Annotated in this window: 43 protein-coding genes, 1 riboswitch and 2 other annotated features (1 of these 46 only partly in view); of the genes, 15 read left to right on the top strand and 28 right to left on the bottom strand. The window is 30.5% G+C overall.

What is annotated here, in order from left to right; genetic code table 11:
• Window positions 1–194 precede the first annotated feature (194 nt).
• Complete coding sequence (locus J2Z44_RS10870; RefSeq protein WP_021283048.1) at window positions 195–533, bottom strand: MntP/YtaF family protein; 339 nt, start codon at window positions 531–533, stop codon at window positions 195–197.
• Between the two features lie 317 nt (window positions 534–850).
• The gene (ymfI, locus tag J2Z44_RS10865; protein ID WP_021285533.1) at window positions 851–1,591 is read right to left on the bottom strand and encodes an elongation factor P 5-aminopentanone reductase; all 741 of its coding nucleotides are present in this window, start codon (window positions 1,589–1,591) and stop codon (window positions 851–853) included.
• Between the two features lie 487 nt (window positions 1,592–2,078).
• Between ymfI and J2Z44_RS10860 the strand changes: the two genes are divergently transcribed.
• Both J2Z44_RS10860 and J2Z44_RS10855 read left to right on the top strand, forming a co-directional pair.
• Window positions 2,079–2,249, top strand: coding sequence for a DUF362 domain-containing protein (locus J2Z44_RS10860; protein ID WP_021285532.1), 171 nt, complete (start codon window positions 2,079–2,081; stop codon window positions 2,247–2,249).
• Window positions 2,250–2,502: 253 nt separating this feature from the next.
• Complete coding sequence (locus J2Z44_RS10855) at window positions 2,503–2,673, top strand: DUF362 domain-containing protein (RefSeq protein ID WP_017413272.1); 171 nt, start codon at window positions 2,503–2,505, stop codon at window positions 2,671–2,673.
• A gap of 143 nt (window positions 2,674–2,816) precedes the next feature.
• On the opposite strand, the gene J2Z44_RS10850 is transcribed toward J2Z44_RS10855, so the two are convergent.
• A complete protein-coding gene (locus tag J2Z44_RS10850) occupies window positions 2,817–3,668 on the bottom strand; it encodes a YitT family protein (protein WP_021285531.1) in 852 nt (283 codons plus the stop codon).
• 817 nt (window positions 3,669–4,485) lie between these two features.
• Here J2Z44_RS10850 and J2Z44_RS10845 point away from each other — a divergent pair.
• The gene (locus J2Z44_RS10845; RefSeq protein ID WP_021285530.1) at window positions 4,486–4,983 is read left to right on the top strand and encodes a coiled-coil domain-containing protein; all 498 of its coding nucleotides are present in this window, start codon (window positions 4,486–4,488) and stop codon (window positions 4,981–4,983) included.
• A 166-nt stretch (window positions 4,984–5,149) separates the two neighbouring features.
• Here the strand turns inward: J2Z44_RS10845 and asnS are convergent, their stop codons facing one another.
• The 3 genes from asnS to J2Z44_RS10830 form a co-directional block, all read right to left on the bottom strand.
• A complete protein-coding gene (gene asnS, locus J2Z44_RS10840; protein WP_021285529.1) occupies window positions 5,150–6,541 on the bottom strand; it encodes an asparagine--tRNA ligase in 1,392 nt (463 codons plus the stop codon).
• 199 nt (window positions 6,542–6,740) lie between these two features.
• Window positions 6,741–6,987: a binding site (T-box leader), on the bottom strand.
• Window positions 6,988–7,312: 325 nt separating this feature from the next.
• On the bottom strand, window positions 7,313–7,801 hold the full coding sequence (locus J2Z44_RS10835; RefSeq protein WP_209649566.1) for a QueT transporter family protein: 489 nt from the start codon (window positions 7,799–7,801) through the stop codon (window positions 7,313–7,315).
• 667 nt (window positions 7,802–8,468) lie between these two features.
• Window positions 8,469–9,011, bottom strand: a complete 543-nt coding sequence (locus tag J2Z44_RS10830) for a carbonic anhydrase (protein ID WP_021285526.1) — start codon at window positions 9,009–9,011, stop codon at window positions 8,469–8,471.
• A gap of 386 nt (window positions 9,012–9,397) precedes the next feature.
• On the opposite strand from J2Z44_RS10830, the gene J2Z44_RS10825 reads away from it, so the two are divergent.
• Window positions 9,398–9,931 carry a nitroreductase family protein gene (locus J2Z44_RS10825; protein WP_021285525.1) on the top strand — a complete coding sequence of 178 codons (534 nt, stop codon included), beginning with the start codon at window positions 9,398–9,400 and terminating at the stop codon, window positions 9,929–9,931.
• 222 nt (window positions 9,932–10,153) lie between these two features.
• Here J2Z44_RS10825 and J2Z44_RS10820 read toward each other — a convergent pair whose 3' ends face one another.
• From J2Z44_RS10820 to J2Z44_RS10810, 3 genes are read right to left on the bottom strand one after another with little or no spacing between them, the layout of a single operon-like run.
• The gene (locus J2Z44_RS10820) at window positions 10,154–11,380 is read right to left on the bottom strand and encodes an ABC transporter permease (protein WP_209649565.1); all 1,227 of its coding nucleotides are present in this window, start codon (window positions 11,378–11,380) and stop codon (window positions 10,154–10,156) included.
• 12 nt (window positions 11,381–11,392) lie between these two features.
• On the bottom strand, window positions 11,393–12,568 hold the full coding sequence (locus J2Z44_RS10815) for an ABC transporter permease (RefSeq protein WP_021285522.1): 1,176 nt from the start codon (window positions 12,566–12,568) through the stop codon (window positions 11,393–11,395).
• A gap of 1 nt (window position 12,569) precedes the next feature.
• Window positions 12,570–13,481 (bottom strand): ABC transporter ATP-binding protein, encoded by a 912-nt coding sequence (locus J2Z44_RS10810; RefSeq protein ID WP_021285521.1) that lies wholly within the window; start codon window positions 13,479–13,481, stop codon window positions 12,570–12,572.
• A gap of 212 nt (window positions 13,482–13,693) precedes the next feature.
• Here J2Z44_RS10810 and J2Z44_RS10805 point away from each other — a divergent pair, with 212 nt between their 5' ends.
• On the top strand, window positions 13,694–14,971 hold the full coding sequence (locus tag J2Z44_RS10805) for a helix-turn-helix domain-containing protein (protein WP_021285520.1): 1,278 nt from the start codon (window positions 13,694–13,696) through the stop codon (window positions 14,969–14,971).
• A gap of 120 nt (window positions 14,972–15,091) precedes the next feature.
• On the opposite strand, the gene J2Z44_RS10800 is transcribed toward J2Z44_RS10805, so the two are convergent.
• The 3 genes from J2Z44_RS10800 to J2Z44_RS10790 form a co-directional block, all read right to left on the bottom strand.
• The gene (locus J2Z44_RS10800) at window positions 15,092–16,795 is read right to left on the bottom strand and encodes an ABC transporter ATP-binding protein (RefSeq protein ID WP_021285519.1); all 1,704 of its coding nucleotides are present in this window, start codon (window positions 16,793–16,795) and stop codon (window positions 15,092–15,094) included.
• 451 nt (window positions 16,796–17,246) lie between these two features.
• Window positions 17,247–18,086: a YjjW family glycine radical enzyme activase gene (locus J2Z44_RS10795; protein WP_021285517.1), complete on the bottom strand. Its 840-nt coding sequence runs from the start codon at window positions 18,084–18,086 to the stop codon at window positions 17,247–17,249.
• Window positions 18,079–19,575: a YjjI family glycine radical enzyme gene (locus tag J2Z44_RS10790; RefSeq protein WP_209649564.1), complete on the bottom strand. Its 1,497-nt coding sequence runs from the start codon at window positions 19,573–19,575 to the stop codon at window positions 18,079–18,081. Before J2Z44_RS10790 ends, J2Z44_RS10795 begins: the two co-directional genes overlap by 8 nt.
• A gap of 435 nt (window positions 19,576–20,010) precedes the next feature.
• A riboswitch (cobalamin riboswitch) is annotated at window positions 20,011–20,180 on the top strand.
• Between the two features lie 91 nt (window positions 20,181–20,271).
• Between J2Z44_RS10790 and J2Z44_RS10785 the strand changes: the two genes are divergently transcribed.
• The 3 genes from J2Z44_RS10785 (at window position 20,272) to J2Z44_RS10775 (ending at window position 23,290) form a co-directional block, all read left to right on the top strand.
• A complete protein-coding gene (locus J2Z44_RS10785) occupies window positions 20,272–21,213 on the top strand; it encodes an ABC transporter substrate-binding protein (RefSeq protein ID WP_021285514.1) in 942 nt (313 codons plus the stop codon).
• Window positions 21,214–21,461: 248 nt separating this feature from the next.
• The gene (locus J2Z44_RS10780) at window positions 21,462–22,490 is read left to right on the top strand and encodes a FecCD family ABC transporter permease (RefSeq protein WP_021285513.1); all 1,029 of its coding nucleotides are present in this window, start codon (window positions 21,462–21,464) and stop codon (window positions 22,488–22,490) included.
• The gene (locus J2Z44_RS10775) at window positions 22,490–23,290 is read left to right on the top strand and encodes an ABC transporter ATP-binding protein (RefSeq protein WP_021285512.1); all 801 of its coding nucleotides are present in this window, start codon (window positions 22,490–22,492) and stop codon (window positions 23,288–23,290) included. The genes J2Z44_RS10780 and J2Z44_RS10775 overlap by 1 nt, the downstream gene beginning before the upstream one ends.
• Before the next feature lie 53 nt (window positions 23,291–23,343).
• On the opposite strand, the gene J2Z44_RS10770 is transcribed toward J2Z44_RS10775, so the two are convergent.
• On the bottom strand, window positions 23,344–24,051 hold the full coding sequence (locus J2Z44_RS10770; protein ID WP_021285511.1) for a DUF8091 domain-containing protein: 708 nt from the start codon (window positions 24,049–24,051) through the stop codon (window positions 23,344–23,346).
• A 524-nt stretch (window positions 24,052–24,575) separates the two neighbouring features.
• On the opposite strand from J2Z44_RS10770, the gene J2Z44_RS10765 reads away from it, so the two are divergent.
• Window positions 24,576–25,067, top strand: coding sequence for a metallophosphoesterase family protein (locus J2Z44_RS10765; RefSeq protein ID WP_021285510.1), 492 nt, complete (start codon window positions 24,576–24,578; stop codon window positions 25,065–25,067).
• A 275-nt stretch (window positions 25,068–25,342) separates the two neighbouring features.
• Here the strand turns inward: J2Z44_RS10765 and J2Z44_RS10760 are convergent, their stop codons facing one another.
• The 8 genes from J2Z44_RS10760 to J2Z44_RS10725 form a co-directional block, all read right to left on the bottom strand.
• A complete protein-coding gene (locus tag J2Z44_RS10760; RefSeq protein WP_209649563.1) occupies window positions 25,343–26,320 on the bottom strand; it encodes a biotin--[acetyl-CoA-carboxylase] ligase in 978 nt (325 codons plus the stop codon).
• Between the two features lie 23 nt (window positions 26,321–26,343).
• The gene (locus tag J2Z44_RS10755) at window positions 26,344–26,979 is read right to left on the bottom strand and encodes an HDIG domain-containing metalloprotein (RefSeq protein ID WP_021285507.1); all 636 of its coding nucleotides are present in this window, start codon (window positions 26,977–26,979) and stop codon (window positions 26,344–26,346) included.
• A 410-nt stretch (window positions 26,980–27,389) separates the two neighbouring features.
• Window positions 27,390–28,910: a VanW family protein gene (locus tag J2Z44_RS10750; protein ID WP_209649562.1), complete on the bottom strand. Its 1,521-nt coding sequence runs from the start codon at window positions 28,908–28,910 to the stop codon at window positions 27,390–27,392.
• A gap of 368 nt (window positions 28,911–29,278) precedes the next feature.
• Complete coding sequence (locus tag J2Z44_RS10745) at window positions 29,279–30,628, bottom strand: VanW family protein (RefSeq protein ID WP_021285504.1); 1,350 nt, start codon at window positions 30,626–30,628, stop codon at window positions 29,279–29,281.
• Between the two features lie 452 nt (window positions 30,629–31,080).
• Window positions 31,081–32,259 (bottom strand): acetyl-CoA C-acetyltransferase, encoded by a 1,179-nt coding sequence (locus J2Z44_RS10740; RefSeq protein ID WP_021285503.1) that lies wholly within the window; start codon window positions 32,257–32,259, stop codon window positions 31,081–31,083.
• 411 nt (window positions 32,260–32,670) lie between these two features.
• Entirely contained in the window at window positions 32,671–34,029 is a 1,359-nt protein-coding gene (locus tag J2Z44_RS10735; RefSeq protein WP_021285501.1) for a sigma-54 interaction domain-containing protein, read from the bottom strand.
• A gap of 44 nt (window positions 34,030–34,073) precedes the next feature.
• A complete protein-coding gene (locus tag J2Z44_RS10730) occupies window positions 34,074–34,601 on the bottom strand; it encodes a Gx transporter family protein (protein WP_021285500.1) in 528 nt (175 codons plus the stop codon).
• 9 nt (window positions 34,602–34,610) lie between these two features.
• Window positions 34,611–35,009 carry a NusG domain II-containing protein gene (locus tag J2Z44_RS10725; RefSeq protein ID WP_242833453.1) on the bottom strand — a complete coding sequence of 133 codons (399 nt, stop codon included), beginning with the start codon at window positions 35,007–35,009 and terminating at the stop codon, window positions 34,611–34,613.
• 430 nt (window positions 35,010–35,439) lie between these two features.
• On the opposite strand from J2Z44_RS10725, the gene J2Z44_RS10720 reads away from it, so the two are divergent.
• Window positions 35,440–36,486: an FAD:protein FMN transferase gene (locus J2Z44_RS10720; protein ID WP_021285498.1), complete on the top strand. Its 1,047-nt coding sequence runs from the start codon at window positions 35,440–35,442 to the stop codon at window positions 36,484–36,486.
• Between the two features lie 489 nt (window positions 36,487–36,975).
• On the opposite strand, the gene J2Z44_RS10715 is transcribed toward J2Z44_RS10720, so the two are convergent.
• Together J2Z44_RS10715 and J2Z44_RS10710 are read right to left on the bottom strand one after the other, a co-directional pair.
• Entirely contained in the window at window positions 36,976–39,366 is a 2,391-nt protein-coding gene (locus J2Z44_RS10715; protein ID WP_021284274.1) for a tetratricopeptide repeat protein, read from the bottom strand.
• A gap of 147 nt (window positions 39,367–39,513) precedes the next feature.
• The gene (locus J2Z44_RS10710; RefSeq protein WP_021284273.1) at window positions 39,514–43,641 is read right to left on the bottom strand and encodes a S8 family serine peptidase; all 4,128 of its coding nucleotides are present in this window, start codon (window positions 43,639–43,641) and stop codon (window positions 39,514–39,516) included.
• A 627-nt stretch (window positions 43,642–44,268) separates the two neighbouring features.
• Window positions 44,269–44,506 (top strand) — a binding site (T-box leader).
• A 272-nt stretch (window positions 44,507–44,778) separates the two neighbouring features.
• On the opposite strand from J2Z44_RS10710, the gene cysK reads away from it, so the two are divergent.
• Both cysK and epsC read left to right on the top strand, forming a co-directional pair.
• Window positions 44,779–45,687, top strand: a complete 909-nt coding sequence (gene cysK, locus J2Z44_RS10705) for a cysteine synthase A (protein ID WP_021284271.1) — start codon at window positions 44,779–44,781, stop codon at window positions 45,685–45,687.
• 18 nt (window positions 45,688–45,705) lie between these two features.
• Entirely contained in the window at window positions 45,706–46,221 is a 516-nt protein-coding gene (epsC, locus tag J2Z44_RS10700; RefSeq protein WP_021284270.1) for a serine O-acetyltransferase EpsC, read from the top strand.
• 336 nt (window positions 46,222–46,557) lie between these two features.
• On the opposite strand, the gene J2Z44_RS10695 is transcribed toward epsC, so the two are convergent.
• The 4 genes from J2Z44_RS10695 to J2Z44_RS10680 all read right to left on the bottom strand — a co-directional run bounded on the left by J2Z44_RS10695 (window position 46,558) and on the right by J2Z44_RS10680 (window position 51,373).
• Complete coding sequence (locus tag J2Z44_RS10695; RefSeq protein ID WP_021284269.1) at window positions 46,558–48,513, bottom strand: sensor histidine kinase; 1,956 nt, start codon at window positions 48,511–48,513, stop codon at window positions 46,558–46,560.
• Between the two features lie 174 nt (window positions 48,514–48,687).
• Window positions 48,688–49,497 carry a pyrroline-5-carboxylate reductase gene (gene proC, locus J2Z44_RS10690; protein WP_021284268.1) on the bottom strand — a complete coding sequence of 270 codons (810 nt, stop codon included), beginning with the start codon at window positions 49,495–49,497 and terminating at the stop codon, window positions 48,688–48,690.
• A gap of 13 nt (window positions 49,498–49,510) precedes the next feature.
• Window positions 49,511–50,077, bottom strand: a complete 567-nt coding sequence (locus J2Z44_RS10685; protein WP_021284267.1) for a helix-turn-helix domain-containing protein — start codon at window positions 50,075–50,077, stop codon at window positions 49,511–49,513.
• Window positions 50,078–50,563: 486 nt separating this feature from the next.
• Window positions 50,564–51,373, bottom strand: coding sequence for a ZIP family metal transporter (locus J2Z44_RS10680; protein WP_021282829.1), 810 nt, complete (start codon window positions 51,371–51,373; stop codon window positions 50,564–50,566).
• Window positions 51,374–51,690: 317 nt separating this feature from the next.
• On the opposite strand from J2Z44_RS10680, the gene J2Z44_RS10675 reads away from it, so the two are divergent.
• Window positions 51,691–52,617 carry a diacylglycerol/lipid kinase family protein gene (locus J2Z44_RS10675; protein WP_021282830.1) on the top strand — a complete coding sequence of 309 codons (927 nt, stop codon included), beginning with the start codon at window positions 51,691–51,693 and terminating at the stop codon, window positions 52,615–52,617.
• Between the two features lie 351 nt (window positions 52,618–52,968).
• On the top strand, window positions 52,969–54,396 hold the full coding sequence (locus J2Z44_RS10670; RefSeq protein WP_209649561.1) for a DEAD/DEAH box helicase: 1,428 nt from the start codon (window positions 52,969–52,971) through the stop codon (window positions 54,394–54,396).
• A 109-nt stretch (window positions 54,397–54,505) separates the two neighbouring features.
• Here the strand turns inward: J2Z44_RS10670 and J2Z44_RS10665 are convergent, their stop codons facing one another.
• Window positions 54,506–56,041 carry a BCCT family transporter gene (locus J2Z44_RS10665; RefSeq protein ID WP_209649560.1) on the bottom strand — a complete coding sequence of 512 codons (1,536 nt, stop codon included), beginning with the start codon at window positions 56,039–56,041 and terminating at the stop codon, window positions 54,506–54,508.
• Between the two features lie 481 nt (window positions 56,042–56,522).
• Here J2Z44_RS10665 and J2Z44_RS10660 point away from each other — a divergent pair, with 481 nt between their 5' ends.
• On the top strand, window positions 56,523–56,810 hold the 5' end (the start) of the coding sequence (locus J2Z44_RS10660; protein ID WP_021283978.1) for a TetR/AcrR family transcriptional regulator. 405 nt of this gene lie beyond the right edge of the window; only the first 288 of its 693 coding nucleotides appear in the window; it begins with the start codon at window positions 56,523–56,525; the stop codon falls past the right edge of the window.

Genomic DNA, 56,810 nt, shown 5'->3' with positions numbered 1-56,810 from the left:
TCACGGTGGACACCCTTGCCGTAGGCTAGTGGTTGGTGCTATCAACCCCCACAGTGGACTTTCACCACCGAGCTGCCGCCCATGCTGGGCGCACTGAAAAAGCAAGAAAATCATTGGGATTTTCTTGCTTTCTTTAATATAAAAACTATATTTACTTTATTTAAAACACTTCATTTTCTACTGTTGTTTAACTTTTAATTATTGTCTCCCTTATCATCACTCTCTTCATAGTCTACATCAATAATAGTTGAGTCACTATAGTCTATAAAGCTATCATCTTTATTTTCTTCAGGATCATTTTGTTTAGTATCATAATAATATTTTAAATTAGGATCCTCTTTATATTCCTTCTCTAATTTCTTAGCCTTATATTTTAAATAAATTACCACTCCTGAAATCACTACTGCCCCTAGGATGATAATAAAAAATAAGCTTCTTAAAACGAAACCAAACACTCCAAATATTACTGGTGAAAACACAATGAATAAACCAACAATCAATATAATTTTTAATATATCTCTAAAATTATTCATTAATTATTCTAATTCCTTTCTCTTATATATTAGGATCTTAGGCATTTTCAAAAAATAAATAAGTCAGTATGTTTGTCTATTTTGAGTTATACTGCGTCAACAGAACCCTTAGATAGCTCTACTATCTGCGGAACCTGTTTCCTAGTCGCACAAGCTTGCTTGTGAACTAAAAATCCCCTTCACATCTTTAACTTGTTATTTATTTTCAAATACCTTAGTTTCACAAACTACCAATACCTTGTCCTTATTATATGATATTATATTATAAATCTATAATTAATAAATATGAGTTTCTCTATTTTAATAAAAAGTTAATATTATTGAAGCCCACCATCTACATTTATTATTTGTCCAGTAACATAACTAGAGTCCTCACTAGCTAAAAAGGCTACTACTTTAGCCACTTCTTCTCCATTTCCTAATCTTCCAAGAGGAATTTCATTAACAAGTTCTTCCCTTTCCTCCTTAGTTAACCAAGCATTCATTTCCGTATTAATAACTCCTGGAGCTACTGCATTAACTCTAATGTTACTTGGTGCAAGCTCCTTAGCTAGAGACTTCGTAAAAGAATTTATTGCGCCCTTAGAAGAAGAGTACAACACCTCACAAGAAGCTCCTAAGTTTCCCCACATGGAAGATATATTTATAATATTACCTCTTTTATTTGTAATCATGTGCTTTATTACACTATGACTTGTATTATATACTGATTTAAAATTAATATCCATAACACTATTATAATCACACTCTTCCATATCCATGAACAAACCTATCTTAGATATGGCAGCATTATTTACTAAAATATCAACTTTTCCTAAGGTTTTAATCACCTGTTCAACCATTTTCCCAGCGAAGGTATAGTTACTCACATCTCCTTTTATTAGAATTCCGTAACCCCCTATTTCTTTAATTTCTTTTAAGGTTTCTTCAGCTCTTTCATCATCATTAACATAGTTTAATGCTAACGTAGCACCTTCTTTTGCAAATTCTAATGCTATACTTTTGCCAATGCCCCTAGTTCCCCCTGTTATTAATACAACTTTTCCTGAAAACTTCATCTTTTGACACCTCTATATATTAATTGAATTCTTTACTTATACTTCTATAAATTTTGATAATTTTATCATATAAATAAGTATTGATTTTTATTATCATATTTCATTCGCAACTACTTACTTAACTACCTATATAAATTAAAATACTAAACAGCTAAGAAAAATCCTATATAGGTATTTGCCCTGTATTGATTAGATAATTGTTAATATAAATTATCTACACTCTATGGATGTACCAACCTCTCCCTTGAATTATTCCTATGTAACTCATTTGGATATTACTAAGTTTTTTCAAATCATTGTAGTTACGTAATTTGCTTTTCTGTATATTATGTATTTTATCTTAAGACTTTCATTATTTCCAGTTAAATTTGCTCTTATACGAACCCAAAACCTCTTATAAATTTATAGGTTTTTTATTTATATATTTAGGTTTAAACATTGGAGGTTAGATTCATAATATAAATGTATGTTAATTAAGGAGGTATCTATGGCGTATAAAATTACTAACTTATGCACAAGCTGTGGTCTTTGTATTCCTGAGTGCCCTGTAAACTGTATTGGAAAGGGAGATAGCATTTTTATCATAGATGAACATATTTGTATTGAATGCGGGGCTTGTTCTAATATATGTCCTGTAGGAGCTCCACTACTAGATTAATTATATGGTAAATGTTCATAATAGCCTACTTCTTTTAGTGCCTTAGATACTATTCATTGACTTTTTATGACCATGACTTTAACAAATATCTTAATGCTCCCTACTGAGTAGATTTACTATTTCAGTAAAAGCATATGACTTACTTTACTTAAATTACATCTGGAAATGTCCCCTAGAATTGTACAAATCTCTTTATTATTTTCAGAAAATATGATATTATAATGTTGATTTAAGAAAAAGGAGGTTTTTGATTATGGCTTATAAAATAGTTGATGCTTGCATCTCTTGTGGAGCATGTGAAGCTGAGTGCCCAGTTAACTGCATTAGCGCTGGAGATGGAATATACCTAATCGACGGAAATGCTTGTATCGAGTGTGGTGCTTGTGCTAGCGTATGTCCAGTAGGAGCTCCAGTTCAAGAATAATTGAACATAGAAGTAACCTTAAAAAGTACAAGCTATTAACTTTCGTTAATAGCTTGTGTTTTTTTATAAAATTGTATTTTGTTTAGCTTTAATTTGAAGAAATAATATTGTATGAATATTATTCTCTTAGTTAAAGAATTACTTTATTCCATTAAATCAGTAAAACCTTCACCTAAAGTTTCATGAACATTATATGTTATTATAAAGGCTTTTGGATCTATCTCTTTAATATAGTTTTTAAGTCTAATAACTTCTCTTTTCCCAAGGACAGTAGTTATTACCTCTTTATTTTGAAGAGAATAAGCACCTTTTGCATCATATAAGGTTGCACTTCTATCAAGTTCCTTTATTATAAAGTTTTTGATTTCTGCACCTTTACTACTTACTATTTCAACTTTTTTAATTATATTTAACCCTTGAATAGCTGAATCTACTGTAAATCCATTTATTATAACTCCAAGTAACGAATACATACCAACCGTAGCACCAAAGGCAGCTATAGCTAGTAGAGTAACTAATAAGTCTGCTAATAAAAGACCTTTTCCTATTTCTAAATGTACATACTTATTTAATATTTTAGCCACTATATCTGTACCACCGGTAGAGGCATTTTGATTAAACACTATAGCCATACCAATAGCTCCAACTAGAATACCAAAAATAAGGTTTATAAATATATCATTGGTTATTGGACCTGCCATGGGAAATAATTCTTCCATCATTGATATCATAAAAGATAACATTAAACTAGAATATATAGTTTTAATTCCAAAACCAGAACCTATAAAGATAAACCCAATTATAAACAAAATAACGTTTAACACTAGCATTATAGCTCCAACGTTTAGTACAGGAAAATAATAGTTTATAACCATTGCAAGACCTGTAACTCCACCTGCTGCTAGATCATTGGGAATTAAGAAAAAGTAAACTCCTGCTGCAACTAATAAAAGTCCTATTGTAATCATAATGTATTCATAAATTGTTTTTTTCATCTTAAACCCTCCTTAAATTATAGTATATTATTAAACTTAAAATTATATTTATTTTTACACAAATAAAAAACTCTCAACCTAATACGGCAAAGAGTTATGCTCATTTCTAAAAGTGTGTACATCAAGTTTAGAAAATCTTTATTATCTATAATTAGTACTCATAAATATTAATTATACTAGAACTAATTACAGTATATTTTAAGTTTATCATTGTTTCCCAATCATATTATACTATAATTATTATTGAAAGTAAATATGTGATATTAATGTAAATTTATTCATGATGGGTGAATTTTTATGCTATTGTTGCTTAATCTGAAAGCTATGAATACATAAATGACTAATTTCCATATACCTATAGCTTTGTAATAAATACTCCCTTTGTCACTTCCCTTATATTTTCTTATCTTCAAATTGACAGTAGAGATTTATAAGTTTTATAATTGGTTTATACTTGTAAAACTATAAATTTATTAGTATAATGAATTAGTTTATAAAACTATAAGAAAAATTCTTATAAATAGTAATTTAAGTATAGCTTATTAAAAACCTAGTTTTAAGTATATTTAAGTCTACTTAGTAATATATAATTGTAAGCAATAGTGAAAGTGATTAATAAATTACCATAATATATGATAATGATTAAATAATGAACAAGTTCATTTGATTAACAACTTTGGAAGCAGATTTAGACTACCACTAAAGCAACTTATCTAGGCTGAGCAACTAACACTTTAGAAGATGACAGACTTGAAGCTTCCAAAATGTTGTTAAAGTTTTAAAGTACTGTAATAATACATATGTGGAGGTATCCAAGGTGGAAAATGAAAAAATGTTTGGTTTATTAGAAAAAATGTATATCGAAATGCAAAATGGATTTAACAATCTAGAAGCTGAAATAAAAGAAACCAATAAAAGACTAGATAACCTAGAAACTAAGGTTGATAACTTAGATACTAAAGTTAATAACCTAGAAACTAAGGTTGATAACTTAGAAACTAAAGTTGACAAGAATACAATACTTCTTGAAAAAGCTATCACTGATATAGAAACTTTAGCTGAGGTTCAGCAATCATTTTCCGATGAACTAAATAGAGCTAAGGACAAAGACGGAAAAACCTTAGGTGAACGATTAGATGTTATAGAACTTGCAGTTACCTCAACTTCTAAATCGTTAAATGAAAAGTTTAATAAATTAAGTGATAAGCTAGATGATGTGCAAATTGATGTTAATACCATTGCCTCTAAAGCCGCAAAGACTGACACTAAGGTAATTCAATTTGAAAGAGAATTAAAAGAAATAATTCACGGTTAATAATTGATAAAGCTTTAAAACTCAATATATTTCTTTAAATAGTTAATTTTCAATTGAAATAACAAATAAAGGTATTACCATGGAAAATGATAAAACAAAAGGGCTTAGAGGATACCCCTAAACCCTTTGAAATACTTAATTTTACTCACTTATAAAAATTCCTATTTTAGAATTCTGCAGTTCCTGTAGTTCTTGGGAATGGTATTACGTCTCTAATGTTACTCATTCCTGTTAAATACATAATCATTCTTTCAAAACCAAGTCCGAAACCAGCATGCTTTGTTCCACCATATTTTCTAAGCTCTAAATACCACCAGTAATCTTCCTTATGAAGTCCTAGTTCTTCTATTCTCTTCTCTAGAAGGTCTAGTCTTTCTTCTCTTTGGCTTCCACCGATAAGTTCTCCAACGCCTGGCACTAAAAGATCTGTAGCTGCCACTGTTTTGTTATCATCATTCATTCTCATATAGAAGGCTTTTATATCTTTTGGATAATCAGTAACAAATACTGGCTTTTTATATACTTCTTCTGTAATATATCTTTCATGTTCAGTTTGAAGGTCACAGCCCCACTCAACTGGATATTGGAACTCTTTATCTGCCTTCTTTAAAAGCTCCACAGCTTCAGTATAAGTTATCTTACCAAATTCTGAATTTGCTACATTAGTTAATCTTTCAATTAGGCCTTTATCTACAAAGCTGTTGAAGAATTCCATTTCTTCTGGTGCATTCTCCATTACATAGTTAATGATATATTTAACCATGTCTTCTGCAAGCTCCATATCATCACTTAAATCTGCAAAAGCAATTTCAGGTTCAATCATCCAAAACTCTGCTGCATGTCTTGGAGTGTTTGAGTTTTCTGCCCTAAAGGTTGGTCCAAAGGTATAAACATTTCTAAAAGCAAGAGCATAAGCTTCTGCTGCTAACTGTCCACTAACTGTAAGGTTAGTTTCTTTTCCAAAGAAATCTTGTTTATAGTCTATCTTTCCTTCCTCAGTTTTTGGAATACTGTTTAAATCCATTGTTGTAACTCTAAACATTTCTCCTGCACCCTCGCAGTCACTTCCAGTTATAATTGGTGTATGAGTATACACAAAGCCTCTTTCCTGGAAGAACTTATGAATTGCAAAAGCTGTTAAAGAACGTACTCTAAATACAGCTGAAAAGGCATTACTTCTTGGTCTTAAGTGTGCTATTGTTCTTAAATATTCAAAAGTGTGTCTTTTCTTTTGAAGTGGGTAATCGCTAGAAGATTCCCCTTCAACTACTATTTTTGTAGCTTTAATCTCAAAAGGTTGTTTTGCTTCTGGAGTTAAAACCACATTTCCTATTACAGTAATAGATGAGCTTATGCTTAACTTTTCAACTTCTTTAAAATTTTCTAAAGTCTCCTCAAATATTACTTGAACATTTTTAAAGAAACTTCCATCGTTTACTTCAATGAACCCAAAGGCTTTTGAAGATCTTAGAGTTCTAACCCAGCCTGAAATAGACACTTCTTTGTCAGCAAACTTTTCAGTTTCTCTGTAAAGTTGTTTTACTAATAATTTTTCCATGATAACTCCTCCTATATTATTACAAACCAAAGTTTGTTTATTTATATATTTAAAATTAAGCATATTCAATTTAAAATTGAAATTTACTTATATTTTTATAGATTAGACTTATTTGAATTAAAAATTCTTCTAGTGTGATTTCAATTACTTTGTTTTATTTTATCTTTTTTTAAAATAAAAAAAGCCTTTCATCCCTAAGTAAAGGGACGAAAAGCATTATTTCGCGGTACCACCCAATTTGTGATAATAATCACCGGCTCTATCAGTACGGAGAGTTCTCGATACTGTCCAAGGATAACGGTATGATGCCGTCTAAGTCTACTCTCCAAAGGATTTCGGTTAGAAACTCAAAGATGTTCTTCAATATAAGCTTCATATTGGTCTTCCACCCTCACCAACTCGCTTTAACTACCTCTTATATCTACTCTTCTTATCATAGTTTTTGTTTTGTGTTACTTCTATAATATACAAAAGTTCTAAAAATTATACTAAATTTCTATATAAAATATTATATGTGTTAAATTTGTTATTGTCAAATAATTGTTAGTAAATAATTTATAATTTTTTATTGATTATTATAAAAAACATTTCAATATTGAACTATCACTTTCAATAAAAGATTTAACCCAAGGAATAGAAGGACTCAAATTCCCATAAAAATATAAGTTATTTGAAATATCAATAGATTTTCAAAGTTAAAACCCTGCCGCCTATGAAACTTATTTCCCAATACTTATGACTTGAATTAGGTTTAGCTTATAACTTATTATTCTATTTTAGCTTTAATACCTTCACCAAACCTTTGCTATTTAAAACATATTTAAATACTATAACTCCTACAATAGAAACCACAGTAAATTCCCCTATTGCCACTTGAAATGTAGATAGCCAAAATGGAAGGTTTAACACATAATATAACTCTGCACCAACCATGAAGGCATTAAATAGTGTTGGCCAAAGAGATGCTATAAATAAGTTTTTAGTTTTACTAATAGCAATTACAGCAAATAATGTAGCTAAAGTTCCAATAATAACATCTACAATTCCCATAGGGCTAAATAAGAAGTTAGCAATAAAACATCCAATAGTAAGAGCTGGTATATATAGTGGATCAATTAATACTAAAAGCATTAAGATCTCCGCAACTCTAAACTGCACTCCTAAAAAAGAAAAAGGCATAAACACAAATGTAAGTGCTACATATAAAGCAGCTACTAGAGCCATTTTTAATAACCTTACTAAATTTTCATTATTATTCATTTTAATTTCCCCCCTATAAGGCATCTGAAAATAAATAACAAGTCAAAGATGTGACGGATATTTTGAGTTCACAAGCAAGCTTGTGCCGACAAGGAAACAGGTTCCGCAGATAGTAGAGCTATCTAAGGGTTCTGTTGACGCAGTATAACTTAAAATAGACAAACATACTGACTTATTTATTTTTTGAAGATGCCGGCTATATTTAACAGCGGGCTAGCTCCCAAATTTAACTTCAGCATTATTATTTGTGTAAATTAAAACATCAATCCATAATTCAGCTTTAATCTGTAATTTTTAGATTTATTTCTTCTAAAAACTCGAGTTAAGCTCTCTACCCATAGATTAATATAAACTTAAGTTTCTATAACAAACTAATCTAGTTTAGATTACTATTAGCTTATTATAGAAAGTTTTAGGAGTTTGAAAATAAATACCAACGCAAAGTTGCAAGCTCTATTTCCAAGCCATCTTATAGCACAAATAAATAAGGCTGCCAAAATGACAGCCTTGTAATCTTTAACAAATGAGAATTAGCCCTTGTAAATAAACTTACAAAGGGTTTTAAAGATTTCAATGCCGTAGTTTTATTTAAAGACAGGAGGCTTCCGAACTGTCCATTTAGTTTTACCGTACTCTATTATATAACTAACCCCATTGAAAATCAATGCTAATCTTCATTAATCAAGTACAAGAGATTATCATCTACATTATAGAATAGTGGCGCAACAAGTATTTTGGGATACTTTTCTTTTAATCTTTTTGCTTCACTCAGTAAAAAGTCTATTTCATTGTCGATTTCAAACATTGGTGCAAAATTCCTAAAGTGGTCCTCTGCTTGTTTTTCTTCCCATCCTGCATTTTCCACTAAGCCTTTAATAAATTTATTTTTTTTAGACATTAAATTAACCATACCACAGTTATTATGGCCAGTTAAGGCTATGGCTTTTACCCCTCCAACGGCTATGGCATAGGATACTTTAAATTCACTATAGCGTAAATTTCCTCCACCTGAGCGTATGATATATGAGAAGTTATTAGGAATTTTCAGCTGCTTTCTATTATCCATACACATGCCTATTAATAACTCGGCCTTTTCATATTCATCAAAGGATTCCCCTAAATTGTGATATTTTAAAAGCTTTTCTATTGGAGTATTTTTATACTTTAAAGAAATATCTTCATTACTTAATACCTTTATTAATCTTTCCATAGAATTTGTATATGGATTTCAGCTTAATCCATACTTTCCCCTTTTCAAATTTTAATATAATTATATTAGTTATTTTTGCCACTGACAATAATTTTATAGCTACAATTTTCTTCCTTTATTGATATTAGAAAATAATTTAAATACTATTTTGTCTATGTCATTTTTTGTTACTTAATAGGGATTTGTTATATTAAAACTTCATAATTATTGTGTACTTCAAACTTGTGGTCATTGATTAACTTGAAATATATAATGCAGGAATCTTCTTCTTTGAAAGGTTAATAATATTATTAGGCAATTGCAATGATGACATATTTTGGTGTTATAATTTACTATATAAAGGTATTTCACTGCTTTAGTAATTAAAATTAGTAGGAGGGTTAAACATGTTAGACTTGTTAAAAAGAAGAAGAAGTATTAGAAAATATGCTAATAAAGAAATTGAAAAGGAAAAGGTGCTTAAGTTAGTGCAAGGAGCTTTGTTATCTCCTTCTTCAAGAAATTTAAGACCTTGGGAGTTTGTAGTTGTAGAGGATAAAGCTATCCTTGAAAAACTTTCACACTCAAAACCTGGTGGCGGATTTTTAAAAAATGCTGAACTTGGCATAGTTATCCTTGGGAATCCTGAAATTAGTGATGTTTGGATTGAGGATACATCAATTGCATCATCAATAATTCACCTCTTATCCTATGACCTAGGGCTTGGTTCTTGCTGGATTCAAATTAGAGAAAGAAACCATGATGACTCTACTTCTGCTGAAGAATATGTTAGACAGATATTAGGAATTCCTGAACATCTAAAGGTTTTATCCATACTAGCCCTAGGATATCCTGATGAAATAAAACCAGCAAATAGTGAAGAAGATTTACATTACGAAAAAGTTCATTTAAATAACTATGGAAGTAAGTTTGTTAAATAGCTTTAAGTCAATTTAAAAAAGTTGCTAATAATTCATTTCCATATCAAAAATTTAGCCATAGGTTTTTTATTCTTCCTATGGCTTTAAACATAACCTTATATAAGATTTTAATAATATTTAATTCAAAGGTTCGATTTGAAATTTTTATCTATCTTAAGGAGTTAAATAACAATGGGCTTCTCTTTATTCAATGACTTTGGATAAAAACTAAAACAATTTTCATTAAGCTACAAAGTCCTTTTTCACAAATATAAAATGACTTATACTGTAACATACCACTATCCACCCTAACATTACCATTACTGCAAAATTAAAGTTTACAAAGGTTATTCCCAAGGTTTGATTTATTTTCCCACTGATTACAACTCCACCATCATAATAGGTAGTGAATAGATAGGGCAGAACTTTATTTATAAAACCAGGTGGCTTTAAATCAAACTGATTTATATTTTTATAAATCATCATAACCTGCATAAAGGTTATAAAAAATAAGGCTGTGCCGGTAGAAGTACCACTATTTTCAATGAGGGTAGAGCACAATAAACAAAAGGCTATGCAAGCTGTTATGCCCAGACTTTGAAGGATTAAAACCTTTAGTATTAAAGCTCCTCTTGTAATAAGCATTGTACTTCCTATTACTGGAGTTACTACTGCCTTCAATTCATTTATATATGCTGCAGGTACAGAACTATAAGTTGTTCCAACAAGAGTTGGTAAAGATGGATCCCCAAAGCCAAATACAAAGCCTAAAATTGTAAAACATAAAAATTCTACTCCAAGTACAAGTAAGTTTACAGTGATGACGCATACTAAAAACTTAGAAAAAATAATCTTCCATCTCTCTAAGGGTTTAGTTAAAAGCATCTTAATGGTAGCTGGCTTATTTTCTCCTGATATTACATCTACCACCATTACTCCAATTATAATAAACAGTCCAAATAATCCAAACACATATAGTACATCTGGGATTACAGAAAAGAAATCCAGATTCTCATTGTAATTGTAAGGTGTATTGTTATTTAAATAGTATTGCTTTAGAAGTATGTTACCATTTTCTGCTTCCTTAATGCTATCTGAAAACCCTAGCCTTCTAATTTTATCTCTTGAGTACTCTATGTCTTTTTTCACTTTCTCACGCCATGGAATATTGTCGTCTGCTAAGGTTTGGAGCTTCTCTAAATCCTTCTTTTGATCATTTATTATTTTATTATACCCATTACTTATATCTTCAGAAGCACCTTTGTCCTGTTGCAATTTTAACTGCTGCTCATAAGTATTAATAACCTTCTTTGCTTCTTTTATTTGTTTATCTACTCCTAGAGTTTCAACTCTATAAAATAAAATCATTCCTAAGGAAAGAAAAAACATTAATATGAGCATAGCTGTACCAATAATAAACTTTTTTCTTCTTATTAATTTATTAAACTCAACACTAATTAACCTAAGCATATTTTCCACCTCCTATGCCACAATATCCTTTTTAACAAAATGAATGTATGCTGGAATAATAAGACCTACTCCCCAAATTAAACATACTATACCTCCCATTGTTGGAGTCACAATGGTGGTTCTTAAAGCTAAATTCATTCCTCCACTAACTACTTTTACGCCTTCTCCATAGGTAGTAAATAAAAAGGGATAGAAAAAAGCTACAAACTTTTGTGGCATTATAAAGGTTATAATATTTAACCCTATCATTGTTATAGAACTAATCATTAAACTTGTATTGTTATTTAAAACCATAGTTGATATTAATACCCCAAAGGCAGAGGCAGAAAATATAAATACCACCTGCTGTATTAATATTTTTATTAAATAACTATATGCTGGAACCACATAAGTTGTGTTTACTATAGCACTAATATTATCAAAATTATCCAATCCATACTGAGTTCCCATTGAAATAGGATATAAAGGATTTCCCATATTGAACAAAATGCCTAAAGCTAATAATGCTATGCCTTCTAATAATATTACTGTTAAAGAAGCCACCAAAAATCCAGATAAAAACTTTGTTAGTATCACATTTCCTCTTTTAATTGGTTTAGTAATCAAAAGTTTTACTGTTGAAAACTGTATTTCTCCACTTATGGTGTCATGAAGCAAAACCATTACTAATATGGGTAAAAATATTATATTTATAAAGCTTATTACACCTCCCATGTCATTAAAAGAATTGATTTCATAAGCTTTTCTTGGCTCTATATGTTTTTCTAAAAGATAATTGTTTACTAATATTTCAGAGTTAATACTTTCAACTTCATTGTTATTTAAGGTAAACTCAGCTTCTTCTTTCTTTTTCTCGAGATTTTTATTTTTCTTTGTGAGTTTTTCTCTCCAATCCTTATTTGGATTTTTCATTTCTTCTTGAAGCTCTAGATTTTCTTCCTCAATCCCCTTCACCTTCTTTTCGTAATCCACTTTAAGTCCCTCTGGAAGTTTCTCCTCCTGAAGCTTAGCTCTATAATCTATTAAAAGCTTTTCATTGTTTTTAAGTTTTATTTCTGGTAACTCATTGTTACATTTGTCATATAAGGTATAAGCCTCTAGAGTCATTAAGGCTATAATAGCTAAACAGAAAATTAGGTATTTTTTGCTTTTCATAAGCTTAAAAAGCTCTACTCCAAACAGCTTCACACTAATTACCTCCCCCTGCAATTTCCATGAATCTCTCCTCTAAGTTTTGGTGAATTCGTGCAATATCTAGTATTTCTATACCTTTTATAGTTAGCACATTAATTAACATTGAAAAGCAATCTTTTTCACAGGTTAACAGAAGCAATTCTTCCTTTTCGGCAATATTTTTTACAAAGTCTGATTGTCTTAATACTTCTATAGCCTTGTCTTTCTCTTTTACTTTCAAGGAAATACTTTCTATATTCTTATACTTTAAATTTTTTGTATCCTCGACAGACCTTATTTCACCCTTATCAATGAAAGCCACTCGACTACAAAGCTGTTCAATTTCTGCTAATATGTGAGAAGAAACAAAAACTGCAGTTTTGTATTCCTCTACTAAGTCCTTTACTATTTTTCTAAAGTCTACAATGCCAATGGGATCCAATCCATTAGTAGGCTCATCTAAAATTAGAAGCTTTGGCTTTGGCAAAAGGGCTTGACCAAGTCCTAATCTTTGCTTCATACCTAAGGAATATTTTTTAACCTTATCATCAATTCTCTCCTTAAGTCCTATTATTTCTATAACTTCCTCTATTCTCTTTTTTTCCACATTTCCATAAAGCTTTGCAAAAATATTTAAATTTTCTCGTCCTGTAAAGTCTCCATACATATCAGGATTTTCTACTATACAGCCTACAGAACTAATAGCCTTTACAAACTGCTTTTGAATATCATAACCATCAATATAGATATTGCCTTTAGTAGGTTTAATGAGACCTGTAATCATTCTAATAGTTGTAGTTTTACCAGCTCCGTTAGCTCCTAAAAAACCGTAAATCTCCCCTTGATTTACTTCAAAGCTAATGCCCTTGATAATTTCCGTCTTTCCATAAGACTTATGAACATTGTCCAATTTAAGAATTGTTGACATAAGATCCCCCACCCCTATAATTATTCAAACCTTATCTTAATATACTTAGTACATATTTTACCATATAAACAGAGTACTTTTTTGAATAATCTAACTTTTTATACTTAATAATAAAATTTTAACAATTAGAGTCTTTACTTATGTTAAAATTAATATAGGATCTATTGTAATATTCTAAACTTTTCATAAATGGAAATTTATCGGAGGAAATAATGGCAATTTATCTTGGAGGAAAAATTAAAGCATTAAGAAAAGAGAAACGACTGATTCAAAAGGACTTATGCGGAGATTTAATTAATAAGAGTACCATATGCAAGATAGAAAATGATGTGATAACTCCATCTATAGAACAATTAACCCATATTTCAAGAGTTCTTCAAGTTCCTATCTCTTATTTTTTTGAGGATAATGTTTTGAGTGATTATAGTAGTAACTATGTAAGCACTTATAAAAACTTATACCAAAATAATGAAAACTTTACTATTATAGATAAGTTTTCTGAAGTAAAAATTCCAGACTTTGAGGACTACTTCTATGTTGGACTAAGTTATTTTAATATAGATGAATATGGTGAAAGTAGAAAATTTTTAAAGCAAGCTCTTAAATTATATAACTCATATAAAATTGATAAAAAAACCTTATACTCTGAGAATTATGCCATAGCTTTGAATACCTTAGCTAAAATTCATATAAAAGAAAAAGCCTATATTAAAGCCACTCATTATTTATATAAAGCTAAAACTACACTTGAAGCAAATAACTTAAATTACACTAAAACTTATATTATTGTTGTTAGTAATTTGGGCAGTGTATACTGCTATTTAGAAGATTATGAAAAGACCATAAGGATATGCGAAGAATTCTTAAAGGAAAATTTGGATTGTACTTATATTAGAATACTATGTAGCATTCATCTTAGCTTAAACATTGCATACTTTAAAACTAATGATATTGAGAGGGCTATTGATCATATAAAAAAGGCAATATTTTTTTATGAATATACTGGTAACAAAGATATTGCTGGAAGGTGCTATGTAAATTATATTAATTGTTTAAGATATGGGAAAGAATTTGATAAAGCATTAAAAGTTATTAATGAAAATTATTTTAGATACAATGAAAATATAAGAACCATTATGATATTGCAAAGAGCTATAATTTATTATAATTTAAATTTGTATAATGAACTTTATGAGTCCATAAAACTTGTTAATTTAAACAAATTGAAACACATTAATATCACTGACTATTATTTTCTTTTAGGTCGAACTCATTTTGTGAAACTAAATTATAATAAAAGCCATTATTACTATAATAAATGTATACCTTCGCTATTAAAATATAGAAGGTATGCAGATTTAAGCATTGTTTATAAAGACTTAAGTTTAATTTTAGATAACCAAGAGTTTTTATTAAAATCAAAGGAATATTTAGATATATACAAAAATATAACAAATCATTCTTTGTATACAAATTTAACAATTTTATAAGAGCCTCTGTATTATTAATAGAAACTGCCTTAAATTCTCTATGATTAAAGATATTCTTTCTTTAATTGAAATGAGCCTAGTTTTATATATTTAAAAAACTTAGGCTCATTTTATTATTAATTATACAACACAGCTTCTCTCTAAGTAATCCTTATATTGACCATCATATTTAACTTCCCCATTTTCCATAGCAAGTACCCTAAAGCTATCCTTTATAAAACTTCTTCTATGGGTTACAGAAATTACAGTCAGATTTTCATTCCTACATAACCTCTCTATAGTGTCTAAAATTCTTTTCTCTGCTTCTAAATCTAAAGAGGCGCTTACTTCATCTAAAAGTAATATTTTGGGTTTTCTAAGAAGCGCCATGGCAAGGGCAAGTCTTTGTCTTTCCCCTCCAGAGAGATTTACTCCATTTTCACTTAAATCTGTATCTAACCCCTCTGGCAATTTATTAACTACATCGCTTAACTCAGCTTCTTCTATAACCCTTAATATATCCTCATCAGTAGCTTTTGGATAGGCTAAAGCTAAGTTATATCTTAAAGAACCCCTTAGTAGACTTATATTTTGTGATACTAAAGCAATATTACTCCTTAAATAATCTAATGGATATAAATTGATATCCATACCATCTATTTTAATAGAGTTAGGTGGAGCTTTGTAGAAATCTAGTAATAAATCTAGCATTGTAGATTTACCACAGCCGCTATCTCCCATTATAGTTACAAACTCTCCTTGATTGATTGAAAAAGATATGTTTTTCAGTATATCTCTACTATCATCATAAGAAAATTTTAAGTTATTAAATGTTACACTTCCTAGAATTTCCTGGCCCGATTTAGTTGGTGAATTTTTATATTCATCATCCATAGCTAAAAATTCAAAGTTCTTATTTTGTAAACCTAATTGTTTTTGTATATATACATTGCTTGATGAAAGTACATTAAATAATCCAAACAACCTAGGCAAATAAGCAGTGAAGGCAATAAGTTCTCCAATAGTTATATTATTATTCATTACCCCAATAGAACACAAAATGAAAGCAATTGCTGTAAATATAGCTCCTACTAATTCTTTCGAAACTGTCAAAGAAAGGGTCTCAGTTATGACTGCTTTTCCAAAAATTTTTAGGTTTTTAGCATTAATTGTATTTATCTCATCTATTCTTTGCTTTTGAGAACATTGAGACTTTATAAGCTTTACGAATTTAAATGATTCTGTAATCTTTGAATTTATTTCTGAATCATAATCAACAATTTCTGCAGCTAAACTTTGAGATTTCTTTCCTAGAAAAAATGATGGCAATACCGCAGCTGGTCCAGCTAGTACCATTATGATAGTTATTAATGGACTTATTTTGTATAAAAGTACCAGTATAACTATACTCATAATCCCGCTGCTTATAGCAGTAGGTAAATCATGAAGCCAAAAATAAAAAAAATTGCTAGTATCAATTGCTAAATAAGAAGCTAACTTTCCTGAGTCATTGTCTTTATAGAAACTCATTGGCTGATTAAGCAGCTTTGAAAATATCCTACTTTTTACTATAAAAGAAAGCTCCTTAACTTTAACCCATACAACATACGTAAAGTATGTATCTATGGTGGTTGATAGAAATGGTATTAATACCATAACTGCAGTGGTAATATATATGGACTTTAAATTTTTGTTTGGAATATATAAATCCACTATATTTTGAAAAAGCTTTGGTGGAATAATTGCTAGTAAATTCATTATAAGTAGTAATATTAGGGACAATCCAAAGTAAAGGTAATACTTACTTTCCTTTTGTATAAGTTTTTTAATAAACTTGGTATCCATGATTTTACTCCTCTATTACTTTTAATAATTTCATATCATTTATAAATTCTATTACATCATTTGTTACTTTATGAATAATACCTATTAATCCTTCCCATGGGCTCATTATATCCCCTCCCCCTTGAATATAATCTTAAGTCTTATTCCATTTTATGTAAAACACTAACAACTCTTAATTTCATTTCTCTATGATATTGCATTATATTTAACTTGTAAAATCTTTTGATATATTAAAATTAATATAAAACTTCATTTAAATTTACAAAAGTTTCACTTTAAGAAATTTTTTCTTAGCATAAATATAGGAACTCGTGTGAAAAATACAATTAACTTTCATATAACTTATATTTAAAATTAACTTAATAAATCGTCATACTAATTGAAAAACCTAGAGAAAATAAACAGCCCCTTGTTTAAAAACAAGGGGCTGTTTATCTGTGTCTAACTTTCTCTATACAATTATTACATTTTTACAGCCATTTGAAATTGCTATTTCCTTAAGCTCTTCCATATATTCCTGAGTTGGCACCGTAGATTTTATTAGGTTTTCTCTAACACCAAGTGGTCTATATTTAATGAGCTTATAAATTATATTAGGGTTTATGCTGGCAAGAAGTTTACTTCCTTCATCCACAGTTTTTCTGCTGTCTAAAACTTGTGGAACTACCACTGTTCTAATTTCATAGATTTTATCTAGCTTTCCTAAAACCTTTATATTTTCTATGACAGTTTTGTTCTCTAGCCCTGTAAGCATTTTGTTCTCTTCGCTGTCATAGGCTTTTAAATCTATCATTGTCTTATCCATTACTTCCAATAACTCTTTATTGTTGTATATTGGTGTAGAACCATTAGTGTCAATGAAGGTAGTTAATCCCATTTTCTTAACTTCTCTAAAGAGTTCTATTAAAAAGTCGCTTTGAAGGGTACATTCTCCACCTGAAACAGTAATTCCAGATATAAAATATCTAGTCTTTTGCAGATACTTTAATATATCCTCCACTGTCATTGGGATGATTTTAGGGCTGCTATTTCTTTTACATTCAGCAATGCATCTATCACAGTTTTGGCATTTTTCTATGTCATAAACTACTTTTCCCTCTATTTTAGATAGGGCTCCATATTCACAATGTGGAACACAAAGTCCACAGTTATTGCAATGATTTATGGTTTCTGGATTATGGCAATATAAGCAGTTATAGTTACAGCCTTGAAGAAATATAGCTGTTCTATTTCCTTCTCCATCTACATTACTGAAAGGAATTATCTTATTAACAAAGGCAATTTTACTCATTATGTCTTAGCTTTCTTTCAAGAATTCTTGAGTTTTTAACTGCACCATAGCCTAATGCCACTGTATCTTGAAGAACTTGCTCTCCTCTATCTAACTTTTCAATATCTGAACGTTTAACTAAATATCCTGTGATTCTTATAACATCACAATCATCACAGTATAATGAGAAGTATCTCATATCTAAAGAAAAAGCTCCCTTTATCACATCTAAAATAGATTTAGGATTATTTTTTGACATGGTGTCAAATTTAAAGATATCACCAATTCCTGATGGGAAGTATTTATGGAATACTGCACTTTGAACTAGGTGCTCATGAAGTACTGGCTCTTCTCCTATTGGAATTCTGCATCCTGGACTTGTTTCACAATCTGTTTCAATTCCAACTTGTGCATGAAGAAGGAAATGGCCATTTGTTGGAGTGCAGTATGGATTATTGTGATTGTTCACTATTTCTTCCATTTTACTTATAATAGTTTCTCCAAGTTTATTAGCCTTTTCACTGTGTCCAAATCTGTCCTTTTGCTCAGTTGCATCTAGAAGAGTGTTTACACATTCAGCAAGACCTACTAAACCAAACATAGCTGTAAATCTGTCCTTACTTATTAAACCTTCTCTAACTAAGAAGTTTGATTCAAAGAAGTTACTTTCTTCAACAATGAACTTAATTCTCTTATCCATGTAATCTAGCATAACTTTCATAGCTTCTGGAAGAACATTATTTAAAAAGTCTTGTTCATCCTTAGCCTTTTTTGCTACCTTTGATAAAATCATTCTAACTAAAGTATAACTTCCTCCACCAATGTGTAGGCCATTATAGCAACTAGCAATTCCATAATCTTCTCCAAATTCTTTAGAGAACATTCTATGATTTGCAAAGCTTGGTTTCGCACAAGAGAGTGCTGTTTTTATTGCTTCTATAGCAAAATCATCGCTGGTTTCTTCACTATACTTTAAAGTTATATTAGGTGTTGCATTTTGAAGTTCTCTTTCAACTTCTAATATAATTCTTCCTGCTTTAGTTTCTCTAGGTCCAATGTTACCGTGGCAGAAAGAATCTGTGATGGTTCTATCTATATGCTTTAAGAAAAACTTAATTGCAGCATAAGCTTCCTTTTCATCTTTTATAAAAGGCTCTAATAAATAATCTATATTTCCTACATATACCGGAAAAGATGTTATTGATGGCACATGCTTATAAAGTATTAATAGGTTGTTTACAGCTTCCCAAATGTCTGTAGCAGGGTCTAATCTTAAAAATTCACTCCCCTGTTTCATAAATTTTTCGTAATCTGGTACAATATATCTTGGTCTGTAAGGAGCTAATCCTTCATTTAAATCGCAAATTAAACCTTCTTCTCTATAACTTTTAATTTTGTCGTCCATATTCAAAACATCTAAACTATTTTCTGCTACTCTTGCTAAACTAAGCACCTTCATCTCATAGGTCAACGTTTTATCCTTTATAATGTTAAGGATTTCATTACTCATATTAATTCACTCCTTTTAGACTTATCAAATTAATAATATACTAACTTTAAAATCATTCTACAAATTTCTCTAAAATTTGACTTACATACTTATTATACTTAATTTTAAAATTTACATAACTAAATTTATATATATTATACTAAAATAATTGTGATAATTCTACAGATGTTAATAATAATTATCAACAAATAATTTCTCCTAAGCACTTCTTTAAATGTTAAAAACTTAACCTAAATTCAATACTATAAAACCCTTTATTTTATGCTGTTCTTATTATATATACTTAATATATTGCGCTAATTCTATAAGCACTTGCTTAGTCTATTTTCTTATCACAGGGTTATGGTATAACTTTCCATTGACTTTTATTATTAAGAGTCTTACAATTCTATTAGACAATCTGGTGTAAAAAAAGTTCTCATAACTTTTTTAAAATTTAATATATTATTTTTAGGTGCTCATAGGAGCTTAAAAGGGAAAGTGTGAAACACTGCAGCCCCCGCTACTGTATATGGAGACAAGGCTTGAATACCACTGTGATAAACGGGAAGGTAAGCTAAGGATGAACCATAAGCCAGGAGACCTACCTAGAAATTAATAATCACTTTCGGAGGGAAAGGAGATGGATAAAATTCGTCAACTAGCCTTCTTATGGGCTTTTTTTATTTACCTGAAAAATTTTAAGGAGATGGAAAAATGAAATCGATGAAAAAGCTTTTAAGTTTGTTTATATCAATGATCTTTATTTCTTCTATATTAGTTGGTTGTAGTAAACCTGCTACTAATGAAGAGAAAAAAGAAAATAAAGCCGCTACTACTTACCCAATGACTATGACTGATTCTTATGGAAAAGAAGTTACTATTAACAAAAAACCTGAGAAAATTGTTTCTCTTGGACCAAATACTACTGAAATTGTATTTGCTCTTGGACTTGGAGATAAATTAGTAGGAAGAACTGATTTCTGCGACTACCCAAGTGAAGTTTCAAAGGTTGAATCTATTGGATCTCTTATGGAGCCAAATGTAGAGAAAATAGTTTCTTTAAAGCCTGATTTAGTTTTGGCTTCTACCCATGTTAAAGAAGATGTTGTTAATAAATTAAGAGATTTAGGAATTACGGTTCTTGCTGTTTATGAAAAAGATAGCTTTGAGGGAACCTTTACTATAATTGAGAAAATAGGAACTGTTTTAGGTGAAACTGAGAAAGCTAAGAAAGTTACTGATGATATGAAAGCTAAAATATCTTCTGTTGAAACTAAGACTAAGAGTGTAACTAATAAGCCAAAGGTTTATTATGTAGTAGACTTTGGCGCTAATGGAGATTTCACTGCTGGTGGAGATACTTTTATCAATAAAATAATTGAACTTTCAGGCGGAGAAAATATTGCTAAAGACCTTCAAGGCTGGCAGTATAGCTTTGAGAAAATCGTTCAAAACGACCCAGATATTATAATCTGTACAAGCAACTTCGGTGCTAAAAACAACCTAATTAACGATCCTAAATACAAAGAGTTAAGAGCTGTTAAAGAGGGTAAAGTCTTTGAAATTGATGAAAATATCATCGTAAGACAAGGACCTAGAGTTGCTACTGGACTTGAAGAAATGACTAAACTTCTTCACCCAGAACTTTTTAAATAGATTTAATTTAATAATATAGGGAGCCTTGAGTTTAATTACAAGCCATGTTTGTTCCCTTAAGACATAAAGTATGAAAGACTTAATTATTCATATTATATATCTAAAAAGCTTAAAAAGTATGCTCTTTTATAGGGCATACTTTTATACATATTTAATATACGGCATCTTCAAGAAATAAATAAGTCGGTATGCTTGTCTACTTCGATTTATTATTTATTTTCAGATACCTAAAGGAAATGAGGGATAATATGAGGCATTTTAAAGGAAAGAATATAGTTTGGAATTACATAGGTATAGTGTTGTTGCTGGTAGTTTTAGTAGTGAGTGCAGTAAGCTTTGGTGCTGCTAACATTACAGCTGCTGATACCTTTAAGGTAATTCTATCCCAAATTCCTTTAGTAAATAATTATATAGATGTTAGTTCCATTCCTGACACTTCTTATACTATTATTATGAAGGTGAGGCTTCCAAGAATAATTCTTGGAGCATTAATTGGTGCTAATCTTTCTGTGGTTGGAGTAACTTATCAAGGTATATTTAAAAATCCCATGGCTGATCCTTATATTTTAGGGATTTCTTCTGGCGCAGCTTTAGGATCCGCCCTAAGCATTGTGTTTCATTTTAATAACACTGCTACTCTAGCCTTTGTTGGCGCTCTTTTGACCACTTACTTAGTTTATAGCATTGCTAGAGTGGGAAATAAGGCTCCCACGGTAAATCTACTCCTTGCAGGAGTTGCCGTAAGCTTTTTTCTCTCTTCCATAATTTCTCTATTAATGGTACTTTTCACTAAACAAATAGATAAGATAGTGTTTTGGAGTCTTGGAAGCTTAGTAGCTTCTAACTGGAACAAGGTTATACTTGTACTCTTATTGTCCCTTCCTATGATTATAATAATCCTAGCTAATTCTAGAGAATTAAATATAATATCTACTGGAGAAGAGTCTGCTAAAAACTTAGGAGTTAATACAGAAAAGACAAAAAAACTTCTTTTAGTTATAAGTTCTCTACTTATTGCAACTAGCGTATCCTTTACTGGAATCATAGGTTTTGTTGGTTTAATTATTCCTCATTCAGTAAGAATACTTTATGGCGCTGATCACAAAAGGCTAATTCCTCTTTCTGGACTTTACGGCATGGCCTTTTTAATAGTATGTGATACCTTGGCTAGAACTCTCATAGCTCCAACCGAAATTCCTATTGGTGCTATTACCTCTTTCTTTGGCGCTCCATATTTTATATATTTACTATATAAGAATAAAGATAAGGTGATGTAATGAATAATGAAAAATCTATTGAAGTTAAAAATCTAAGTTATTCTGTGGTTGATAAGGATATATTAAAAAACATTACCTTATCAATAGATAAAGGAAAATTTTATAGTATCATTGGTCCTAATGGTTCTGGTAAAACTACTTTACTTAAAAATATATCTAATTCTTTAGATGTAAAAAAAGATAAAGTATTTATAGAAAGTAAGGATATTTTAAACTATAACTATAAAGATTTAGCTAAGACTATGTCCTATGTTCCTCAAGATAATGAAAGTAACTTTGACTTTAAAGTTTGGGATATTGTACTTATGGGACGCTACCCCTATCTTAGAAGATTTCAGCAAGAAAGCGAACAAGATATTGAGATTGCTCAGAATGCTTTAAAGCTTACTAAAACCTTTCATCTTAAGGATAAGAACATAAAATTCTTAAGTGGTGGAGAGCGTCAAAGGGTTTTTATTGCTAGAGCTTTAACCCAGGAAACTGGCATTTTAATTTTGGATGAACCTATATCTATGCTAGATATGCATCATGCTTTAGAAATTATGGATACTATTAAAGATTTAAACTCAAAGGTGGGTATCACTATTTTAACAGTGCTTCACGATTTAAACATTGCTGCAGAATATAGTGATAAATTAATTCTTGTAGATGAAGGTGAAATTGTGGCTTTAGGCACCCCTGAAGAAGTTCTCACTGAGGAGAACCTAGAGAAGGTATACAAAGTAAAAGTGTCTATAAGTAAGAATCCCTACACAAATAAACCTCATATAATCCCAATACCTAATAGCTACTATAGATAACAGGGAAAATATTTGCTCTACTAAGATCAAATATTTTCCCTGTTTCACAAAAACTATCTACAGTATAATAACTCTCTTCCACGTTTTCCACATTCTTTTATAACTTCTGCATTTTTTAGTGTGTAAGTTATTTTTCTAACCTTAGTTACAGGGATATTTAATGCTGCTGCTAAATCTTTATTAGTAAAGTATTCTGGTAAATCCCTTGGTAAAAACCTATTAAAATCTTCTATAGAGTTAAAAATATGCTTCTCTACTACTTCAACTAACCTTCTGTCTATAATGCTACTTCCCTTTCTTCTCCAGCTTCCCTTGCCATCATTTTTTCTTATTTCTTCCTCAATAGTCATCAAAACTTCTAGCTTAAAGTTTTTTTCTCTTAGCAAATAAGGAGTGCTTACTAACTCATGAAAAATATCTTCTAGAACTCCTTTTTTCGGTGATTTTCTTCTACTTATAACTTGTCCATCCTTATCTTGAGTTACTATGTATTTTTCTACAGCTATAGGATGAACTAATACCACACTAGTATCCTCCATAATATCCCTTAGCTTTTTTCCTATGGCATAAAAATTCTTGGTCTGAATTTCGTAAAAGGTATCTTCTTTAATCACATCAATTATATAACATCCTACTTTATACTCTACTTTGGAATCTTCATCAATATATAGCTTTTTAATATCTGAATGAAGAGCTTTTTCATTATTTGTACCTATACCTCTTCTGTCTTTTACCAGTTTTTTCGAAATTAACTCTTCCATCATATTTCCTCCTAAAATTACAACTCTAAACTCTAAAACCTATTTAGTTCATCACAAGATATTAAAAAGCATTTCTATATTGACTCTTTGTAAAAATCTAAGTTAATTATACAAATAGTATAATTTCAATCCATCACAAATATTCAATATACTTTTTCTTCATCATCATAGAAAAACTATAAACATTATTTTAAATCAATATTACTTTATTACACCTAAAAACAACGGTGAACTTCAATGAAATCACAGGAAAGGCTTTTAGTTCTTTAAATCCATTGTATTATAATTATAGTTACTTTTATATATAATTTTGTAATTCCCTTTATCTAATAATATAATTTGTAACAGGAATAAGGCCTGTTAAATAAGCTATATTATAGTAAAGTTTATATTTTAGATAAATATGTAACTCTCAAATTACCTCTTCTTACTGAGGTGTATATTAAAAAAGTTGATAGTTGTTATTGTATATAATATAGACTTTGCTTTAAACTAATTAACAAAGAATTTTGGTGGTGATAAACTTGAAGATAGCAATAATTTCAGATACACATATTCATAAACATGGTGATAAACTTCAAACCCTAATCAAAAATAGACTAAGCTCTGTTGATTTAATAATTCACGCAGGAGATTATACCGATATAAGAGCCCTAACCCTTCTTCAGAAAACCCAAAAATTTCTTGGAGTGTGGGGAAATAATGATAAAACCTCCATTAGAGAGCTTACTAAAGAAAAAGAAATTTTAAAGGTTGAAAACTATAAAATTGGAATATACCATGGTCATGGTATGAGAAGTACTACAATTGATAATGCTTATTATGCTTTTTCAGATGATGAGGTGGATATAATTATTTATGGCCATAGTCATCAGCCAAGTATTACTACAAAGAAAAAGGTTCTCATGCTAAATCCAGGTTCTCCAACTAGCAAGAGAAAAGAAAGATGGTACTCCTATATAATTCTTGAAATATGCCAAAACAACATTTTTGCTAGCTTACATTTCTATGAGTAATTTCTCTAAAAAAGGTTATTTTTTATTAAGAAGCAACATATTTATTATTAAATTTATGAAAGCACGTTGATTTCCTAAAAGATATATCATATAGAAAGAACTTAATGTATATATAATGCAATAAAGGTGCTGCATAAATATATCTAATTTACTTTTGCATTTTTCTTAATATAAATTGCCTAAAATTATCTTACACTGTAGAAGTAATATTAAAATTTATATACAAGAAAAACTACCATAACTTTTCAGCTTATGGTAGTTTTGTATTCTTCATGTTAAACATAGCCATAAAGACCTCTCACAGATACTTCTCCAGACAGTACTTTCCCTAAGGTTCCATTTTCATACTGAACTACTAATTCTCCTTCTTCATCAAGGTCTACTGCTTTTGCTTTTTTAATATCATCTCCATTAATAAGCTTAACCTCTTTACCTAATAAAACAGATTTTTTTCGGCATATACTTATTACCTGCTCAAAATTATTCTCTTCAATAAAAGTATTGTAAAACCTCTCTAAGTAATTTAACAGTGCAGCTAGTAATATTTTTCTATCTACCTCTTTACCTGTTTCAAGCTTTAAGGATGTAGCCATATTACTAACTTCTTCTGGAAAGCCATCCATATTAACATTTATTCCTATGCCCATTACTATATAGTTAACTCTATCCATTTCTCCACTCATTTCCGTAAGAATTCCACAGACTTTTTTTCTATTTAATACTAGGTCGTTAGGCCATTTTATGTAAGCATCTATCCCCATATTGTCCATTGCCCTTTCTACTGCTGCTGCCCCTAATAGGGTAAGCTTAGAAACTGCATAAGCGCTTATATTAGGTCTTAGGATTATCGAAACCCATATTCCTGTTCCCTTAGGAGATATCCAAGTTCTTCCTAACCTGCCTCTCCCCGAGGTTTGTTCTTCTGCTAAAACTACTGTACCATGGACTGCCCCTTCTCTAGCTAATTTCTTAGCTATAAGATTTGTAGAATCTATAGTGTCATAATGAATAAAGTTTCTTCCTAAAGATTTTGTTTCTAAAAAATCTTTTATCTCACTATAAGTTAGTAAATCTGGAGAGTAGTCTAACTTATATCCCTTTTTAGATACAGACTCTATTTTATATCCATCTTCTTTAATTCCTTTTATATGCTTCCATACAGCTGCCCTGCTAATGCCAAGCTCTCTACTCAGCTTCTCTCCAGATATGAAATCATTGTTATTCTTTAGAGCTTCTAATATTTTTTCCTTCAATAAGAATCTTTCCTTTCAGGTTACTACCTTTTAATTTTGCCCTTTAGCTTTTTTTTACTCTTCTCTAAAAATATTTTAACATTTTTTTCTTCTTTTTCAATGGTAGCCCTATTCATATTCCCTCTTCCTAATCTATCACATCTTCCTAGTAATGCAACTTCTTCTATTGAAGTTTCCTCATCCATTCTCTCAACATTTTCCCAAGGTAGATCTTTTACTACAAATAGAAGTTGCATATGCCATCTCACTAAAGCTGCTACTTGTATTATAAATTCCTCCTCCAGTGTAAAAAACTCTAAAAATTCTCTTGCCATTCGTTCTCCCACTTCATCATGGTCATAGGATGTAATTTTCCCTTTTCTAACCTTAGTGGTTGGTCCCTTTCCTATGTCATGGAGTAAGGCTGCCCACATAAATACTCTTGGCTTTTCACTGCTGTGTCTTCTTTTTGCAGCTTCATCTACCACCATCATAGTATGGTTCCAAACATTTCCTTCAGGATGATACTCTAAATTTTGCTCTGTTTTTATAAGATTGCTAATCATATCAAAAGGGTATTCTTTAGGATACTCCCCTGATTTTATAAGATTATTAAAGTACTCAGAAGGTTTTTCATCCTCCATAAGATGTTTTTCAAATTCTAAAAAGTAATTATTCATCTCGATCTCCTCTCAGGTGAATTTTCTTGATATTTTCTATGTTTTATGTACCAAAATCAGTCTCACCTAATATACTATTCATATAATCTAATAATAGTCCCCCTTATACTTGAGACTATGCCATTTAAATGTCATGGTCTCTTTTCTGTTAGAACTATTTTCACCTAACTTATCACTATAGTTTTATTATATCTATTTATCACTATTTTCTTTCATCTTTATAAAAATTACACAAAGAACAAAACCTATGCTAATGTACCACTTTAAAGAAAGTATTAAATAAGTACATTCTTACATTCACCTTGAAGCCTGCTAAATGCATAATTTTATTGGCGCAACTTTTAGTTGAGAAAGTTGAACTTACTGTATAATAAAAAAAGATCTACTGCAGTAGACCTTTTTTTATTTCTTTATTGTGCTCCTCCATTACTAGGCGGAGTAGTTGTATTCGGCGGTGTAGCTTGATTCGCTGGTGGGGTTGTTGGAGTAGTCTCTTTTGGCTGAACTGGTTTAGTTCCTCTCTTTATTACCTTAGGAGCTGGCTTGTAATAATCACTATTCATAAGCTCCCTTGATATCTCTTTACCATTTTCATAAGTTACTCTATAAGCTTTAACCTTATATCCATTTGAGCCTGGTCTAGCTACCACTTCTTTTCCTACTTCTAAATTAGGATCATCCTCATATTTTACAGGTGCAGCTATAGTTTCAGTGGTTTCTGTAGGAAAATCATAAGTCTTTCCAATAAGTGAAGAATTAGAATATAAATTGAAGTATACTTTACCACCACTAGCATATCCTTCTATATAAATTGGATATTGAGTTGAATTGGTAAAAGTATAGTCAGTAGCGCCGTAAAAAATTGTAGCATCTAATCCTAATGGCACATAACCTACAGTCATGCTGTGGTTTATTCTATAGTCAGGTAATATGCCCGCTCTTAGTACTGCATTATGTAAAGTACTAGATACCTGACAAATACCTCCACCGTAGTCCTCTACAACTTCATCTCCTATATAAGCTCCACCTTTTTGGTACCCTTTATCTGGAGTGGTATCTCCTACAATTTTATTAAAACTAAATTGATCTCCTGGCATTAATAAAGTACCATTTACAGCTTTAGCTCCTAATGTTATGTTTGTAGCTCTACTTGAGGTTGAAGTACTTCCAAAGGTTGTATTAAAGGTTGAAATTACTGTGTTAATTTTAGACAATTGTTCTTTAGTTATCTTCGGTACATCCGTGTCTAATTTAGCTACAACCTCACTATTTCCTTCTTTAGTGCTTGAAATTTTATTATTTAAATCATCAATAAGTGCTTGTACATCTAATTTGGTCCCAACTTTCTCCTCTTCAATGATAAAGTTATCCCCCGAAGCTTTTTTTATAGTAGCATCCTTTTTTTCTTTATTAACTTCCTTCTCAATCTCTGCTACCTTTTCTTTTATAACATCACTGTTATAAGTAAATTCCATAGTTAAATTTTTTTCTTCACCGTTTTTTATTAAGTTATACTTCTTAACAGAACTCAAATCTCTCCCATAAGCAAATGCATCTTTAACAGTGTTTTCAATATCATATTTTAAATTTATGTCTATATACTTAATTGAATACTCTTTGTCCCCTGCTTTAATACTGATGCTTCTATTAGCAGTTTCCTTTTCATATTTTTCACTAACAAGTTTTATAGCACTTTCCATAGTTTGTCCGGAAACATCTATGCCTTCTACAGCAACTCTTGGCATTATTAAATTCTCATATTTACTAATAGTTCCATAAATATATGAGGTAGCACCAACAAAAGATAAGGCAAGTACCCCCACTACTGAAGAAATTATTATAATCTTCTTTTTAATCTTAGGGTCTTTAATTTTATTTTTTGCTGAAGGGCCGCTAACTTTATTCTCGGTTTTTCCCAAATTTATATCCATAGTCACATCCCTTTCTACAATAAATTGTAAAGTTAAATTTCTCTTATAAGTATATCATAAAAGAAAAAAACTTTCACTTTTATATTAAAACCATAGCTTTATTTTTTCATGGTATTTTATTCCTAAAATTTTGTTTTACTATGCCATTTATACTTATATACGAAACATATTAGGAAAAGTTTATACCATACTTGTACAAAATGTATTTTTTACAAACAGGTTTGAGTTTTATATGAATAAGATATAAATTTAATCTTAATAGTTTACAAAATTTTAATGATATTTGTACCATATGCATTTACTTTTAAGTTCATAAAAAATATTAACAAGAACATGTCTTGTTAATATTTTATAATTTATGATAAATATCATATATTTTTTTTTATTATTTTATCAACGGGTTCATAGTAATCATTATATAGTAATCTTTTGTTACTCTCACCGTTCTCATAGGTTACAAGATATACCTTCACTTTATAACCATTGCTTCCTATATTATCAACTACTTCTTGCCCTTTTTTTAATTTGTTATCTTTAATGTATTTAATATTTTGAGGGATTTCTTTATAAATGTCACTAACCAAATCATAGGTTTTATTTTTCAAAGTAGAGTTTGAGTAAATACTAAATATTAACTCATTATTTAAAACATAGCTATGAATATAAATTGGAAAGTTAAGTGTATTTTTGAATTTATAATCTACGATGTTATAGGAAATCATTGCATCCATACCCTTAGGCACATAGGATACTGGCATTGAGTGATGCATTCTCTCTGTAGGAATTATACCTGCTCTTACTACTGCATTATGAAGGGTTGTAGATACTTGACATACACCACCTCCATATCCAGGTTCTAATTTATTATTTACTATTACAGGAGCTTCCCTGTACCCTTTATCTGGAGTGGTATCTCCTACTAATTCATTAAAACTATAGGTATCACCTGGCATTACTACTACTCCACTAGCTGCTTTGGATGCAATTTGAATATTTATTGACCGTTCATTAGGATTAAACTTTGTAGAAAATGAAGAAATAACTGTATCAATTTTCTTTAAGTCATCAGCCATAATTTTGGGGTTTGTAACTTTTATAGTTGTTTCTAGGCTAACCTCAGTTTCTCTATTTTCAATTTTTTTTGTTATTTCTTCAAAAGCCTGTGTTATATCTATTTCCTCTTTAACCTTCTCACTAGCTACTTGAAAGTTTTCTCCAACCTTTGCTATTGTGGCATCAACAATTTCCTTATTTAGTGTTTTATCAGCATTTTCTAGAAAACCCTGAACAACTTCTTTATCATAGCTTAAACTCAAATTATAATTCATTTCTTTGGGTTTCTTTATTATTTTGTATTGACTATAAAAGTTCAAGTCTTTCCCATATTCAAAGGCACTATTTATTACTTCATCAATATTATATTTTATATTTATATCTGCATAAGGAAGACTATATACTTGCTCTTTTACTTTTATATCAATGCTACCTTTTTCCAATGGCTTGTCATACTTTTCAACAAGAATGTTCTTTGCTTCTTCTTTCGTCTTTCCTCCCATGGCTATATTTTCTATACTTACTCCAGGATATATGGCACTTTTAAAATTATTAGAAACAGAATAAGAATATCTTAGGTAAATTGTAAGGCTTAATAGGATGACACATATTACTACTATTACTACTATACTTTTCTTGTTCAATTTCTCCTTGACTTTGCTCATTATATCCTTCCTTTCATAATGTATTATTAATACTTAGGGTGCGTAGTAATTTATAAAATATTCTTTTATAAATATTGATACACTAGCATAAATTCTACAAAAGTACTTTTCCTTTTTTTAAATAAACAAATCTAAGTCTTCTCCACTTTTTTTGAAGCTTTAAACACCTACTATCTTTTATACAAAATTTTAGTCCCTATAATTTGAGGCTGTTATGTGGCTTTTTCAATGCAAAGTACTTAGTTTTTATATAGGGAAGACTTTTAAAATTATTTTAGCTATCTGAATCTATTCACATATATGGTAAACATCTATAATAATAAGATTTCTATTTCTTATATTTCACTATATAACAAAAAAGTTTCCTACAATATTAGGATATTGTAGGAAACTTTCTATTTAAAAATTTAATTTAGTCATCTTTGACTTGTTATTTATTTTTTAATGCCTTATTATCTTTCAACTATAAGAGCTGTACCTTGTCCGCCACCTATACATAAAGTTGCAAGACCAGTTTTAGCATCTCTTCTTATCATTTCATAAATTAATGTAGTAAGTATTCTTGCTCCTGAAGCTCCAATTGGATGTCCTAAAGCTATAGCTCCACCATTTACATTAACCTTATCCATATCAAAGTTTAAATCCTTTGAAACAGCTAGAGATTGAGCTGCAAAAGCTTCATTAGCTTCAATTAAATCTATATCTTCAGCTTTTAAATTAGCTTTTTCTAAAGCCTTCTTAGTTGATGGTACTGGACCATAACCCATTATTTTTGGATCTAAGCCTGAAGATGCATAAGATTTTATTGTTACAAGAGGTTTTACTCCTAATTCTTCTGCTTTCTCCTTTGACATTACAATAAGCATTGCTGCTCCATCATTAATTCCTGAAGCATTACCAGCAGTTACTGTTCCATCTTTTTTGAAGGCTGGCTTTAATTTTGCTAACTTATCAATGGTCATATTAAATTTAGGGAATTCATCTGTATCAAATACCACTGGTTCACCTTTTCTTTGTGGTATAACTACAGGTACTATTTCATCTTTGAACTTTCCAGCTTTTATAGCTGCTTCTGCTTTTAATTGACTGTTTAATGAAAATTCATCTTGCATTTCTCTTGTTAAATTCCATTTTTCTGCTATGTTTTCTGCTGTAATTCCCATATGGTAGTCATTAAACGCGTCCCAAAGACCATCTTTAATCATTATATCTACAAGACTTGCATCTCCCATTCTTTGTCCCCATCTATTGCTTGGTACAATGTAAGGAGCGTTACTCATGCTCTCAGTTCCCCCTGCCAATACAATATCAGCATCTCCAGATTTAATCATTTGAGCTGCTAAGCTTACAGCTCTTAATCCTGAACCACACACTTTATTTATAGTCATAGCTGAAGATGCCTCACTTAAACCTGCATGTATAGCAACTTGTCTTGCAACGTTTTGTCCTAGACCAGCGCCCAATACATTACCAATTATAGCTTCTTCAATAATTTGAGGATCAATTCCTGCCTTTTTTATAGCTTCTTTTGCTGCAATTGCTCCAAGTTCCACTGCAGATAATTTGGATAAACCTCCACCAAACGATCCTAAAGCTGTTCTAGCTGCACTAACAATAACTACTTCTCTCATAATAAAATCCTCCTAATCAAATAATTCAATAATATATTTAAACTAGCAATTATTATTTATTAATTTTATTTTACATAAATATATTATAGCAATTTTCATACCAACTTTCAAAGTTAATAAAACCCTTCAATATCAACATAGTTAATCACTAATAAAAAAAGCCCATTGTAAACAAAGTTTACACAGGCTTCAATCCTAGTATTTCCAACAAGTTTTGTTAATATTATAACATTTTTGTTAAAATAATCACTTAAAGTAATATCAACAGCTAGGACAGTTTTATTTTTGAATTTTTTATTAATTATTTCTTCATTCATTAAAGTTTACTGAAATATTCTCTAAAAACAAACACATGTAAACAAAGTTTACATGTGTACAAAAGTTTACACTACTAATTATATAGACTTAACCTTATTGTTCTAAACCCAATCTCTTTATTTTTTTATAGAGACCAGCTCTGCTAAGTCCTAGTATCTTAGCTGCTTCATTCTTATTGCCTTTAGTTTTCTCAAGAGTACTGACAATTATCTCCTTCTCCATTTCATCTACTACATCTTTTAGTCCATTAGTATCCATATTATACTTCTTACTCTTTGTTTTAATTATCTTTTCTGGAAGATGCTTAGATGAGATTAAAAGTTCCGTATCTAAAAGATTTATAGCTCTTTCAATAACATTTTCAAGCTGCCTTACATTTCCTGGCCAATCATAGTTCTTTAAGTGTTCTAAAGCTTCCGTAGATATACCTTCAGAATAAATACCATATTTATTACAAAGCTTTACTCTTAAATTATCAGCTAATAAATCTATATCTTCAATTCTTTCTCTTAAGGGTGGAAGATTTAAATGAATTACATTTAATCTGTAGTATAAGTCTTCTCTAAATTTTCCCTGGTCAATAAGCTCCTGTAAAGATTTATTTGTTGCAGCTATAACTCTCACATTTATATTAATAACCTCACTGCCGCCAACTCTCATAATTTCTCTTTCCTGTAATACCCTTAAAAGCTTAACCTGCATACTTAAAGGTAGATCCCCTATTTCATCTAAGAGAATAGTTCCCCCATTGGCAATTTCAAATTTTCCTTTAAGTCCACTTTTTTTAGCCCCTGTAAAAGCTCCCTCTTCATAACCAAACATTTCTGATTCAAATAGTTCAGCTGGAATTGCAGCACAATTGACTTTTACAAAAGGCTTAAGTGCTCTTTTGCTTCCATTATGTATGGCTTGGGCAAAGAGTTCCTTTCCTGTTCCGCTTTCTCCTGTAATAAGTATGGAGGAATCTCCTTTTGCAGCCCTTTGAGCAAAGTTAACTACTTGCTTAAACTTCATGCTTTTTCCCATAAGACTATTAAAGTTATACTTGGCCTTTTTTTCGCTATCTAATTCGTTTTTGTAATACTGAAGCTCTTTTTCTAAATTAGATATCTTGCTGCTTAAGATTTTAAAGTTGTTTAAATCCTTAAACATTACCTTTCCTATTGCCCCAGCTACTTTACCATTTATAATTATAGGAACCCTCATAGAAATCATTTTATGATTATTTACTTCTTGTAGCTCACCAACTTCTTTGAGGCCAGTTTTGGCTACAATATGCAGTTTAGTATTGGGAATAACCTCTGTAACATGCCTTCCTTCTGGATTTGTGCAACCTAAAAACTCCTTATAACCATTACTCATCATGGTTACAATTCCATTTTCGTCAACAATAACTATACATTCTTCCAAGCTATTAAAAATAAAATTCAGTAACTCTTCATCAATGTTCATAAAAGAATCCTCTCTAACCTATTAAATAATAAACAATTCTAATATTACCTCACGAAATCAAAGCCCATTTGCTTTGATATTTTTCTTAAGTGAATTACAGCAAAATTTGAGGTTAATCCTACAAAAATCCCCGTACCTACACCTGCTATAGTTATAATAGGAAGGTACAGCATTACCCCAAAAGTATGAACTATCAATGCCGCTACTATTAGTTGTCCAATATTATGAAATACAGCTCCCGCTGAGCTGACCCCAATAATGCTGACATGGTGTTTTCCTAGTTTTTTTACTACAACCATGGCTAAATAACTAAGAATTGCCCCTCCTAGACTGTACATTAACCTAGATATACTTCCACCAAACATTACAGATAAAAGTATTCTAAGAAACAACACTAAAAAGGCTTCTTTATAATCCAAAGTATACAAAGCGATAACAGTAATTATATTAGCTAATCCAAGCTTTGCTCCTGGTGTTATAAAAGGAACTGGAATCATATTCTCGAATATATGTAACACCAATGACATAGCTACTAATAAAGATATATAAGTCATTTTTCTAGCACTTTTCATCTAATCACCTCAACGTGAAATAAAATCTTCTTTATCTTCGGTATTCTTACTACCTCTTATCTCAATAACTACTCTATGAGGAAGGCACACAACCCTCTCTCCGCTTCTATTTACTAGTCCAGGTAGTGTACAAATCTTATCTGGACAATCTGCATCTATTACCCCAATTTTATTTCCTTCAACTTTGATTATGTTATAACCATCTTTTGTATTTACAGTAAACTCCTTTGTGGTAGTATTGTTATCTAATCTTATTCTCTGTTGTTCCTTTCCATCTACGGAAATTATTGCGTACACTTCTCCATTATTGGAAGACTCCCCATAGATAAAAATTCCATAAGGTATAAAGGATATTAAAACTAAAAGCACAATAATTATTACATCCCATTTTTTTATTATTTTCATCATATCATCCATTCTAGCTATAATTTTAGCACAATTATTATTTAATTCTTATATCACATAACTAACGTATATAATATTCCATATTTTAATGTGAATTTATATTAACAAGTTAATAGTTATCTTGCCCATTGTAATTCTTACGCTAGCTACTATTTGTAGTTTAATCATATAATAATTCCTAAACACATTAATTAGTATAACATAAAATATTCTTATAGTATTCACTTTCATGAAGGATTTTATAGCAACAATCCCTTACTCCTACGGTTTGTATTTACATGTCGAAATGAAACTCTTATAATATTTTTATTATAGATTATTCTTTAATATTATCTTAGAAAGACAATTTTGCTTTTATCAATAAACAGTTATAATTTATTTTCTTTTTAAGTACATACTAAAAATATTATTTTCTATACAATAGGAGGATGAAATGAAAACTTTAAAATCCATTCTTGTATTTATGTTATGTTGTACTCTGTCTCTCTCTTTAATTGGGTGCACATCTAATGAAAAAACCGAACCTACACAACCTTTAACTAAAACAGAAGTTATTATCGGTACAGTTTGTACTATAAGCTTATATGATATTAAAGATGTAGCAATTCTTGATAAGGCCTTCACCAGACTTAAGGAGCTAGAAGATATTTTAAGCATTAACAAACTTGGCACTGAACTTGATAAGGTTAACAATATGTCTGGAAAAGAACCTGTAAAAGTTACTAATGATACTTTTACAGTGGTAGCTCAGGGATTAAAATATTCAAAGCTTTCTGGAGGTGCTTTAGACATTACTGTAGGTCCTCTAGTAAAACTATGGGGAATTGGAACTGATGCTGCAAAAGTTCCCTCTGAAGAAGAAATTAAAGAAAAGCTTTCCCTAATTAATTATAACGATATAGTTTTAGATGAAACTAATAAAACAATATTTTTAAAAAGAGAAAATATGATAATTGATTTGGGAGCCATAGCAAAAGGTTATGCTGCTGATGAAGTTGCTAAAATTCTTACAGAAAACAATGTAAAAAGTGCCATAATAGACCTTGGTGGAAACATATTTGCCTTAGGTTCTAAACTAGATGGCTCTAATTGGAAGATTGGGGTTCAAGATCCTGAAGATGCTAGAGGTGCAAGTATTGGCTATATAGAAGTTGTTAATAAGTCTATAGTTACCTCTGGTATATACGAAAGATATTTTGAGTCTAATGGCAAAAAATATCACCATATATTAAATCCTAAAACTGGCTACCCTTATGAAAATGAAATACTAGGTGTATCCATATTATCAGATAAATCCATTGATGGTGACTCACTATCTACAACTTTATTTGCTCTAGGTATTGAAAAGGGGTTAGAATTTGTAAATTCACAACCTGGGGTAGAGGCTATATTTGTGTCAAAAGATTATAATCTTTACCTTACTGAAGGTTTAAAGAACAACTTTCATCTTACTTCAACTAAGTATAAAATAAAAATTTAAAACTTATCATGAACTATTATTAAAATAATTTTTGTCAAATCCTTCTTTAGAATTAAATAATTATGTTTTATGGAGATTATTATCACTTATGCCTAAGTGTAAGAATTAACCAAAATAAATTTATTTTTAAAAAAATCCTTCTAAATTATTCTCAATTAAAATCAGTAGAATAATTTAAGAAGGATTTTTTATAACTCATATTTCGCATAACTATTTTTGGTAATTTTGTAGTTTATTTTTGTAATAAATGTATAGTTATTACTGGATTTAAAGTTATTATAAAGTAATTTATATACATTATTCCATGGATAAAATGGATATATGACCCAAGTTATATATAAAATTACAATTAATCAACTTTTTACAAAGTAACAAAATTACTATATTACAACTTCTTATCTAAAATAGCATACTATTGTTAAAAGTTCAGCGGAATATGAGTTATAATAAAAATAAAGTTAACTAAAATTGAAATTCAACTTATATATTTTATCTTACTCCATAGCACTTACCATTGCTATAAATAATGTTATGTGAAATTTGAAGCTTATATTTATTTAGTTCAATTTGTATAAAACTTAATAAAAGCCCCATTTCCTCATTACTGTTTTTTAATTCCTGGTAATAGAGACTAACTTTATCGTAGTTTTTTTGTATAACTTCTACATCTCCTCTAGTGAACTTCACAATTTCTTCTAATAACCCTTGAATTTCTTGTTGAAGAACTGTACATAACTGTTCTAAGTTTTTGAAAATATTCTCTATTAACCTACCAATTATATCTAGCTTTGTTTCAATAATAGTAGTTTTAATCCTACTTCTTAAGCTCTCTATCTTATCTTCTGGTTTTTTAAATAGAGTTTTTGCACTATAAGCTACATTCTGCATTAATTTTTCTTGTGGAAGAAGGCTTATATCATAATCCATTCCACTTAAAAACTCATCATAATGATTTTTAAAAGTTTCCAAAATCTCCTCTGCTGTTTTAGTTGCTACAGGTGAGAGCTCTTGACTAAATCCTTGAAAAACTACTTCCACATTTTTTCTATTTTCTTCAATGGCTTTAACTACTTCCATATGTTCTAAATAAATATTTTTATACTTTGATAAGTATACATTAAATTGCTCCCATAGGAGGCTTTTTAAATTTTCTTCACACCACTTTACTATAACTTCTTTAAATTTATCTTCAGCTAAACTTTTCATAGTCTTTATATCATCTAGCTCATCAATTATACTTAGGTTTTTTTCTAATAAATCTGGCAAAGCGATATTCATTTTATTCTGTGCATACTCTTTTAAGAACTCTAAATCATTTTTAATCTTTTCATTAAACTCTTTTAAATCAGTGGTAATTCCAGTTTCAATAGTTTTACTCTCGTAAATACCTTCTTCCATTACCTTTAATTTATTACTTATTATCTCTTCCTCTCCCGCCATATTTGAGTTAATACCTAAAATATTCTCATCCATGGAATTGTAGAAATTATTAAAACTAGCTTTAATATCTCCTTCTACTTTAGTGCTAGAATTTTTCTTATTAAAATTTAATGATATACCTTTCTCTTGGTTTTCATATTGTTCTATAGAATAATCTAACTTTTCTTGAAGGTATGCCCAAGGATATTCCTTAATTTTTTCCTTTTCTAAAATTATATTATTAAGACTTTCCTCTTTATATAAGCTAATAATCTCTCCTATATCATTTTTATCTTTACTATCTTCTAGCATAAAACTTAACCTGGTGGCACTTTCAAAGGTAGCCTCGTAACTTTTGTTGTTAAAGGCTGCATTCATTAAGAAGAAGGTGAAGTCAAAATCATAAAGCCTTAACTCTTTGTTTTCATACCTATGAAGCTTAACATGATTAAATATTTTATCCACAATGTCCACACAGTATGGGAAGTGAGAAAAATCTGATGTTTTATAGTTAACCTTTTCTATTGCTTTCTTTAAATATTTTACAAGTATGTTTAAGGCAGTATCCCACTCATCTATAGCTTCATAAAGTTTTACAGTAAGCTGTCCCCACTGACTTAACTTTAAATTCCATAGAATTAAATCCATAAAACTAATAACTCTTTCTACACATTGAATATTGAACCTCTCATGCTTTTCACACAATTCCTTAACCAGTTCAATCCATTGGTCTTCTTCACTTCTTTTATATTCATTGATAGCAATTTCTAAGGCATTATAATAATCATTGCATTGCTTTAAAAACTTTACAGCGTCTATATTAATTCCCTCGTACTCTGGATATACCTTTAAAATATTTCTTGAGGACTCATATGCCTTATCACACAAATTAAACTCCTTGGCTTTTAAGTATATGCCATAGTTTTTTTGAAGATAAAGAAATTCTCCTTCACTAACAATCCCCTCATACTCCTCTATTGCTGTAACCTCTTCATTCATATCAGCTAAATTCTTTTTCGCCCACATCATTAGCTCAAAAAAACTCACATCGTCTTTTTCAATCATTAAAGAATGTGCATATCTATTTCCTGATTTTAACGTCTCCTGCAATATATCAATAGCTTTAGCAAAATACTCCTTAGCTAATTCCTGCTTCTTCTCATGAAAATATAATTCCCCTAATGAATAATACGCTACCACTAAGTTTTTAAAATCAGTATATTCTAATTTAATTAAAGCCTTATAATCTTCTTTTTCTATAAGCTTCTTGAAATAATCTTCTGCTTCCTTGTCATCAATTTCAGATTTATATAAATACTTAAGACTCCACTTATAATAATTTTTTAAAGCTAATGATGGTTCACAACTTATTTTTTTATCACCCACACTAAGATATAGATTAAATTTCTCCATATCTTCTCTGCACTGAATTAAAAAGTTTATTTGTTGAGTTAATATCACCACTAACCCTCCTTCCTATATACTTACAACATGTACTATATACTTCTAATTATATTAAATTACTAGTATAAAGTATATAAAAAGTATGGTTAAAACCTAAAAAAGGAAGCGAACTCGAAGTTCGCTCCCTTTTAAGTTTTATACTGATTATTTTACTCTTACTCCATCAGCGTTAATTTTATACCCATCGATTTTAGTATTTTTAGCCATATCTCCACCTTCATAGAAATAGTACCAGTATCCACCAATATTTGTCCATCCAGTTGCCATATCTCCACCTTTATGAAGGTAATACCAATAACCATTAAGGTTTATCCAACCTTGAGCCATATCCCCGCCTTCATATAAGTAGTACCAGTGTCCATTAACTTGTTTCCAGCCTGTTGCCATAGTTCCATCTGCGTTAAAGTAATACCAATAGCTGTTTATTAATCTCCAGCCATTTTTAACTTCATTTCCAGCCTCATCATAGTACTTCCATGTACCATTAGCTTGCTTTGCCCAACCCTTAAACTCTTTAACTGTAAGAGTTCTAACTGTAGTATGTCCATAAGCATCTGTAACTTTTAATTCAATAGTGTCACCCACTTTTACATCAACTTTTTCACTAAAAGTTCTTGCATTATGTCCAACTACATCAACATTATTTGTATCTAATATAACTTTTCCATTTATAGAGAACTTATAACCCATGGTGTTATCTGAAACTTCTCCATTTAATGTTACATTAGCTTCACCCTTTTTAATGTAAATATCATTTTCCACAACATTTGCCATATCAAGAGTAATCATTGGATCAACAGTATCACATTCTGCCTTAATAGCATACTCTGTTACTTTTCCAGCCATATCTTCAAGGTAGAAAGTAATACGGTTAATTCCTTCACTTAGCTTAACTTCATGGCTAAAGGTTAGGTCTTTGTTTATAATTACATCTTTACCATTTAACTTAAATGCCTTTGGCTGTTTAGTTAACCTACCAGTAAATTCATAATTTTGTGACTCAGTTACTGATAATGATGAACCATCAAATCCATCAAATACAACTTTTGTTTCATTAGTTTCAGCATACTTAGTTGCATGTCCCATATTATAAGCTATATCCATAGCTCCAACTGAGATGCTTTCATAACCTTTTTCTAATGCAATATCTATGCTATAAGTCTTAGTCTTCTCATCATAAGAAACCTTATCGTCATCAACATCAATTAACTCACCATTAACAGCTATAGCATAACCCTCTTGTAAAACCTTTGATCCTTGATCTTCTGCTTTCCATTGAACATTATATATATTTCCATCTTTCTTAGCTACATTTATAATTTCAACAGTTGGTGCTGTTAAGTCTACCTTAACAGGCACTTTAAAGCTTTGTGGTTTTGCATTTACTAAATCTACAGATGATCTAATATCAATTGTGTATTGACCTTCTTTTACTACCTCATACTTTCCAGTTGATTTATTAAAGATTGTACCATCCCAAGAAAGTCCTGTAAAACCAGATACCTTTTTACCTGAGCCATTTGAAGCATTATATACTTTTCTTCTAATATTTGATTGTTTCGCTACTTGTCCAAGTTCTTTTCCATCCTTATCTAGTACCACAACTTCTGTATGCTTAGCATTTCTTAAGTGGTATAGATATGGAATTATTTGATCTCCAGCCTCGTCTTTATTAGGTGAAATTACTATATCATTTGGATTTATTATAACATTTCCATCTTCATCCTTACCTTCATAACCAAGGTAATTATTTTTATCCCCCACCATTGTTGTCATAAAGGATTGTGGTAATGTTTCATTATGATCTTGTGGCTTAAAGTTTGGATCATTAAAGTTCCATACTGGTACGTTGATGATCTCTTCCTTACTCCAATCTCCATAGTATCCAATGTATGGCATTACTAAACTTGGAGCACCTGTAGCTTCAAACTTAATAAATCCTTCTATAAATCTTTCAAGCTCTACTTTATCAGTGACATTTAATGTAACCTTAATTGTTGTCTTACCTTTAGCTGGTACTTTAATCTCATTATTACTGAATTTAACATTAGCTTGATCTTCAGCTAATTGAACATCGTAGTGCATTTTAGATGAGGTAGTTAATTTAGCATCTGTTAAAACTCCACCTAAATGTGAAACTTTATAAGCTACTTCTTTATCTCCTAAGTTCTCAAGCTGTAATTCGAACTCAGTAGTTTTTCCTATCTGTTTTAATGCTGTTACTGCATTACCATCTTTTTTATAAGTTAAAATAACACTGTTTTCTATAGCATTTTTAATTTGCATCATTCCAGCACCTTGTCTTCTTGGTGAATAAGGTGTATCTGGATGCTCTTTATCCATTCTTACTTGAGCAGTGTTAATTGCTGTAAATCTAGCAAGTCTACTTAAATCTCTACCCTTAATATTTGGATTGTTTTTTCTGATTCCTTGAATTATAAGCGCTTGTCCACCAGTTGCATGTGGTGCTGCCATTGATGTACCACTCATAGTTTCATATTTATTATCATTTACTGTGGAGTAAATATCTCCCCCTGGTGCAGATATTTCTGGTTTAAACTCTAGATTTGGAGCTGTTCCCCAAGATGTACTATCATCGAAGTCTCCGGCATCTGCATTAGCTTCTGAAACTGTTTCATTTCCAAATACTAATGCAACCTTTTTCTTAGCATCTAAAGCTTCTTTTATCTTTAATCCTGAACTACGTTTTATAAATACTCCAGGAATTTTTGCATCTGGATTTGCAATCATGCTGATATAAGACTCGCCACCAGCTGCATTGTTATAAACAATAACCCCTGCTGCCCCTGCTGCTTGAGCATTTACTTTTTTGTCAAGGAAGCCAATTTCTCCTCTTTCTATCAATGCAATCTTGCCTTTAATATCTTTTCCAGTAAAGTCTTCTACTTTACCTAATCCACAGTGTACAACTTCAAGCTGCTGATCAGCTTTAAATGCTACACTAACTGGAACATCTGATTGAGTGTATCCAAACATTCCACCCTTAGCACCATCAACATTTAAAGTTAATGCTGGCGAAGTTACATTGTTATTTTCAAAGTTAGCTACTTGAAGTGTATCCTTAGCCACTCCAGGTGAACCTACTACTCCAATATCCTTCATTGAGTCAAATTTATATGGTGCTGTAGAATACTGAGAGTTTCCTGCAGAAACTACTACTGATACTCCAGCATCAGTTGCTCTTTTTATAGCAATTTGCTCTGGATCTTCTGGATCCATAAAACCTGCATTTGATCCTAAGCTCATATTTATAACGTCAGCACCTAAAAGTACAGAGTCTTCGATAGCCGCAACTACATCATCTGTCCACGCCCCACTACTTAATGGTCCGTTAGAAAATACCTTCATTGCTAATAACTGTGCATCTGGTGCAACCCCATCAACAGCAGCACCTTTCTCAACTTCGCTATCTTCACCATTTGCTGCTGCTATACCTGCAACGTGCATTCCATGCATACTATCTGTAAGGTCTTTCGCAGTAATATTCTTATCAGCATAGTTATATCCAAATGGAACTTTATCACTTAAATATGTTCCTCTTCCTAATTCTTCAATTTTCTTTTCAACTGCAGATTTAGTTAACTTTGCTTTATCCTTACCATCCTGGTCAAGTCTCATATCTTTATGATTATGATCTATGCCTGTATCAATAATCGATATTAATGTTCCTTCCCCTTGATATTTATACTGCTCCCAAACCTCTTTAGCTTGGGTTAATTCCTTTGAGTAATTCATATCAACATAATAATTCTTTGCCTCAGTAACCTTTTTTACTCCTGGAATTTTCTCTAAGCTTTCTATTTCGCCCCTTTTAACTTCCATACTGAAGCCATTAATTAAGTTTCCGTAAGAGTGTCTAATTTTAGAGCCTTGTATTTTTTTAGCTTCAGTCATAACCTTTAACTGTGTTGATTTAACTGCATCCACTTGAGCCATAGTAGCTTTTCCGTTTTCAGCGGTATCCGCTGCTGCTGGAGCTTCTAGTTGAACTATTACTCTTACAACTTCACTTGGATCTTCTGCTTTCACATTAGCATTATCATCCTTAACTTCTTCTTTTTGAGGTACACCTGCAAATTTATCATTACTTGCCACATTGCTTTCTATGTTTTTATAAATAGCCTCTTTTAGTACCTTCTCTAATGAATCCTCAGCCTTAGCTTGTCTAGCTTGTACACTTGTTACCATGGTAGACGCAGCAATTAAGCACACCAAAGTTTTTGACATACCTTTTCTAAAAGTGTCTTTCATTTCTTAACCCCCCTATTTAAACATTCATTTAATTCGGAATTTTAATATTAATTAAAACTCAACTTGCAATAAATTATAATATTACACTTCATTATTTTCAAGAAAATCAATTCATATTTTTTTTACATTTTTCTCATTTTATGAACTTTTTTTTGATAATTTCAATGTATTTTATGATAGTTTTAATGAAAACTTCAATATTATATGATTTATTTTAGAACTTTAATCACATTAACTAAAGATAAATATTAATATTTTCATTAGAGCAATGTCTCTTCCTCTTTACATATTTTATAAATTTAATGCAAGAATTATCACTCTATAATTTCAACTTTTATTTTAAATATAATTTAAATATTAAAATAAAAATAAAAATCAGAATTCCTCCTATTATTTCAATCGTTGGAACTGTCAAGTCAATTTTTACTGACACTTTAAGGCCCTGCGACTTAGCTCTTGCTAAATCTACAGTGGATTTTATATCCATATCATTACTATCACTAAAAAGGATAATATCCTCTCTTTCAAAACAAATAAAGTCTTAATATTTTTTTCTCTAGGGGGGGTTTACAAAATCATTTTTTATCATATAATATAATTATAGAAATCAGAGTAATTAACTAAGAATTAAATGCATTGAAAAAGGAAAGTAATATAAATATAGGTTACAGAGAGGAAACGGTGGTGTGAAGTTTCTACTGAGGATTTATATGAAGTGCCCTTTGGAGCAGAAGTCTGAAGATTTAGTAAGGCTATCCAGGTTCGCCTGTTACAGCGATAAGGTATTTTTGTACCTGAATGAGGTGGGATATTTTATATCTAATTAGGGTGGAACCGCGAATGCATACATAGCTTCGTCTCTATATATTATAGAGACGAGGCTTTTTTATTTATTATTCTGGTTATACTAACTTTATATTATATGAAAATTTAAGCGCTTAAATTTAAAGTTATATTATACAGTTAAAATTTACATTAATAATTAAGAAACTTAGAAGTTTATTATATATTTAATGTTACCCATTTAATTTTCAGATTAGTAAGGCTTAATTTTACTTTGAATTGAAATATACTCAATAGAATCCAATATTGTATTAAGTTTGAAAATTTTTGTATTTAGATTAAGGAGGAAAGAAAATGTTATATAATAATGTGTTAGAAATGATAGGAAATACCCCAATAATAAAATTGAACAATATAGTAAGTAATGAAATGGCAGAGGTTTACGTAAAACTTGAAAAATACAATCCTGCAGGAAGCGTTAAGGATAGAGCTGCTATGGGAATGGTAGAGGAAGCAGAACGCTTAGGTCTTTTAAAACCAAATAGTGTAATTGTAGAACCTACAAGCGGTAATACTGGGATTGCTCTTGCCATGATTGGAAAATTAAAAGGTTATAAAGTTATTATTGTAATGCCAGATACTATGAGCATGGAAAGAAGAAATATGATTAAAGCTTATGGAGCGGAACTGGTTTTAACAGAAGGTGCTAAGGGTATGAAGGGTGCTATAGAAAAAGCTAAAGAAATTGCTGTAGATGATACATTTTTTATACCTCAACAATTTGTGAATGTAGCAAATCCTGAAAAACACTACGCAACTACTGCTGAGGAAATTTTAAAGGATATTCCAGATTTAGATGCTTTTGTTGCTGGGGTTGGTACTGCTGGTACTATAACTGGAGTTGGAAGAAAATTAAAAGAAATGAAAAATTCAATAATTGTGAATGCTGTTGAGCCAGAAAAATCCCCTATTTTATCTGGAGGAACTCACTCTCCACACAAAATACAAGGAATTGGTGCTGGTTTTATCCCTGAAAACTACAATAAGGAAATAGTTGATAAAATATCACAAGTAAGTGATGAAAATGCTTTTGATACTGCAAGACTACTTGCAAAAAATGAAGGAATTTTAGTAGGTATTTCCTCTGGAGCCGCTGTTTCTGCCGCTCTAGCTCTTGCTATGGAGTTAGGAAAAGATAAAAAAATACTTGTTATAGCACCAGATAGTGGTGAAAAATATTTATCCATGGGTCTTTTTCAATAATATTTAGGTTGTGGTGATATGTTCAATAGACTTAAAGAAGATATAGATAATATAATGCACAAAGATCCTGCAATTAAGAGTGTAATGGAGGTAATTCTATACCCTTCAATGCACGCCTTGCTTTTCCACAAGGTTTCTCATAAACTATACAAGGCAAAACTGTACTTCTTAGCTCGATTAATTTCTCAAATATCACGTTTTCTTACAGGCATAGAAATTCATCCTGGAGCCTTAATTGGGAGAAGAGTATTTATAGACCACGGCATGGGAGTTGTAATTGGCGAAACCGCTGAAATTGGGGACAATGTTACAATTTATCATGGTGTTACTTTAGGTGGAGTTGGAACAGAACAAGGCAAGCGCCATCCTTCCATTGGAGATAATGTTATAATAGGTGCAGGTGCTAAAATTCTTGGTCCTATTGAAATTGGTGAAAATTCAAAAATTGGAGCTAATTCTGTAGTTTTAAAGTCTGTTCCAAAGAATAAAACTGTAGTTGGTATCCCAGGCAAAATTTTAGAGGATATTATTTGATCATTTCTATAAAATAAAAGTTAAGGATTTAGTATGAGGCTTTTATATAATACTAAATCCTTATTTTATCTTGCTATTAATCTATATTGAGTATTTCTCAAGTTGAAACATAAATCACTTCGGTTATGACATAACTGAATAAAATAGTATTTATATATTAGTTAACAGGCAGTAGTAAAAATATAATAATTATTGACAAAACTCAAGGAATTATCTACATTTTCTACCTATTACTTCTTATCTCTTCATACCATTCTTAGAAAGTGAATAATCATAAATTGAATCTATATAGTAAAAAATCTATGATGAAATTAACTATTTTCACTTTCTTTAAATTTAGTCATATATGTCCGAAAACTCTAATATAACTTTGTTTTTCAATTCGGTATTAGTACTCTCTTCTGGTAATAATCCTTCATCTTCAATAATCTTCACTGGTAATTCTACAATAAAAGTAGCTCCCTTTCCCTCTTCACTGTATAAGTTTATTGTCCCTCTATGCAAAAGTACCAAAGCTTTCACTAAAGATAAACCTATACCACTACCTTCACTATTTCTTGAAAGAGAGGTGTCCACTTGGGCAAATCTATCAAATATTATTTCTTGCTTATCCTTTGGAATTCCTATGCCATTATCCTTAACTATAATCTTTACTGTTTTATCCTCATCAATAAATTCTACAAATATATTACCTCCCTTAGGGGTAAACTTTACTGCATTAGATAACAAATTAAGCATTATTCTCTCCATTTTTTGCACATCTACAGCCATTATTTTTTCTTCCACATTTGTATCAAAGATGAGATTAATAGAGTGATCTTCTATATAATCTGCTACAGACAGGGTTATATCTTCAATTATTTCAACAATATTTTTATTCTTTAATTGCAATTCATAAAAATCTGATTCAATTCTTGTTATATCAATTATATTATTGACTAGTCTCAAAAGCCTATATCCATTCTGTTTTATGTAGGTTATTTTCTTTCTAGAATTTTCATCCTGAAATATAACTTTTCCTTGATTTATATACATATCTAGTAACTGTACTGAGCTTAATATTACATTTAGTGGAGTTCTTAATTCATGGGAAATGTTAGAAAAAAATTCAGTTTTCAATTTATCATACTTTAAAACTTCATTATAAGTTTTCCTATCATTTTCTCCTCTTTTCCTCAGATATATGGTATAAAATATTATTATCAAAATTACTATTATTAAAATATTCATTACTAATATTATTTTACCCTTCCCACCAGCAATAACCATCATTTCATATTCACCTTTATTTATGATTATGCTGTTCTGGGGAATCTCACTAATAGCAACTCCATACTTCTTCATTTGTTCATAATCAAACATATAAGTTCCAGGGGGTTCCTCCATAATAGGTATGTTTTTTATTGCTTCTCCCCTAAAAATCCTTATAGCAATCTCTCCTGCGGTTTTACCGTGTTCCTCACCTAAATCCATCTTTCCACCCAAAACCCCTTGTGATAAATAGTTTTGGGATTTTGAAAATAGAGGATAAGGACTTATTCCCTTCAATTTCTCCACTGCTTCCCTAGGCAGAGATTCCTTTTCAGCCCCATCTGAAAAAACTCCTATTATTAAGTTTGCAAATGGTCTAGGGGTATTTGAGACTTTTTCAACAATATCTTCTATTCTAGTCCCCTCTATGTAATTAAACTGTACATCATAATAGTAAGGTTGAAGCTTTTCCAGTCTTTTCTTAGTATTTTTTGAGTAAACAGTATCATCTAAAATAAAATTTATGATTTTAATTTCAGGATAAAGCTTTTTTATAAGGTCTATATTCAATCTTTCATCTGCATTGTCAGAAAGTCCTGTAAAGTATCCTGCTTCTTCTGCGGTTAACTTTACCTCTTCATTTATTCCAATAAAAATCACAGGGGCTTCATTAAATACTGTATTATGATATTCTCTTGTGAAGTTCAATGCTTCGTCATTTAAAGCTACTACCAAATCAAACTTTTTTCCTTCATATTTTATTTTTAAAATATCACTTAATTCCTTTAGATATTCTTTAGAGTTATTATTTTTTATATCTAAATATTCAATTGTATATCTGGCGTTAAATTTTCCATTTAAATTCTTTTGAAGTCCCGAAATAATATTTTTCTCCCAAAGTTGTTCTCTATCATAGGAGTTAATTATAAGAATTTCATGTAACTTTTCTTTTTTCATAGGTTGCCCATAAACTGTTATATTAGAAATCACTGATAAAATAACAACTAATAGAAAAATTAAAACTTTACTTCTATATCTCATAATAACCTCCTTTACTTATTTCTTTATACTTAACTTCTAAACGATTTTATTCTATTCTAACCTTCACTAACTATAAATTTGCTCATACATAAAACACCCTCATAATAATTATTCATATTATAAGGGTGTTTTATGTATTAATTTTATAGCAATATATCTTCAATCTAAAATATATTATTTTTTATTCATTTCCTTAGATTTTTCCATGCAATTTACCATTGCTTCAATTACTGCACTTCTAAATCCTTTCTCTTCTAGGGTTCTAACAGCCTCAATGGTTGTACCTCCAGGCGAACATACCATATCCTTTAATTCTCCAGGGTGTTTACCTGTTTCTAAAACCATTTTAGCAGCTCCTAATACTGCTTGAGCAGCAAATTTATAAGCTTTATCCCTAGCCATACCTGCAAGTACAGCTCCATCAGCTAGAGCTTCTATATACATAAAGGTATATGCCGGTGAGGACCCGCTAACACCTATTACGCTTTCAATTAGATACTCGGGTAGTATTTCTGCCTTCCCAAAGCTCTCAAAAATAGATTTAACCTCGGTAAGTTCCTCCTCTGAAACCTTTTCATTGGCACAAAGCGAACTCATACCTTCATTAACTAGCGCAGGAGTATTAGGCATAGTTCTTACAATCTTACACTGCTCACCTATAACAGCTTCTACACTTTTTATAGTTTTTCCTGCTGCAATGGTAACAATAATTTTATCTTTAGTAATACGCTTCTTAATTTTCTCTAGCACTAAATCATATATGTTGGGTTTTACTGCTATGAATAGTATATCTGAATTCGTTGTTACTTCTTCCTCACTTTTTAAAGTTTCCACAGCAAATTCTGTATTTAAAGCTTTTAGCTTATTCTCATCTAAGTCATATACGAACACATTACTAGCTGGAACAAGCTTAGAATTTATTATACCTCCGATCATAGCTTTTCCCATATTTCCAGTGCCTATAAAGCCAATTCTTTTGTTCATAAGATCCTCCTAATTATTTAGTATCATTTAAATGGTTAGGAATGCTCACAATTAATATCTTAGTAATTTTATTCGTATAATTAGTAAAATTATGACATACTTTAGAATCAATATGGGCACAATCACCAGGATATAAGTTTTGTCTCTCATTATTAATAAATAAAGTTAGAATACCTTCTAACACATAGATAAATTCTTCTCCTTCATGATGAAAAGAAGATAATTCCTCATCGCTAGAGTTAGGTAATATTTCTATAAGCCTAGGTAACATAGTTTTATCGTTTATGCTATTTGACAAAACATAATTTACATATAAGCAGTTATCTATGTTATATACTTCCCTTTCATAGCTTCTTTGAATAACTCTTTCTTTTCTCTTAGCGCTTGAAAAGAAATAAGAAAGTTCCACCTCAAGAGCCTCTGCTATACTCAAAAGTGAATCCGTAGCAATACTAGTAAGCCCTCTTTCAAGTTGAGAAAGAAATCCTGTAGATAAATTAGTTTTTTCGCTTAACTCTTTTAGAGTCATTTTTTTTTGGGTTCTTAATTCTTTAACTTTACTTCCAATAACTTTATTCAATGTATCTCCACCTCTTTAGCTGTATGATTATTTTAAACTTATTTAATTTAAGTTATAAGGATTATGTTTATTATATGCTTTTGATAAAACCTCAATCTCTAAATAAGTATTTTCTACATATATTACTGTATACTTTATAAATCTATATTAATTATTATATATAATAAACCTTTAATATAATAATTATTACCTAAAAGTATATAAATTGTCTATATAATATTTACATTTAAGTTTATTAACATTTTTAACTTAATGTTAAAAGAATAAATAAAAACTAAAAAACATTTCAAGTTTAATTTTATAAGTAAATCCTCTCTTCACTTAGATTATGCAGTTCTAAAGAGGTTTCTCTATATAGCAAAGCCATGTATAATAGATCAATTTAATCTCTATTTATACATGGCTTTCGCATTATTGAAGACTTTTATACATTATGCAATAAATCTTTTTGATATTGGAATTTTAAATTAATAACTTATAACTATTTTATCCTAATGCTACATCTAAAACCATCATCACAACAAAGCCCATTATAGTAGCTATAGTTGCTAAATCTGTGTTCCCGCCCAACTGCGACTCTGGGATTAATTCTTCTATTACAACAAAAATCATAGCTCCTGCTGCAAATGAAAGAGCATAAGGTAGTAAGGATCTCATAGCCATTACTGCTACTACTCCTAATACTCCAGCTATTGGTTCTACAATACCTGATGCTTGCCCATAAACAAAACTTTTTAGCCTTGAAAATCCTTCTCTTCTTAAAGGTAAAGATACCGCTGCCCCCTCTGGAAAATTTTGAATTCCAATTCCTATAGCTAAAGCTACAGCACTAGCTATACTTGCAGTTGGAAGCCCTGCAGCTACAGCACCAAAAGCTACACCCACTGCTAATCCTTCTGGAATATTATGAAGAGTTATTGCTAGAACTAGTAAAACACTTCTTTTCCAGCTGGTTTTTATCCCCTCAGCTTCTTCTGTTTTAAACCCTACATGTAAATGAGGAAGAATTCTATCCACTGTAAGCAAAAATATTCCTCCACCGATAAATCCTACAGCAGGTGGAAGCCATACTATTCCTCCTGCCTCACTAGCCATTTCGATAGCTGGTGCTAAAAGGGACCAAAAGCTTGCTGCAATCATAACTCCTGCTGCAAACCCCATCATTGCGTCTAAAAGCTTTTTATTTATATTCTTGAAGAAAAATACCAGTGCCGCACCTGCTGCTGTAACCCCCCAAGTAAATAAAGTTGCAAGTAATGCCTGAAATATAGGATTCAGGCTTAAAAACCACTCCATAAAACCACCTCTTTTTATTATCCTAGGTATGAATTTAATGAAACAAATTATCCATTAGTCATCTGAAAATAAGTCATAACTCAAAATAGCCAGTCATACTGCTTTATTTATTTTTTAAGTTACCTTAATCTAACTTTTAGTGAAATTGTCACTACTATATCCTATTCAAAATTTATAAAGTGGTTATTATTTTTTATTTATCTTGTTTAGACTTTATGTTCAAATAATGTTAAAATATATGTATAAACATATTTTAGTATCTGAATAATTCTTATCAACTATAAAATCTAAAACTTATTACATGGGAGCATACAATTATGAAATACTTATTTATAATAAACCCTGTTGCAGGTAAAGGTAGAGGATTAGAATATATTAGTAAAATTGAAGAATACTTTAAGAATAAAGATGCAGAGTTTCATATAAAATTAACACAATATAAGGATCATGGTGAGGAAATTGTAAAAGAGTTCTGTTCTAATGGCATTTACCATGTATTTGCTATTGGCGGTGATGGTACTGTAAATGAAGTTCTAAACGGTTTAGTTGGTACTAGTAGCTTCCTTTCTATTATTCCTTGTGGTACTGGGAATGACTTTGTTAAAACTCTCTATGAAAATGTGAAACTTGAAGATTATCTTCATTCGCTAATAAATGGAATATCTTGTTCTATTGACTTAGCTTCAGTGAATGGGCGATACTATCTTAATATCTCTTCTGTTGGCTTTGATGCTGAAGTAGCTTATAATGCTAGAAAATTTAAATACAATAAATATTTCCCTAATAGCCTTTCTTATTTAACTAGCATTTTTTATACTGCTTTTAACTTCAAGTCAATGGACTTAAAAATTTTAGTAGACAATAATCATATAACCCAAAAAACCTTTCTTTTTGCAGTATCCAATGGTAAATGCTACGGTGGTGGAGTATTTATCACTCCCGAGGCAAATATTATTGATGGAAGCCTAGATATATGCAGTGTGAAAAAGGTTACTATTTTGAAGCTACTGATATCTTTAAAAAAGGCTTTTGATGGGAATATTAAAGATATCAAAGAGGTTTCTTATCACAACTGCAAAAAAGCTATTATATCTTCTCCAAAAGAGTTTGCATTAAACGTAGATGGAGAACTTCTTAGAACAAATCATGCTGAGTTTTCCGTAATTCATAAGGGATTAAATGTAATATTGCCACAAGAAAGTTTACTCTGGAATTCTTCTTTAGAAGATGCTATTAACTTATAGTTCTTTAAGCTCTTGGTTCTTACCAAGAGCTTTATTTTCTCTAAGGTATTTGAAAATAAATAACAAGTCAAAGATGTGAAGGATATTTTTAGTTCATAAGCAAGCTTATGTTCATAAGCAGGCTTATGTTCACAAGCAAGCTTGTGCGACAAGGAAACAGGTTTCGCAGATAGTAGAGCTATCTAAAGGTTCTGTTGACGCAGTATAACTCAAACTAGACAAACATACTAACTTATTTATTTTTTTGAAAATGCCTAAATCTATTAGATTACCTTATAAGAAGCTGATAACTTGCAAATAATAGTAAATAAGCTTACAATATAACAATAACTAAAGGACAAGGTAATAAATATGAATAAAAAAACATTTGAAGATTTTAATTTAAATCCCAATATTATAAAGTCTGTAAAACTACTTGGCTATGAGAACCCTTCCCCTGTTCAAAGTGAAGTAATTCCTACTGCACTAAAGGGGCAAGATGTAATTGTTAAGGCTCAAACCGGAAGTGGTAAAACTGCCGCCTTTGCAATTCCTATCTTGGAAAACTTAGAGATAGAAAAAAATGCAGTTCAAGCTCTTGTGCTTACTCCAACTAGAGAGCTTGCAGTTCAAGTTACTGAAAATTTCTCTACCCTAGGTTTATATAAAAGAATTAATGCAGTTTCAATCTATGGAAAACAGCCAATAAGCATACAAAAAACCAAGCTATCTCAAAGAGTCCATGTAGTAGTTGGTACCCCTGGGCGAACTATGGATCATATAACTAAAGGAACCCTAAACCTAGAACAAGTACGCTACCTAGTGATAGACGAGGCTGATGAAATGCTAAATATGGGTTTTATAGAACAGGTAGAGGACATAATTAAAAAAGTTCCTAAAGCTAGGCAGACTCTAATGTTTTCTGCCACCTTATCAGAAGAAATTCAAAAACATATAGTAAGGTACATGAAAAATCCAGAGGTTATTGAAATTACGCCTGATAAACTAACAGTAGAAAAAATTAATCAACGTTGCTACTTTATAAATGAGATTGATAAATATAAACTACTAAAAGATTTAATTACTGTGGAGGCTATGGAAAAATGTATCCTCTTCTGCAGAACTAAGAAAAATGTAAGTGATTTAGCATCAAAAATGAGAGCTTCTAATTACTCTGTCACAGAAATTCATGGAGACATGGTTCAACAAGATAGACTCAGCGCTCTAAAAGCTTTCAAAGAGGGGGAATATTCCTTCATTGTAGCAACAGATGTGGCTTCAAGAGGTATAGATGTAACTGGAGTTAGCCACGTTATAAACTATGATATACCTTTAGAACTTGAGGCATATGTTCATAGAATCGGTAGGACTGGAAGAGCTGGAAACTTGGGTGAAGCAATAACTTTTGTAACTCCTTATGAAGAAAAGTTCCTAAAATCCATTGAAGAGTTTATTGGTATGGAAATCCCAAGAGCCACACCGCCTTCTAAGGAAGAAATAGAAAAAGCACCTCAAACTCAAGTAAGACCTATAATTAAAAAAACAAATACTTCACCTAAGGAAGTATTGAAGCTATACATAAATGCTGGAAAGAAAAAGAAAATTCGCAGAGGAGATATTGTAGGCGCTTTGATAAACAGCGGTAATATTCCCAGCGAATCCATAGGAGTAATTGAAGTATTTGATAATTATAGCCATGTAGATATTTTGAATGGTGATGGACCTAAACTTTTAAAAACCATGAAGGAATTAAACCTTAAGGGAAAACCTACAAAAATTCAAAGAGCAAGAAATAATTAAGCAAAGTATAAATAACATAAAGGCCCTGCACTAATAGAGAACTATTTCTTCTATTTATGCAGGGCTTTGCTCATATAAAATTGACGAATATTTATTTCATGATTCTCTTTTATTTTATATCTTCTTTAATCAAAGCCTTACACAAAGAGATAAAGCCTAGGATTATAATTATAATAAACGGAAAAGCTGCTACAATAGCCATAGCTTGCAACCCCTGCAAGCCACCTGAAAGTAAAAGTCCAACGGCTAACAATGCCTCAACTAGTCCCCAAAGCACCTTCTTTTTATTTGAAGGATTTAAATTACCTTTTGAAGTGAACATTGCCAAAACAAAGGTAGCTGAGTCTGCTGAGGTTATAAAGAATGTACAAAGTAAAACCATGGTTATAATTGATACTATACTGCTAAAAGGATAATAACTTATAATCTTAAAAAAAGCTGTCTCAGGAACCAACGCAATAGATTTTAAAGTTTCTACACTTATAACTCCTCTTATTCCAAGATTTGTACCTAAAGTACCAAAGATAGAAAACCATATAATAGAAGCTAAGGTAGGTGCTCCAATAACCCCCACTATAAATTGTCTTATAGTTCTCCCCTTAGAAATTCTCGCAATGAACATTCCTACAAAAGGTGTCCAGGATATCCACCAAGCCCAGTAAAATACAGTCCATTGACCTAGCCACTCTTTATGCTGTAACCCCTGTAGTTGCACACTTGTACCTGCGAAACTTTTAAAATAATTATAAGTTTGTTTTACTAAGTTTTCTAAAATTTGTCCAGTTGGTCCTATTATAAAGCATATGAGCATTATTCCAAAAGCTAAAAATAAATTTATATTGGATATAATACTAATACCTTTCCCTATACCACTAACTGCTGTAAAGATAAACATAGAAGTAACTACAGCTATAATAATCAATTGTACTCTTATATTTTCTGGTATATTAAAAATATAATTAAGCCCACTATTAATTTGCATAGTACCCATTCCTAAAGAAGTAGAAACCCCTGACACAGTTGCAAATACAGCAAGAAAGTCAATTGTTTTTCCTATTAATCCCTTTGATTTTTCCTCTCCTATAAGAGGAATAAAAATACTACTTATTAAAGCTGGTGTATTCTTTCTAAATTGAAAGTAAGCAATAGAAAGGCCTACAATACTATAACTTGCCCAAGGGTGAATTCCCCAATGCATAAAAGAAGTTATAAACGCAAAGTTTAGCGATTCCTCAGAGCCTGCTGTGATACTTCCTAAAGGAGATGTAAAGTGAAATATTGGTTCAGCAACGCCCCAAAATACTAATCCTATCCCCATTCCAGCACCAAATAGCATAGCAAACCAGCTACCAAAGGTATATTCAGGCTCACAATTTTCTGAGCCTAACTTTATATTTCCAAACTTGCTAAAGGCTATAATAAAAGAAAAAATAATAAAAAGATTCATAGATATCAAATAAGCTATTGCAAATTTGTCATTTATAAACTTCATCATAGTATTAAAAATAGTTCCAATTGTAAACTTACCTGTAGCACTAGCTAATAAAATTAAGACTACTAAAAATAAATATAAAAATAATAAAGCATTTCTTTTTAATAATTCCATTTTTACTTTATAAACTTCTGACTTTAAATATTTATTCATGTGTACAACTCCAACTTCTTAAATTATGGTTATAAACTTTCATAGTGAAGGATTAATTTATTCATTTTTCAAAAGTCATAAGGTAATTAAGATTAGATTCATACTTAACTTAATCCTTGATTTAGCTCCTATAGAAAAGCCATGTCACATTAACTATTACTCTCAACCAATAGTAAGGCGAATGTAAAGCAGAAATCCATACTTCTATAGCTTATATCTCTTACTCATCACTAAATTACTTTTCCCCATCATTTGCTAACTAAATCTCATTTACCCTTCTATTTTACACCATACTACCCTTAAGTTAATATAATTCTCATAATTATTTAAATTTAATTTATGCAATCATTTCAAACTCTATTTTACTGCAAGTAAAATCTATGTTAAATAATATTAAATACGTAAAAACCCTATTTTATTAAGATAGTAAATTGTGTTATAATAGACGCTATATATATTATGGGAAAAGGGGATAATTCTTATGACTAAGTCAGCAATAGAAAAAAAGGAAATGATGATTTCATTTGTTAATGCGACAAAAAAACTTATAGAAGAAGAAGGAATTGAGAATGTAACAGCTAGAAGAGTAGCTCAACTAACAGGGTATAATGTAGCTACTGCCTACAAATATTTTAACAACTTAAACCATGTAATCTTTTTTGCCAGCATGAAATATTATAATGATTATATTCATGATTTACCTAACTATATTAAAGAAACAAATTCTTCACTAATAAATTATTTAGAAATCTGGAGATGTTTCTCTATT

Origin of the sequence: Clostridium punense (assembly GCF_017874425.1) — a bacterium.
GTDB classification, from domain to species: domain Bacteria; phylum Bacillota; class Clostridia; order Clostridiales; family Clostridiaceae; genus Clostridium_J; species Clostridium_J punense.
This window is presented reverse-complemented; position numbering and strand designations above follow the sequence as displayed.

Bases quoted from the DNA above. Each gene is read 5' to 3' on its own strand.
- J2Z44_RS10870 (WP_021283048.1), bottom strand. From the start codon at position 533: ATGAATAATTTTAGAGATATATTAAAAATTATATTGATTGTTGGTTTA.
- ymfI (WP_021285533.1), bottom strand. From the start codon at position 1,591: ATGAAGTTTTCAGGAAAAGTTGTATTAATAACAGGGGGAACTAGGGGC.
- J2Z44_RS10860 (WP_021285532.1), top strand. From the start codon at position 2,079: ATGGCGTATAAAATTACTAACTTATGCACAAGCTGTGGTCTTTGTATT.
- J2Z44_RS10855 (WP_017413272.1), top strand. From the start codon at position 2,503: ATGGCTTATAAAATAGTTGATGCTTGCATCTCTTGTGGAGCATGTGAA.
- J2Z44_RS10850 (WP_021285531.1), bottom strand. From the start codon at position 3,668: ATGAAAAAAACAATTTATGAATACATTATGATTACAATAGGACTTTTA.
- asnS (WP_021285529.1), bottom strand. From the start codon at position 6,541: ATGGAAAAATTATTAGTAAAACAACTTTACAGAGAAACTGAAAAGTTT.
- J2Z44_RS10835 (WP_209649566.1), bottom strand. From the start codon at position 7,801: ATGAATAATAATGAAAATTTAGTAAGGTTATTAAAAATGGCTCTAGTA.
- J2Z44_RS10830 (WP_021285526.1), bottom strand. From the start codon at position 9,011: ATGGAAAGATTAATAAAGGTATTAAGTAATGAAGATATTTCTTTAAAG.
- J2Z44_RS10825 (WP_021285525.1), top strand. From the start codon at position 9,398: ATGTTAGACTTGTTAAAAAGAAGAAGAAGTATTAGAAAATATGCTAAT.
- J2Z44_RS10820 (WP_209649565.1), bottom strand. From the start codon at position 11,380: ATGCTTAGGTTAATTAGTGTTGAGTTTAATAAATTAATAAGAAGAAAA.
- J2Z44_RS10810 (WP_021285521.1), bottom strand. From the start codon at position 13,481: ATGTCAACAATTCTTAAATTGGACAATGTTCATAAGTCTTATGGAAAG.
- J2Z44_RS10805 (WP_021285520.1), top strand. From the start codon at position 13,694: ATGGCAATTTATCTTGGAGGAAAAATTAAAGCATTAAGAAAAGAGAAA.
- J2Z44_RS10800 (WP_021285519.1), bottom strand. From the start codon at position 16,795: ATGGATACCAAGTTTATTAAAAAACTTATACAAAAGGAAAGTAAGTAT.
- J2Z44_RS10795 (WP_021285517.1), bottom strand. From the start codon at position 18,086: ATGAGTAAAATTGCCTTTGTTAATAAGATAATTCCTTTCAGTAATGTA.
- J2Z44_RS10790 (WP_209649564.1), bottom strand. From the start codon at position 19,575: ATGAGTAATGAAATCCTTAACATTATAAAGGATAAAACGTTGACCTAT.
- J2Z44_RS10785 (WP_021285514.1), top strand. From the start codon at position 20,272: ATGAAATCGATGAAAAAGCTTTTAAGTTTGTTTATATCAATGATCTTT.
- J2Z44_RS10780 (WP_021285513.1), top strand. From the start codon at position 21,462: ATGAGGCATTTTAAAGGAAAGAATATAGTTTGGAATTACATAGGTATA.
- J2Z44_RS10775 (WP_021285512.1), top strand. From the start codon at position 22,490: ATGAATAATGAAAAATCTATTGAAGTTAAAAATCTAAGTTATTCTGTG.
- J2Z44_RS10770 (WP_021285511.1), bottom strand. From the start codon at position 24,051: ATGGAAGAGTTAATTTCGAAAAAACTGGTAAAAGACAGAAGAGGTATA.
- J2Z44_RS10755 (WP_021285507.1), bottom strand. From the start codon at position 26,979: ATGAATAATTACTTTTTAGAATTTGAAAAACATCTTATGGAGGATGAA.
- J2Z44_RS10750 (WP_209649562.1), bottom strand. From the start codon at position 28,910: ATGGATATAAATTTGGGAAAAACCGAGAATAAAGTTAGCGGCCCTTCA.
- J2Z44_RS10745 (WP_021285504.1), bottom strand. From the start codon at position 30,628: ATGAGCAAAGTCAAGGAGAAATTGAACAAGAAAAGTATAGTAGTAATA.
- J2Z44_RS10740 (WP_021285503.1), bottom strand. From the start codon at position 32,259: ATGAGAGAAGTAGTTATTGTTAGTGCAGCTAGAACAGCTTTAGGATCG.
- J2Z44_RS10735 (WP_021285501.1), bottom strand. From the start codon at position 34,029: ATGAACATTGATGAAGAGTTACTGAATTTTATTTTTAATAGCTTGGAA.
- J2Z44_RS10730 (WP_021285500.1), bottom strand. From the start codon at position 34,601: ATGAAAAGTGCTAGAAAAATGACTTATATATCTTTATTAGTAGCTATG.
- J2Z44_RS10725 (WP_242833453.1), bottom strand. From the start codon at position 35,009: ATGATGAAAATAATAAAAAAATGGGATGTAATAATTATTGTGCTTTTA.
- J2Z44_RS10720 (WP_021285498.1), top strand. From the start codon at position 35,440: ATGAAAACTTTAAAATCCATTCTTGTATTTATGTTATGTTGTACTCTG.
- J2Z44_RS10710 (WP_021284273.1), bottom strand. From the start codon at position 43,641: ATGAAAGACACTTTTAGAAAAGGTATGTCAAAAACTTTGGTGTGCTTA.
- cysK (WP_021284271.1), top strand. From the start codon at position 44,779: ATGTTATATAATAATGTGTTAGAAATGATAGGAAATACCCCAATAATA.
- epsC (WP_021284270.1), top strand. From the start codon at position 45,706: ATGTTCAATAGACTTAAAGAAGATATAGATAATATAATGCACAAAGAT.
- J2Z44_RS10695 (WP_021284269.1), bottom strand. From the start codon at position 48,513: ATGAGATATAGAAGTAAAGTTTTAATTTTTCTATTAGTTGTTATTTTA.
- proC (WP_021284268.1), bottom strand. From the start codon at position 49,497: ATGAACAAAAGAATTGGCTTTATAGGCACTGGAAATATGGGAAAAGCT.
- J2Z44_RS10680 (WP_021282829.1), bottom strand. From the start codon at position 51,373: ATGGAGTGGTTTTTAAGCCTGAATCCTATATTTCAGGCATTACTTGCA.
- J2Z44_RS10675 (WP_021282830.1), top strand. From the start codon at position 51,691: ATGAAATACTTATTTATAATAAACCCTGTTGCAGGTAAAGGTAGAGGA.
- J2Z44_RS10670 (WP_209649561.1), top strand. From the start codon at position 52,969: ATGAATAAAAAAACATTTGAAGATTTTAATTTAAATCCCAATATTATA.
- J2Z44_RS10665 (WP_209649560.1), bottom strand. From the start codon at position 56,041: ATGAATAAATATTTAAAGTCAGAAGTTTATAAAGTAAAAATGGAATTA.